The sequence below is a fragment of the Pseudomonas sp. NPDC090201 genome, from assembly GCF_044746825.1.
Classification (GTDB): Bacteria; Pseudomonadota; Gammaproteobacteria; order Pseudomonadales; family Pseudomonadaceae; genus Aquipseudomonas; species Aquipseudomonas putida_AD.
In genome coordinates this window covers 114,143-168,188 of sequence record NZ_JBIVCX010000006.1, presented here as the reverse complement: position 1 = coordinate 168,188, position 54,046 = coordinate 114,143, and the positions used below count along the sequence as shown (strand labels likewise).

Genomic DNA, 54,046 nt, shown 5'->3' with positions numbered 1-54,046 from the left:
GCCGCCGTGCCCGCGCTGCGGGCGGCCCCGTCCCCCCCGCGAATCAAAAAAAAAAAAAAAAAAAAAAAAAAAACACCCCCCCCCCCCCCCCCCCCCCCGGCGGGGGGGGGGGGGCGCCCCCCCCCCCCCCCCCCCCACGGCGGCGGTCCAGATATCGCGCGTTATCAGGCCGATCGCGTGCATTGCTGAGTGTGCTGTCACACTTCCCCAACATTGCATTGCTAGGGTCCTCTTTTTGCCATTCATGAGAGAGGGATAGCAATGACCCGGTTCGACCTGACACGCCGTCGTATCATCCAGGCCGCTGGCGCCGGATTGCTGTTGCCGGGGTTGGCGCCTGCGGTCATCGCCTCGGTCAAGGACCGCCCGAAAATGACCGACGGCGTGCAGTCCGGCGATCTGCTCGGTGACCGCGCCATGGTCTGGAGCCGCAGTGACCGGCCCTCGCGCATGGTGGTCGAGTGGGACACCCGCAGCATGTTCAGCAACCCGCGCCGCACCGTCTCGCTGCTGGCCGACCAGCGCACCGATTTCACTGCTCGTGTCGAGTTGACCGGCCTGCCCACTGATCAGGCGATTTTCTACCGCGTGTTCTTCGAAGACGCCCAGACCGGCGTCGCCAGCGAACCCTGGTTCGGCCATCTGCGCAGCGTGCCGCAGACCCGTCGCGACATCCGTTTCGTGTGGAGTGGCGACACGGTCGGCCAAGGCTTCGGCATCAACCCGGACATCGGCGGCATGCGCATCTACGAGGCCATGCGTCTGCGTCTGCCGGACTTTTTCATCCACAGCGGCGACACCATCTACGCCGACGGCCCGGTCCCTGCCGAGGTGGTGACCGAGGGCGGCCGTATCTGGCGCAACATCACCACCGAGGAGAAGAGCAAAGTCGCCGAAACCCTGGATGAGTACCGCGGTGCCTACCGCTACAACCTGATGGACGAAAACCTGCGCCGCTTCAACGCCGAAGTGCCGCAGATCTGGCAATGGGACGACCACGAAATCACCAACAACTGGTCGCCGAGCAAACAGCTGGATGATCGCTACAAGGTCAAGGACATCAATGTGCTCACGGCCCGGGGGCGCCAGGCATTTCTGGAATACGCGCCGATGCGCCTGCAAAGCGCCGACAACGGCGGGCGGGTCTATCGCAAGCTCAGCTACGGGCCGATGCTCGATGTGTTCGTGCTCGACATGCGCAGCTACCGCGATGGCAACGATGCGAACCTGGCCGACAAGCCGGGGCCGACCACGGCGTTTCTGGGGCGCGAACAGCTCGACTGGCTCAAGCGCGAGCTCAAGGGCTCACAGGCGCAGTGGAAAGTCATCGCCGCCGACATGCCCATCGGCCTGGGCGTGCCGGACGGTGAAATCAGCCCCGGTGTGATGCGCTGGGAGGCCATCGCCAACACCGACAATGGCGCACCCAAGGGCCGGGAACTTGAAGTGGCCGAGCTGCTGGGCTTCCTGCGTCAACAGAAGATCCGCGACACCGTGTGGCTCACGGCCGATGTGCACTACTGCGCGGCCCATCATTATCACCCGGACCAGGCGGTATTCCAGGACTTCGACCCGTTCTGGGAATTCGTCGCCGGCCCGCTGAACGCAGGCAGTTTCGGGCCCAATACACTGGACAAGACCTTTGGCCCGGAGCTGGTGTTCCAGAAGGCACCGCCCGCGCAGAACACCTCGCCGTTTGCCGGGTTCCAGTTTTTTGGCGAGGTGAACATCGAAGGGCAGAGCGGCGAGATGACCGTGACCCTGCGGGATCTGGATGGGGTTGCGGTGTTCGAGAAGAAATTGCAGCCCTCGGATCACACCGCCTGACCTCCGTCCGCCGCGCCGCGTAACCCGTCGTCGGGCGCGACACATAACCCTGTAGGAGCGCGCTTGCCCGCGACGACGGTGTGTCAGGCGTAGAAGATCCAGCAGACACACCGCCATCGCGGGCAAGCGCGCTCCTACAGTCACCGGTTGTACGATAACTCTGCAATTGCCGGTAACACTTGCCTCGCCGCTGGCCTATCATTAGCCACCTAACGACGGGACAGGGTTTAGCGTGCATGCTGGCAATTTTCTGGGAAACCCTGAGCATCACCGCGCCGGTGTTCGCCATGCTGTTTCTGGGCGTGGTACTCAAGCGCGTCGGCTGGATCGACGACGGCTTCATTCACACCGCCTCATCGCTGGTGTTCAACTGCACCATGCCGGCCCTGCTGTTCCTGGGCATCATCCACGCCGACCTGCACGCCGCGCTGCAACCGGGTGTGCTGGTCTATTTCATCGTCGCAACCCTGGCAGGCTTTGCGCTGGTGTGGGGCTGGGCGATCTACCGGGTGCCCTTCGTCGAGCGCGGCATCTATGTGCAAGGCGCGTTTCGCGGCAATAACGGGGTGATCGGCCTGGCGCTGGCCGCCAGCATGTACGGCGACTACGGCATCTCCCTGGGGGCGATTCTCGCGGCGCTGGTCATCCTGTTTTACAACACCCTCTCCACGGTGGTGCTGGCGGTGTACAGCCCGGTGATCAAATCCGACCCGTGGAGCATCTGCAAAAGCGTGGTCGCCAACCCGCTGATCATCAGCATCGTCGCGGCAACGCCCTTTGCCTATTTTCAGATCGGCCTGCCGAAATGGCTCGATACCTCCGGCAGCTACCTGGCGCAGATGACCCTGCCGCTGGCGTTGATGTGCATCGGCGGCACGCTGTCGCTCAGGTCTCTGCGTGAAAGCGGTTCGCTGGCCATCGGCGCGAGCATGATGAAGATGGTCTGGCTGCCACTGATCTGCACCTTCGGCGCCTGGCTGCTGGGTTTCCGCCACGCGGAGCTGGGCATCCTGTTCCTGTACTTCGGCGCACCCACCGCCTCGGCGAGTTTCGTCATGGCGCGGGCGGCGGAAGGCAATCATGAGCTGGCGGCGTCGATCATCGTCATGACCACCCTGGCGGCGGCAGTGACGACGAATATCGGGATATTCATTTTGCAGTGGGGCGGGTGGATCTAGCCAGACACCCCTGATTGTAGGAGCGCGCTTGCCCGCGACCGCGGAGTGTCCGGCAACCTGTCGGCGACTGGCACACCGCCGTCGCGGGCAAGCGCGCTCCTACAGATGGAAATCGGAGTGTCAGTGCTGCCTGCGCCATGCCCGGAAGGTCGTGACCAGAACGCCCACCGCCAACACCGGCAATGCGTAATGAATCATCAAGCGCTCAAGTCGCTCTGCCAACGGCATACCGGTGGTGAACGACACGATGTGCAGCCCGTACACCGCGTACAGCCCCAGCAGCAACAGGCCTTCGAGCCGGGTGATGCGATAGCCCGAGTAGAACAGCGGCAGGCACAGCAGGGCGACGCCGAGCATCACCGGCAGGTCGAAATCCAGCGCGTTGGGCGAAATCGACAGCGGGCCGGTGGCGATCAGCGACGTGATGCCCAGCACCCCCAGCAGGTTGAACAGGTTGCTGCCGATGATATTGCCCACCGCGATGTCACGTTCGCCGCGCACCGCAGCGACCAGCGAGGTCATCAGCGCGGGAAGTGAAGTGGCCCCGGCGATCACCGTCAGGCCGAACACCCGCTCCGACAGCCCCAGGTCCGTGGCGACCACCACGGCAGCGCCTACCAGCAGATGGCTGCCCAGAATCATCAGGGTCAGGCCCGCGCCCATCAGCGCCAAGCGCAGTATGATCGGCCAGGTCCGGCGCCGGGGCAGGTCGTCGGTGCTGGCAGTGTGGCGCACGCCGTGGGCAAACTGGCGGGACACCACCAGCAGATAACCCGCCAGCGCGATCAGCAGGATCACCCCGTCGACGTTGCTCAGCTCGCCATTCCACGCCAGTGCGGCGACCAGCAGTGTGGCGCCGATCATCAGCGGCAGATCCACCCGCACCAGTTGCCGGGCCACGCGCAGCGGAATGATCAATGCTGACAGGCCGAGGGTGACCAGAATGTTGAAGATGTTGCTGCCGATCACGCTGCCCACGGCGATGTCGGTGCTGTCAGTCAGCGCCGCCTGCAGGCCGACGGCCATCTGCGGGGCGCTGCTGCCCAGCGCGACGACGGTCAGTCCGAGGAACAGCGGACGGGTTTTCAGCAGGGCAGCCAGGGTCACGGCGACACGCACCGACACCTCGGCGCCGACGATCATCAGCAGAAGACCACAGGCCAGCTCGATCAGCGTGGGCAGTGGCAGGGTCGACAGGGCAAGAATTCAGGGCACCTTCAAATCGGTCAGGGTCAGTCGTCGAGGGCTTGTACCCGCACTTGGGCGGTTCCGCTGCGCAGCATACCCAATTGTTCGGCGGCCCGGCGGGAGATGTCGATGATTCGGCCCCGGGTATGCGGGCCGCGGTCGTTGATACGGACGATGACCTTGCGGTCGTTGTCCAGGTTGGTGACCTGCACCCTAGTGCCAAAAGGCAGCTGGCGGTGGGCGGCGGTCAGGGAATTCTGGTCGAAGCGTTCACCGCTGGCGGTGCGCTGGCCTTGATGGCGCGAGCCGTAATACGACGCGCCGCCGGTGGCGTTGTAACCGTGTGGATCGATGATGCCTTCGCTGGCGCAACCGGCCAGCAGGGAGAGCAAGGCGCAAGCGCCGAGGAGCCGCCACATGAAAACAGTCCTTGTGCGATTTTCGATGGAACCTGTAGGAGCGCGCTTGCCCGCGATTGGTTCTGTCATCCGGCACATGCCTTTGTGACTAAATGCAATCGCGGGCAAGCGCGCTCCTACGGTTCATACGCGTACCGCGTTCTCCATCAACCTTCCAGCTTGCGCTTCAACACTTCGTTGACCTGCTGCGGGTTGGCCTTGCCCTTGGAGGCTTTCATGGCCTGGCCGACGAAGAAGCCGAACATCTTGCCGCGCTTGGCTTCATCGGCGGCGCGGTACTGCTCGACCTGCTCGGCGTTGGCGGCCAGCATGTCGTCCAGGATCGACTCGATGGCGCCAGTGTCGGTCACCTGCTTGAGACCGCGCTTCTCGATGATCTCGTCAGCGTTGCCTTCACCATTGGCCATCGCCTCGAAGACCATCTTGGCGATCTTGCCGGAAATGGTGTTGTCGGTGATGCGCTTGAGCATGCCGCCCAGCTGCTCGGCGCTGACCGGCGATTCGTCGATCTCCACGCCTTGCTTGTTCAGCAGCGAGCCCAGTTCCACCATCACCCAGTTGGCCGCAAGCTTGGCGTCACCGGCGATGCCGGCCACCTGCTCGAAATAATCCGCCTGTTCACGGCTGGAAGCCAGCACGCTGGCGTCGTACAGCGACAGGCCGAACTGCGACTGGAAACGCTCGCGTTTCTGCGGCGGCAGTTCCGGCAGGCTGGCGCGGGTCTGCGCAAGGAACGAGTCCTCGATGATCACCGGCAGCAGGTCGGGGTCCGGGAAGTAACGGTAGTCGTTGGCTTCTTCCTTGCTGCGCATGGCGCGGGTTTCGTTGGTGTTCGGGTCATACAGGCGCGTTTGCTGGATGACCTTGCCACCGTCTTCGATCAGGTCGATCTGGCGCTGGATTTCGCTGTTGATCGCTTTCTCGATGAAACGGAACGAGTTGACGTTCTTGATCTCGCAGCGGGTGCCGAACTCGACCTGGCCAACCGGACGAACCGACACGTTGCAGTCGCAACGCAGCGAGCCTTCGGCCATGTTGCCGTCGCAGATGCCCAGGTAGCGCACCAGCGCGTGCATCGCCTTGACGTAGGCCACCGCTTCCTTGGCCGAACGCATGTCCGGTTCGGAAACGATTTCCAGCAGCGGGGTGCCAGCACGGTTCAGGTCGATACCGGTCATGCCGCTGTAGTCTTCGTGCAGGCTCTTGCCGGCGTCTTCCTCAAGGTGGGCGCGGGTCACGCCGATGCGCTTGATGGTGCCGTCTTCCAGGGTGATGTCCAGGTGGCCCTTGCCGACGATCGGCAGCTCCATCTGGCTGATCTGGTAGCCCTTGGGCAGATCCGGGTAGAAGTAGTTCTTGCGGGCGAACACGTTGTGCTGACCGATCTCGGCGTCGATGGCCAGGCCGAACTTGACCGCCATCTGCACCGCTTCCTTGTTCAGCACCGGCAGGGTGCCGGGCATGCCTAAGTCAACCAGGCTGGCCTGGGTGTTGGGCTCGGAGCCGAACGTGGTGGCGCTACCGGAGAAAATCTTCGATTGGGTGGTGAGCTGGGTGTGAATCTCCAGCCCGATGACGACTTCCCATTGCATGTGTTTTCTCCTTAGAAGCCCGCTGGCGCACGAGTGTGCCAGTCAGTGACTTGCTGATACTGATGGGCAACGTTGAGCAGGCGGCCTTCCTGGAAGTACGGCGCGAGCAGTTGCACGCCCACCGGCAAGCCATCGGCAAAACCGGCCGGCATCGACAGGCCCGGCAGGCCCGCGAGGTTGGCGGTGATGGTGTAGAAGTCTTCCAGGTACGCGGAAATCGGGTCGGCGTTCTTGGCGCCGATCTTCCAGGCCGGGTTCGGCGTGGTCGGGCCCAGAATGACATCGACATCCTTGAACGCATTCATGAAGTCGTTCTTGATCAGGCGACGGATCTTCTGCGCCTGCAGGTAGTAGGCGTCGTAATAACCGGCGGACAGCGCGTACGCACCGACCATGATCCGGCGCTGCACTTCAGGGCCGAAGCCTTCGCCGCGGGAACGCTTGTACAGGTCGGTCAGGTCTTTCGGGTCTTCGCAGCGGTAGCCGAAGCGCACGCCATCGAAACGCGACAGGTTGGAGGAGGCTTCTGCCGGTGCGATCACGTAGTACGCAGGGATCGCGTGTTGCAGGTTCGGCAGGCTGACTTCCTTGACCACGGCGCCGAGCTTTTTCAGCTCTTCGACACTTGCCATGACCAGGTCGGCGATGCGCGAGTCCAGACCTGCGCTGAAGTATTCCTTCGGCACACCGATGCGCAGGCCTTGCAGCGAGCCGTTCAGGCTGGCGCTGTAGTCCGGGACCGGCTCGTCGATGCTGGTGGAGTCATTGACGTCGAAACCGGCCATGCCTTGCAGCAACAGGGCGCAGTCTTCGGCAGTGCGGGCCATGGGGCCGGCCTGATCCAGGCTCGACGCGTAGGCGATCATGCCCCAGCGCGAAACGCGACCGTAGGTCGGTTTCAGGCCGGTGAGGTTGGTCAGTGCGGCAGGCTGGCGGATGGAGCCGCCGGTATCGGTGCCGGTCGCGGCGGGCAACAGACGAGCGGCAACCGCCGCCGCCGAGCCACCGGACGAGCCGCCCGGTACGTGCTCAAGGTTCCACGGGTTCTTCACCGCGCCGTAGTGGCTGGACTCGTTGGCCGAACCCATGGCGAATTCGTCCATGTTGGTCTTGCCAAGTGTCACGGTGCCAGCAGCGGCCAGCTTGGCGACCACGGTGGCGTCGTACGGGGCCTTGAAGTTGTCGAGCATCTTCGAGGCGCAGCTGGTGCGGATGCCCTTGGTGCAGAACAGGTCCTTGTGCGCCAGCGGAGCGCCCAGCAGCGCGCCGGTTTCGCCAGCAGCGCGGCGGGCGTCAGCGGCCTGGGCCTGGGTGATGGCCAGGTCTTCGGTGACGGAAATGAAGCTGTTGATCTGCGGGTCCAGCTGGGCGATGCGCGCCAGCAGGGAGCGGGTCAATTCTTCGGAAGAAAACTTTTTTTCGGCCAGACCGCGAGCGATCTCTGCCAGAGTCATTTGATGCATTGCAGGCTCATTCCCTTAGTCGATGACTTTCGGAACCAGATAAAGGCCGTCTTCGACCGCTGGTGCGATGGCTTGATAGGAATCGCGATGATTGGCTTCGCTGACCACGTCTTCACGCAGGCGTTGCGAGGCTTCGAGCGGGTGCGCGAGCGGTTCGATGCCGGTGGTGTCGACCGCCTGCATCTGGTCGACCAACCCCAGAATACTGTTCAGTGCTTCGGTAGTACGCGGGATATCGGCGTCATTAAGACCCAGTCGGGCCAGATGAGCGATTTTTTCCACGTCGGAGCGATCAAGCGCCATGGGGGTTTCTCCAGTGGAATGCGTACGGACTTAACCGTACGTCAGATTGCGGAACACTTCGCGATTTAGACGGTCTTAACGCCGCGATCTTCGAGGGTAGTGCTCGGAAAAACAGCCAATTTAACATATTGGCTCCTTGCCCAAAATCCCTGTCGTTGTTAGAGTTTGCCGCACTTTTTTACCCACGCGTTCCCTAGGGTCCCTTTCCCATGTTCAAGAAACTGCGTGGCATGTTTTCCAGCGATCTTTCCATCGACCTGGGCACTGCCAACACCCTTATTTACGTGCGTGAGCGCGGTATTGTCCTGAACGAGCCATCGGTTGTGGCCATTCGGACCCACGGAAATCAGAAGAGCGTCGTTGCTGTCGGGATGGAAGCCAAGCGCATGCTGGGCCGTACCCCGGGCAACATCGCTGCCATTCGTCCGATGAAAGACGGCGTGATCGCCGATTTCAGCGTGTGCGAAAAGATGCTCCAGTATTTCATCAACAAGGTTCACGAAAACAGCTTCCTGCAGCCTAGCCCTCGCGTGCTGATCTGCGTGCCGTGCAAATCCACCCAGGTTGAGCGTCGCGCCATTCGCGAATCGGCCCTGGGCGCCGGTGCACGTGAAGTGTTCCTGATCGAAGAGCCAATGGCCGCTGCCATCGGTGCCGGCCTGCCGGTCGAAGAAGCCCGCGGCTCGATGGTCGTCGATATCGGTGGTGGTACCACTGAAATCGCCCTGATCTCGCTCAACGGTGTGGTTTACGCCGAATCCGTACGTGTGGGCGGCGACCGTTTCGACGAAGCGATCATCACCTACGTGCGTCGCAACTACGGCAGCCTGATCGGTGAATCCACCGCAGAGCGCATCAAGCAGGAAATCGGTACTGCCTACCCGGGCGGCGAAGTGCGTGAAGTCGACGTACGCGGCCGTAACCTGGCAGAAGGCGTGCCACGCGCCTTCACCCTGAACTCCAACGAAGTGCTGGAAGCGTTGCAGGAATCCCTGGCAACCATCGTTCAGGCCGTGAAAAGCGCGCTGGAGCAATCGCCTCCGGAACTGGCTTCGGACATCGCCGAGCGCGGTCTGGTGCTGACCGGTGGTGGTGCGCTGCTGCGTGACCTGGACAAACTGCTGGCCCAGGAAACCGGTCTGCCGGTCATCGTCGCGGAAGACCCGCTGACCTGCGTGGCTCGTGGCGGTGGTCGTGCGCTGGAAATGATGGACAAGCACACCATGGACCTGCTCTCCAGCGAATAAGTCGCCGGATTGCACCATGATGTCGAACGGGTGGCGCTTATGGCGCTGCCCGTTTGTGTCTGACCTGTTGACGTCCCGCTCTTGTATTGAGAGCTTGACGCTGCAAGGCTTGCACACCTTATTTCCGTCAACCCGCACCAGGCCGGTTTCATGTCCCATGAATAAGCACAGCCAAACACAAGCATCCCTGGAAGGAGCGGCCCATTAAACCGCTTTTCTCAAAGGGCCCGTCGCTGGGCGTTCGTCTGTTGGTGCTGGTCGTCCTGTCCGTGGCCGTCATGGTCGTGGATGCGCGTTTCACCCTGCTCAAGCCCGTTCGCAGCCAGATGTCGCTGGTGCTGATGCAGTCGTACTGGATCGCCGACCTGCCCGAACGTTTGTATCAGGGCGTTGCCAGCCAGTTTGGCAGCCGCACTGAACTGGCCGCCGAAAACGAAAAACTCAAGACCGAGAACCTGCTGCTCCAGGGCCGCCTGCAAAAGCTGGCTGCACTGACCGAGCAGAACGTGCGTCTGCGCGAGTTGCTCAACTCCTCGGCGCTGGTCAACGAGAAGGTCGAAGTCGCCGAACTGATCGGCATGGACCCCAACCCCTTCACCCACCGCATCATCATCAACAAGGGTGAGCGCGACGGCGTGGTGCTCGGCCAGCCGGTGCTCGATGCCCGCGGCCTGATGGGGCAGGTGGTCGAGCTGATGCCGTACACCTCCCGCGTGCTGCTGCTGACCGACTCCACCCACAGCATTCCGGTGCAGGTCAACCGCAACGGCCTGCGCGCAATCGCCAGCGGCACCGGCAACCCGGAGCGCCTGGAACTGCGTCACGTGGCTGACACTGCCGACATCAAGGAAGGCGACCTGCTGGTGAGTTCCGGCCTGGGCCAGCGCTTCCCGGCGGGTTACCCGGTGGCGACGGTCAAGGAAGTGATTCACGACTCCGGCCAGCCGTTCGCGATCGTTCGCGCCGTGCCGACCGCCGCCCTGAACCGCAGCCGTTACCTGCTGCTGGTGTTCTCTGATGGCCGTTCGCCCGAAGAGCGCGCTGCCGATGCCGCGCAACAGCAGGAATCACTCGACCGCCAGGCCGCCGATCCGTCTGCCGTGCCGTCAGCCACCGTGCCGGGCGCTGCGCCCGCCGCGACCCCGAACAAGCCAGTGGTTCCGGCCACCGTGCCCAAACCTGCCCACAGCACGTCTACGGCCCCGGCTGGCGCTCCTGCCGCTGCACCGGCAAGCAACACGCCAGCAGCGACGCCGGCCAAGCCTGCGGCGAGCAAACCGCCTGCCCATCAACCGGCCAAGCCCGCTGCGCCCAAGCCTGCAACGCCTGCGCCGGCCCCTGCGGCAACGCACGAGAGGGAAGAATAATGGCTCGTCACGCCCCCGCGCGAAACGGCTGGGTGGTCTGGCTGACGTTCGTCATCGGCCTGCTGCTCAGTGTTTCTCCGCTTCCGCAATTCATGGAGATCTTCCGCCCGCTGTGGCTCGCGCTGCTGCTGGCGTTCTGGGCGCTGGCATTGCCGCACAAGATCGGCATGGTCACCGCCTGGATGCTGGGCCTTGCCGAGGACGTGCTCTATGGCACCTTGCTGGGCCAGAACGCGCTGATCCTGACGCTGATTACCTTTCTGGTGCTGTCGTTGCAGCAGCGCCTGCGCATGTTCCCGATGTGGCAGCAATGCCTGGTGATTCTGGTGATCTTTGGCCTGGCGCAGTTGGTGCAGCTGTGGCTCAGCGCATTGACCGGCAACCGCCAGCCGACGCTGGCGCTGGTGTTGCCGGCACTGGTCAGTGCCCTGCTGTGGCCGTGGGTCAGTTATGGCCTGCGCGGATTGCGGTTGCGCTTGAAGATCAATTGAGGACTGCTTTTGATTCTGGCCGCAGGCCGTAGGAGCGTGGCTTGTCCCGCGATCTGGCGCGTAGCGGCAGCGAAACCATACAGCCCGGTTTCATCAGACATAATGCATTCACCGGTTTTGCTGCCGGTTCCCGGCAGATCGCGGGACAAGCCACGCTCCTACGCCCTTCGGGCAGAAGCGGGATCTGCGGCGAGGATTGACGGAAGCGTCACCCGTTTTCACGCAACGCCTAAGCTTGTGATCACTGACACGGAGACGTCCCATGCCACAACTTCTGCTCGCCTCCGGCTCCCCGCGTCGCCGGGAATTGCTGACCCAGATCGGCGTGCCGTTCACCACGCTCGCCGCCGATATCGACGAAACCCCGCTTGACCACGAAACCCCGGCCGCCTATGTCGAGCGTCTTGCCCGTGGCAAGGCCGATGCCGGTCTGTTGCAACTGGCCAATGACCCTGCGTACCCCACCGCCTGCGTGCTCGGCGCCGACACCGCCGTGGTGCTCGATGGCCGCATCCTCGGCAAACCCGTCGATGAGGCGGACGCCCTGGCCATGCTCGCCGCCCTGTCCAACCGCGAACACGAAGTCCTGACCGCCATCGCCGTGGTCGACGAGCAGCACTGCGAGACTCGCGTGATCACCAGCCGCGTGCGTTTCCGCGCGATTTCCACTGAAGAAGCCCGCGCCTACTGGGCCAGCGGCGAGCCGTGCGACAAGGCTGGCAGCTACGGGATTCAAGGACTGGGCGCCGTGTTCGTGGAACATCTGAGCGGCAGTTATTCCGCAGTGGTCGGCCTGCCTTTGTGCGAAACCGCAGAAATCCTGCAGCGTTTCGGCATACCCTGTTGGCAATGCCTGGAAGGTAACAAGCCATGAGTGAAGAGATTCTGATCAACATCACGCCGATGGAGTCGCGCGTGGCCGTCGTCGAAAACGGTGTGTTGCAAGAGGTTCACGTCGAGCGGACCCAGCGTCGGGGGATCGTCGGCAACATCTACAAAGGCAAGGTCGTGCGGGTGCTGCCCGGCATGCAGGCGGCGTTCATCGACATCGGCCTGGACCGCGCCGCGTTCATTCACGCCTCGGAAATTTCCATGCGCGAAGGCCCGGCCGTGGAGACCATCAGTTCGCTGGTCCACGAGGGCCAGAGCCTGGTGGTGCAAGTCACCAAGGACCCCATCGGCAGCAAGGGCGCGCGCCTGACCACTCAGCTGTCCATTCCGTCGCGTTACCTGGTGTACATGCCGCGCACCGCCCACGTCGGCATTTCCCTGAAGATCGAAGACGAAGCCGAGCGCGAGCGCTTGAAGCAAGTAGTCACCGACTGCGTGGCCAAGGAAGGGATCAAGGAGAAGGGCGGGTTCATCCTGCGCACAGCCGCCGAAGGCGCCGGCGCCGATGAAATCATGATGGACATCCGCTACCTGCGCCGCCTGTGGGACCAGATCAGCGAGCAGATCAAGACCATCAGCCCGGCCAGCGTCATCTACGAAGACCTGGGCCTGGCCCTGCGCACCCTGCGCGATCTGGTCAGCCCCCGCACCGAGAAGATTCGCATCGACTCGCGGGAAACCTTCCAGAAGACCACTCAGTTCGTGGCCGAACTGATGCCGGAAATCGCCGACCGCCTCGAACACTATCCCGGCGAGCGGCCGATCTTCGACCTCTACGGTGTCGAGGACGAAATCCAGCGCGCCCTGGAGCGCAAGGTGCCGCTCAAGTCCGGTGGGTATCTGGTGATCGACCCGGCGGAGGCGATGACCACCATCGACGTGAATACCGGCGCGTTCGTCGGCCATCGCAACCTTGAAGAAACCATCTTCAAGACCAACCTGGAAGCCGCCACCGCGATTGCCCGCCAGCTGCGCCTGCGCAATCTGGGCGGCATCATCATCATCGACTTCATCGACATGGAAGACGGCGAACATCAGCGCCAGGTGCTGCGCACGCTGGAAAAACAGCTGGAGCGTGATCACGCCAAGACCAACATCATTGGTATCACGGAGCTTGGGCTGGTGCAGATGACGCGCAAGCGCACCCGCGAAAGCCTTGAGCAGGTGCTGTGCGAGCCGTGCAGCAGTTGCCAGGGCCGGGGCAAGCTGAAAACCCCTGAAACCATTTGCTACGAGATTTTCCGGGAGATTCTGCGCGAAGCTCGTGCCTACCAGGCGCTGGGATATAGGGTGCTGGCCAACCAGAAGGTGGTGGATCGCCTGCTCGACGAAGAGTCGGGTAATGTGGCGGAACTCGAGGTGTTCATCGGCCGGACCATCCGTTTTCAGGTCGAAACCATGTATTCCCAGGAACAATATGACGTCGTGCTGCTCTGATCTGGCTCAAAACGTTTCTTGAAAGAATACCGAGCCCTCAGGGGCCGCAGGCATGGATGCCCTCCACAGAGATTGCTGCGTGACAAATGAGCAAAACCCGGACATACCCGCAACCGCACCAGTGAGCCGGATGCCATTTGCAGTCTCTGTGCACGGAGGCCCGGTGGCATGGAGCGTATGACGCGATTCTTCGCGGCCCTGACCCGTTGGGGCCTAAGCCTGTGCGCGCTGTTCGTGGTGCTGGTCGCGCTGTACGTCAGTGTGGGCCGGGAGCTGGTGCCGATGGTGGCCGAGTACCGCGCCGACGTCGAAGTCAAGGCGCAGGCCGCCGTGGGCATGCCGGTCAATATCGGGCGCCTGGAAGGCAGCTGGAGCGGCTTTGCCCCTGTATTCGTGGCGCGCGACGTGATGGTCGGGCAGGGCGCCGGCACCGTGCGCCTGGATCAGGTTCGGGCAGTGCCGGACCTGTGGGCCAGCCTCAAGGCGCGTCAGGTGCGCCTCGCCCGCCTGGAAGTGGACGGCCTGCAGTTGTCGCTCAAGGAGGACAAGGACGGCCACTGGGCACTGCAAGGGCTGCCCGTGCAGGACGACAAGCCGTTCGACCCCGAGCAGGCCCTGACCCAGATGCGCATGGTGTCGCAGCTGTCGTTGTTCGACAGCCAGATCACCCTGCAACCCTACGAGCAATCCCCGCTGACCCTGACCTACGTCAGCATGACCCTGCGCACCGGCAGCTATCACCAGCGCCTTGACGCCCGGGTGACGCTGCCGGATGGCCAGCCGCTGTCGCTCAACGTGCGCTCGAAGATCCGCGCCAGCGCCTGGCGTGACGCCGAGGCCGAGGCGTACCTGAGCGTGCCCCAGAGCGACTGGTCCAAATGGCTGCCCAAGAGCCTGGTCGGCGACTTGCACATCAAGACCCTCAAGGCCGGTGGCGAATTCTGGCTGACCTGGGGCAAGGGCAACCTGCAAACCGCTGTCGCCCGGATCAACGCCCCGCAGTTCAAGGGAGCTTACGCGGATCGCAAGTCGTCGAAGCTGGACAACCTGGCGCTCAATGCCTGGTTCCAGCGCAGCGACACGGGTTTCAGCGTGGCCCTGGATTCGCTGGCAATGGACATCGCCAGCAAGCGCTGGGAAAGCCGGGTGCAACTGACACAGACTGCGGCAACGTCTGACAGCGAAGAGCTGTGGCACGTACAGGCCGACCGGCTGGATCTGACACCGGTCACGCCGCTGCTCGATTCCCTGGCCCCTCTGCCGGACAAGCTCATGGTGGTGCTCGATCACCTGAACGTCACCGGCGGCCTGCGCAACGTGCTGCTCGACTACCGTCCCAAGGCCGAAGGTGCCAGGCGCCTGGGCTTTGCGGCGAATCTGGACAAGGTCGGCTTCGACGCCTACCACGGCGCGCCCGCGGCAGGAAACGTCAGCGGCGCCATCAGCGGTGACCTGGGCGGCGGCGAGCTGCGCCTGAACACCGACGATTTCATGCTGCACCTGGACCCGATCTTCAAGAACGCCTGGAATTACCGCCACGCCGATGCACGCCTGACCTGGGCGCTGGACGATCAGGGTTTCACGCTGATTGCGCCGTACATCAAGGTGCTGGGGGATGAGGGCAAGATCGCCGCCGATTTCCTGATTCGCCTGCATTTCGACCACGATCAGGAAGACTACATGGACCTGCGCGTCGGGCTGGTGGATGCCGACGGTCGCTACACCGGCAAATACCTGCCCGCCGTGCTGAGCCCGGCGCTGGATCACTGGTTGCGCACGGCCATTGTGAAGGGCGACGTCGAGCAGAGCTTTTTCCAGTACCAGGGCTCGATCAACCACGATGCGCCGGATGTGGCGCGGGTCATCAGCCTGTTCTTCAAGGTGCATAACGCCACCCTGGACTTCCAGCCTGGCTGGCCACAACTGACTGGCGTGGACGGCAACGTGTTCGTCGAGAACAGCGGCGTGCGGATCCGCGCCAACAAGGGCCAGTTGCTCGACACCCAGGTGCGCAACGTGGCCGTGGACGTGCCCCATGTGCCGTCCGGCCAACCCAGCCACCTCTTGGTGGACGGCGATTTCAACGGCAGCCTGCAGGACGGCATGAAGATCCTCCAGGAAGCGCCCATCGGCACCGGCCAGACCTTTGCCGGCTGGCAGGCCGAAGGGCCGCTGCAAGGCCACATCAATCTGGACGTGCCGCTGGTCAAGGGCCAGGAGCCCAAGGTTGCGGTGGACTTCAACACCGACAGCGCGCACCTCAAGTTGCCTGACCCGGAGCTGGACCTGACCCAGCTCAAAGGCAACTTCCGCTTCGACTACAACAAGGGCCTGAGCGGCAAGAACATCAAGGCCATGGCCTTCGACAAGCCGCTGAACGCGGAAATTTTCGCCGAAGGCAAACCCGGTGCGCTGGTTACCCGGATCGCTGCCAGCAGCCAGATCGCTACCAAGCGCCTGACCGACTGGCTGGGCGTCACCCAGCCATTGCCGGTGTCCGGTGACTTGCCGTATCAGTTGCAGTTGACGCTCAACGGCGCCGACAGCCAGTTGCAGATCAACTCCAGCCTCAAGGGCGTGACGGTCGATCTGCCTGCGCCGTTTGGCAAGGCGGCCGACGACACCCTCGACACCGACTTCCGCATGAACCTGCAAGGCGCCGAGCGGCGTATCGGCGTTGGCTACGGCAATCTGGCGAATTTTGCCTTCGCGGCACCCGCCGGCAAGTTCGCCGACGGGCGTGGCGAGTTGTTTCTGGGTGAAGGCGGGGCGGTAGTGCCGGATGCCAAGGGCCTGCGTGTGCGCGGTTCGCTGTCCGAGCTCGATATCGCGCCCTGGCAGGCGATGGCGCAACGCTACGCCGGCAATGACCCAGGCGGCAGCGCCAAGCAGTTGCTCAGCAGCGTCGATCTGCAGATCGGCAAGCTGACCGCCATGGGCACGACCCTGGATCAGGCTGGCGTTCAGCTCAAGCGCAACGAAGCCAGTTGGAGCCTGGCCCTGGACAGCGCCAAAATCAAGGGCTCGGCGACCTTGCCGGACAGCAAGGCCACGCCGGTCGATATCAATCTGCTTTACGTGCGCCTGCCAGCGCCGGACCCGAACGCCGCCGTGGTGGAGAACGCCCCGGATCCGCTGGCAGACGTCGATCCGCACAACATTCCGGCGATGAACATCAAGATCACCCAGCTGTTCCAGGGCGATCAACTGATGGGCGCCTGGTCGCTCAAGGCGCGTCCGACGGCCAATGGCATCCAGTTGTCGGACATGGACCTGGGCCTCAAGGGCATCTCCCTGGTCGGCAATGGCGGCTGGGAAGGCACGCCGGGCTCGACCAGCAGCTGGTTCAAGGGCCAGGTGGCGGGCAAGAACCTGGCCGACGTGCTGAAAGCCTGGGGCTTTGCACCGACCGTCACCAGCCAGTCGTTCGAGATGAACGCCGATGGCCGCTGGCCCGGTTCGCCTGCCTGGGTGGGCTTGAAGCGCTATTCCGGCAGTCTGGATGCGACCTTGAAGAACGGTCAGTTCGTGGAAGTCGAGGGCGGCGCCCAGGCGTTGCGGGTGTTTGGCCTGCTCAACTTCAACTCCATCGGGCGGCGCCTGCGCCTGGACTTCTCGGACCTGCTGAGCAAGGGTTTGAGCTATGACCGGGTCAAGGGGCTGCTGGTGGCCAGCGATGGCGTCTACGTGACCCGCGACCCGATCACCATGATCGGGCCGTCGAGCAATCTGGAGCTCAACGGCACGCTGGACATGGTCCGCGACCGGGTCGATGCGAAGCTGCTGGTGACGTTGCCGGTGACCAACAACCTGCCGATTGCCGCGCTGATCGTCGGCGCGCCAGCCATTGGCGGGGCACTGTTTCTGGTCGACAAGCTGCTGGGTGATCGCGTCGCGCGCTTCGCCAGCGTGCAATACAAGGTCGAAGGCCCGTGGAAAGAGCCTAAAATCACCTTCGACAAACCGTTCGAGAAACCACAGTAAGGCCAGACCAGGCCAGGCGCCTGTAGGAGCGCGCTTGCCCGCGATTACGGTGGGTCAGCTACACATGTGTTGGCTGAAACGACGCCATCGCGGGCAAGCGCGCTCCTACGGGACCGAGGCGACACCGGATTCCTCCGGCATCCCCGGTTCCCGGTGCGCGCTCTTGGGGCTGTCTTGGAGTACAGTGCAGTTCTATCGATCAAGGAGCGTTCAATGTCCTTCGCTGTGATTCAGATGGTCAGCCAGAGCGATGTCCAGGCCAATCTGGCCCGCGCCCGGGCGCTGCTGGAACAGGCTGCCGCATCGGGTGCCAGGCTTGCCGTGCTCCCCGAGAACTTCACGGCCATGGGTCGGCGCGACGTCGCTGCCATCGGTCGCGCAGAAGCCCTGGGCGAAGGACCTATCCTGCCATGGTTGAAACTCGCCGCCCGTGACCTCAAGTTATGGATAGTCGCCGGGACATTGCCGCTGCCGCCCCAGGGCCAGCCAGACGGCAAGGTCACGGCGTGCTCGTTGCTGATCGACGATCAGGGCCAGCAGGTGGCGCGCTACGACAAGCTGCATCTGTTCGATGTGGACGTGGCCGACGCCCGTGGCCGCTATCGCGAATCCGACGACTACGCCCACGGCAACCACGTGGTGGTGGCCGATACACCCGTGGGCAAGCTGGGTCTGACCGTGTGTTACGACCTGCGCTTTCCCGAGTTGTACACAGCCCTGCGAGAAGCCGGGGCCGAATTGATTACCGCGCCGTCGGCCTTTACCGCCGTGACCGGCGCGGCGCACTGGGAAATCCTGCTGCGCGCGCGTGCCATCGAAACCCAGTGCTATGTGCTGGCGGCCGCGCAGGGCGGGGTTCATCCGGGGCCGAGGGAAACATTTGGGCACGCAGCGATCATAGATCCATGGGGCCGCGTGCTGGCCGAGCAGGCACAGGGTGAAGCCGTGCTGCTTGGCCAACGAGACAGTGAAGAGCAAGCGTCCATACGGGCGCGGATGCCGGTTACCAACCACCGGCGATTTTTTTCGCAGGACGCCTTGCGGCCTGCCAATACCCCGGAGTGAATATGAGCGACTTGTCCTCTGTCAGCGAACACCTTCTGGCGCCAGGCGGCCTGAGCATCGACAGCCTGCAATCGGTGCTGGGGGAGCTTGCCGGTCCCGGGATCGACGCTGCCGACCTGTATTTCCAGGGCCAGATTTCCGAGTCCTGGGCGCTGGAAGACGGCATCGTCAAGGAAGGCAGTTTCAATCTTGATCAGGGCGTCGGCGTGCGCGCGCAATCGGGTGAGAAAACCGGTTTTGCCTACAGCAACGCGATCACCCCTGAGGCCCTGAGCCAGGCCGCCCGTGCGGCCCGCTCGATCTCCCGCGCCGGGCAGAATGGCCGCGTGCAGGCCTTCACCACTCAAGACGTGGCCCAGCTCTACGCGCCGGACAACCCGCTGGAAGTCCTGACCCGCGCCGAAAAGGTCGATCTGCTCAAGCGCGTCGATGCCGCCACTCGCGCCCTGGACCCGCGCATCCAGCAGGTTTCGGTGAGCATGGCCGGTGTCTGGGAACGCATTCTGGTGGCCTCCACCGATGGCGGCCTGGCCGCTGATGTGCGCCCGCTGGTGCGCTTCAACGTCAGCGTGATCGTCGAGCAGAACGGCCGTCGCGAGCGCGGCGGCCATGGCGGCGGCGGGCGTACCGATTACCGTTATTTCCTGCAGGAAGACCGCGCCATGGGCTATGCCCGCGAAGCACTGCGTCAGGCGCTGGTCAATCTGGAAGCGATTCCGGCCCCGGCTGGCACGCTGCCAGTGGTGCTGGGTTCCGGCTGGTCCGGTGTGCTGCTGCACGAAGCGGTAGGCCACGGCCTGGAAGGCGACTTCAACCGCAAGGGCAGCTCGGCCTACAGCGGGCGCATGGGCGAAATGGTTGCTTCCAAGCTCTGCACCATCGTCGATGACGGCACCCTGGCCGGGCGTCGCGGCTCGCTGAGCGTGGACGACGAAGGCACGCCGACCGAATGCACCACCCTGATCGAGAACGGCGTGCTCAAGGGCTACATGCAGGACAAGCTCAACGCCCGCCTGATGGGCGTGGCGCGCACCGGTAACGGTCGTCGCGAGTCCTACGCGCATCTGCCGATGCCGCGCATGACCAACACCTACATGCTGGGCGGCCAGAGCGATCCGGCGGAAATCATCGCGTCGGTGAAGAAGGGCATCTACTGCGCCAACCTCGGCGGTGGCCAGGTCGATATCACCAGCGGCAAATTCGTGTTCTCCACCAGCGAAGCCTACCTGATCGAAGACGGCAAGATCACTGCGCCGGTCAAGGGCGCGACGCTGATCGGCAACGGTCCGGAGTGCATGAGCCGGGTGTCGATGGTCGGCAACGACCTGTCGCTGGACAGCGGCGTGGGGACGTGCGGCAAGGACGGGCAGTCAGTGCCGGTAGGTGTGGGTCAGCCAACGCTGAAGATCGATGCGATCACAGTGGGTGGTACGGGCGGGTAAGGGGTTGCATCAGGTACCTGTGGGAGCGAGCTTGCTCGCGAAGGCGGTGTGTCATTTTGAGACTTGGTGTCTGACACGCCGCATTCGCGGGCTAGCCCGCTCCCACAGGGGACGAGACCTGCGAAGCGGGTTTAACGCAACCCGCGCTTGGTTTCGTCCAGGTCGCGGATGTATTTGAAGATTTTACGGGACGCGGTAGGGGCCTTGTTCTGCTTGGCTTCGTGCTGGGCCTGACGGATCAGCGAACGCAGTTGCTGGCGGTCGGCATCGGGGTATTCGACCACGAACTGTTCAAGCGTCTCGTCGGTGCCGCCGGTCAGGCGATCACGCCAGCGTTCCAGGTTGTGGAAACGCTCGTTGTATTGACGCGTGGAGGCATCGAGCTGATCGAGCAGGACCAGGATTTCATCCAGGTTCTGGTCGCGCATCAGCCGGCCAATGAAGGAAATGTGGCGTTTGCGCGCGATATGCGCGGTGTGCTTGGGAGCATCGGCCAGTGCGCGACGCAATTCGTCGGTCAGAGGCAGCTTGGCCAGCACATCGGGTTTGAATGTCGTCAAGCGTTCACCCAGATCCACCAGAGCGGCGAGCTCTCGTTTGACCTGGGATTTGCTTTTCTCTCCGTCGAAGGAGTCGTCGTAAGAATCAACCATGGGGGCCGTCCGCAAATAAACGCCGCCATGATAACCAGTCAGGGACCAATTGTCCGGCCCGGCTGCCGAAATCGGAATTTGATGGAGTAAGTCATGAGTGCATCAGAAAGCGTCGGCCCACAGGCTTTGCCAGCCCTGCAGCAGCAGGTCGAGCAGATCGTCGCCGAAGCCAAACGCCAGGGCGCGAGTGCCTGTGAAGTCGCTGTGTCGCTGGAGCAGGGGCTGTCGACGTCGGTTCGCCAGCGCGAAGTCGAAACCGTCGAGTTCAACCGTGACCAGGGTTTTGGCATCACCTTGTATGTGGGCCACCGCAAAGGCTCGGCCAGCACCTCGGCCAGCGGCCCGGATGCCATTCGCGAAACCGTCGCGGCGGCACTGGCCATCGCCAAACACACCTCCGAAGACGAAAGCTCGGGCCTGGCCGATGCCGCGCTGATGGCCCGGGAACAACCGGATTTTGACCTGTTCCACCCTTGGGACATCACCCCTGAGCAGGCCATCGAGAAGGCGTTGATCTGCGAAGCCGCGGCTTTCGATGCCGACAGCCGGATCAAGAACGCCGACGGCACCACCCTGAACGTGCACCAGGGCTGCCGCGTGTACGGCAACAGCCACGGCTTCATCGGTGGTTATGCATCCACGCGTCATAGCCTCAGTTGCGTGATGATCGCCGAAAAAGACGGCCAGATGCAGCGTGATTACTGGTACGACGTGAACCGTCAGGGCGAGCTGCTGATGGACGCCAGACTGATCGGCAAGAAGGCCGCCGAGCGTGCCGCCAGCCGCCTTGGCGCGCGCCCGGTGCCGACCTGCGAGGTGCCGGTGCTGTTTTCGGCGGAACTGGCGGGCGGGCTGTTCGGCAGTTTCCTGGGGGCGATTTCCGGCGGCAACCTGTACCGCAAGTCGTCGTTCCTCGAAGGCGCCATGGGCCAGCGGCTGTTCCCGGAGTGGATGACCATCGACGAGCGCCCACACCTGATGCGCGCCATGGGCAGCGCGGCGTTCGACGGTGACGGCCTGGCGACCTACGCCAAGCCGTTCGTCGAAAACGGCGATCTGGTGTCCTACATCCTCAGCACTTACTCGGGCCGCAAGCTGGGTCTGCCAAGCACCGCCAACGCCGGCGGCGTGCACAACCTGTTCGTGTCCCACGGCACCGAAGACCAGGCCGCGCTGATCCGGCGCATGGGCCGTGGCCTGCTGGTCACCGAGCTGATGGGCAGCGGCCTGAACATGGTCACCGGTGACTATTCGCGAGGCGCGGCGGGTTACTGGGTCGAGAACGGCGAAATCCAGTTCGCGGTCCAGGAAGTGACCATTGCCGGCAACATGCGCGACATGTTCAAGCAGATCGTCGCCGTTGGCAGCGATCTGGAGATGCGCAGCAACATTCGCACGGGGTCTGTGCTGATCGAGAAGATGATGGTGGCGGGAAGCTGAATTCCCCCGTTAACGCAGTACCCAAAGGCCTGCCCCGGATTCGGTGCAGGCCTTTTTCTTTGCCCCACCACCGCCCCTGTAGGAGCGCGCTTGCCCGCGACCGCGGTGTGCCTGTCCCTGATGGGGTAACTGACACACCGCAGTCGCGGGCAAGCGCGCTCCTACAGGGTGGTATTCAATGTCGGGGTTGTTTTGATTCTTAAACTCATTTAATAATGAATATCATTCGCTAAATGAGCCCGGGGTCATGAGCACTGTCCTCCACGAATCGCCTTACCTGGAAAACTGGCGCGCGCTGAGTTTGCGCGTGCGCTGCGCCGTGGCGCCGGACGAGCCGCGGGGCATCGAGCATTACCTGGCCGAAGGCCGGTATCTGGCGCGCTTCACGGCCACCCCGCAGACCCTCATCGCCGAAAGCACCTTCCGCCTGCTGCTCGACACCGCCCGTGACACTGCGCTGCCCTGGCACTGGCGCTGCCTGTGCCTGGATCAGGCCTGGCGCCCGTTGCGCGACCTCAAGGTGCTCGCCCACAGCAATCATCAACGCCAACGCTGGCAGGCCTTCGCCCATCAACTGGCGACCTGCGTGTTGCAGCCCTCGATTTCTCTCGCTGAACTGATGCAAGGATCTCTTGATGAGTAATACCCGTATTGAACGCGACAGCATGGGCGAGTTGCAGGTCCCGACCGAGGCCCTGTACGGCGCGCAGACCCAGCGTGCGGTGAACAACTTCCCGATCAGCCAGCTGCGCATGCCGGCCCAGTTCGTCCGTGCGTTGCTGCTGGCCAAGTCCGCTGCCGCCCAGGCCAACCTCGAACTCAAGCAGATCAGCGAAGGCCAGAGCAAAGCCATCGTCACCGCCTGCAAGGAACTGCTGTCAGGCGACTACATGGCGCATTTTCCGGTGGACGTGTTCCAGACCGGCTCCGGCACCAGCACCAACATGAACGCCAACGAGGTGATCGCGACCCTCGCCAGCCGCGTGCTGGGCGAGCCGGTGAATGCCAACGATCACGTCAATTGCGGCCAGAGCAGCAACGACATCATCCCGACCACCATCCACGTCAGCGCCGCGCTGGCGATCCATGAGCAACTGCTGCCGGCGCTGGCGCACCTGATCCAGGTCACCGAGCGCAAGGCCGAACAGGTACACCCGTTCGTCAAGACCGGCCGCACCCACCTGATGGACGCCATGCCGGTGCGCATGAGCCAGGTCCTCAACGGCTGGGCGCAACAGCTCAAGGCCAACGTCGAACACATCGAAAACCTGCTGCCCAGCCTTCAGGCGCTGGCACAGGGCGGTACGGCGGTGGGCACCGGGATCAATGCTCACCCTGAATTCGCTTCGCGCTTTGCCGGCCATCTGAGCCGCCTGAGCGAAGTCGGCTTCGTGCCGGGCAAGGACCTGTTCGCGCTGATCGGCTCGCAAGACACCGCCGTTGCGGTATCCGGCCAGCTCAAGGCCACCGCCGTGTCGCTGATGAAAATCGCCAACGACCTGCGCTGGATGAACTCCGGCCCCTTGGCGGGCCTGGGCGAGATCGAACTGGAAGCCTTGCAGCCGGGCTCATCGATCATGCCGGGCAAGGTCAACCCGGTGATCCCGGAAGCCACCGCCATGGTTGCCGCGCAAGTCATCGGCAACGATGCGGCGATCACCGTCGCGGGGCAGTCGGGCAACTTCGAGCTGAACGTGATGCTGCCGATCATCGCCCACAACCTGCTGCAAAGCATCGAGCTGCTGGCCAACTCCAGCCGCCTGCTGGCGGACAAGGCCATCGCCACCTTCAAGGTCAACGAAGCCAAGCTCAAGGAAGCCTTGTCGCGCAACCCGATTCTGGTCACCGCGCTGAACCCGATCATCGGCTACCAGAAGGCTGCGCACATCGCCAAGACCGCCTACAGCGAAGGTCGGCCGATCATCGACGTGGCCCTTGAGCACACCGAACTTGATCGCGTCCAGCTGGAAAACCTGCTCAACCCGGAAAAACTCACTGCCGGCGGGATCTGACCCGCCGTCGCCACCACCCACGCCCCGTCTCAGGAGACGCGCCATGGAGCATTGGAAAAGCACCATTCTCAAAGGCAATAGCTGTTTCAACCGTGGCGACCTGATCGACGCGCGCGAGCTGTACCTGCAAGCGCTGGCGCTGGCCCAGGTGCTGCTCGAGCGCTGGAGCGACCCGGACGAGGCGGTGGCGGCGTTCGTGATTTCCCACCACAACCTGGCGGACCTGCACCTGAGCCTCAATCAACCGGAGGAGAGCGCCGAGTACCTGTGCTCGGCGCACCAGCGGTTGTTGCAGGTGATCCAGAACCAGCGCCTGAGCGCCGGCTTGCGTCAGGCCGCGTTTCGCCACAGCAACAAGACCTATAGCGAACTGTTGGGCTTCATCAACGAACACGGTGAATACCCACGCACCCATCGCCTGCTCAACAGCAGCGGCGAACACTCACGCTCGGCGCTCCAGCGCAACGCCGCTGCCGCCGGCACCTTGTCCTTCGGAGTCCATTGATATGCCGTATACCTTGCCTGCCTTGCCATACGCCTACGATGCCCTTGAGCCGCACATCGATGCGCAGACCATGGAAATCCACTACACCAAGCACCACCAGACCTACATCAACAACCTCAATGCCGCCGTTGACGGCACCGAGTACGCCGAATGGCCCATCGAGAAACTGGTCGCCAGTGTCGGCCAGCTTCCGGAAAAACTGCGCCCTGCGGTGATCAACCAGGGCGGCGGTCACGCCAACCACTCGCTGTTCTGGGAAGTGATGAGCCCTAAAGGCGGCGGTCTGCCAACGGCTGCACTGGCCAAGGCCATCGACGAGCAACTGGGTGGCATCGAGGCGTTCAAGGACGCCTTCACCAAGGCTGCGCTGACCCGTTTCGGCAGCGGCTGGGCCTGGCTGAGCGTCACCCCCCAGAAGACACTCGTGGTGGAAAGCAGCGGCAACCAGGACAGCCCGCTGATGAACGGCAACACGCCGATCCTCGGCCTGGACGTCTGGGAGCACGCCTACTACCTGCGCTACCAGAACCGTCGCCCGGAATACATCGCCGCCTTCTACAACGTCGTCAACTGGGACGAAGTGGCCAAGCGTTACAGCGCTGCGATTTCTTGAATTCACAACAATAAGCAGGCGATCTATGCGCTCGGAATTCCTCACTATCGGCAGCGTCAGGCTGTTGCGTCTGGCCTTGGGTTCATTTTTGCTGTTGGCCGGCACAGGGCTGCTGATTGCCCAGGGTTTGTCCTGGTTGAGCCTGGAACCCAGGATGCTTCGAGCGCTGGAAGGCGGTGCGATGTGCGCCTTGGGCACGGCCCTGGGCGCGGTGCCGGTGCTGGTGATACGCGGGATGCCGGTGGCGGTGTCCGACGCATTGCTGGGGTTCGGCGCGGGCATCATGCTCGCCGCCACGGCCTTTTCCCTGATCGTGCCGGGCCTGGGCGCTGCCCAAGGCCTGGGCTTGACCCCATGGGGCGCCGGTGCCTTGGTCAGTGCCGGCATTCTGGCTGGCGCCGTGGGGCTGTTCATCGTCGACACTTTGGTCTCCCAGGGGCCGCACTTATCGGACGTGGCCGAAAAACCGGCCATTCCCTCGAATATCTGGCTGTTCGTCATCGCCATCATTGCCCACAACATTCCGGAAGGCATGGCGGTGGGCGTGTCGGCGGGCGGCGGCCTGGCCCACGCCGACAGCCTGGCGATGGGTATCGCCTTGCAGGACGTGCCCGAAGGGCTGGTGATTGCGCTGGTGCTGGCGGCGGCGGGCATGTCCCGGCTCAACGCCTTTCTGATCGGGGCGGCTTCCGGGCTGGTGGAGCCGGTGTTTGCCGTGCTCTGCGCCTGGCTCGTTGAAGTCGCCGCGATGTTGCTGCCGGTGGGTCTGGCGCTGGCGGCCGGTGCGATGTTGCTGGTGGTGGTGCACGAAATCATCCCCGAGTCCCGCCGCAACGGCCACGACAAGATCGCCAGCTTCGGGCTGCTGGTGGGGTTCTGCCTGATGATGGTGATGGATACTGCACTCGCATAGTATCCACGACCCTGTAGGAGCGCGCTTGCCCGCGACAGTGGTGTGTCAGTCAACACTGCGGGTACAGACATACCGCCGTCGCGGGCAAGCGCGCTCCTACAGGGTTTGCGTCTCAGGATGGAAAAACCCTTATAATCGCGCGCCTATTCCATTGTGATGCGAGATCCATCGTGAGCTTACCGCCGTGCCCCAAATGCAATTCCGAGTACACCTACGAAGACGGCGCCCAGCTCGTCTGTCCGGAATGCGCCCATGAGTGGTCCGCCAACGGCGCGGCTGACGCAGACGATGACGTGAAAATCATCAAAGATGCGGTGGGTAACACGCTGCAGGACGGCGACACGGTGACCGTCATCAAGGACCTGAAGGTCAAGGGCTCGTCCCTGGTGGTCAAGGTCGGCACCAAGGTCAAGAACATCCGCCTGGTCGATGGCGACCACGACATCGATTGCAAGATCGACGGGATTGGCGCGATGAAGCTCAAGTCCGAGTTCGTGAAGAAGGGCTGACCGTCACGAACGGGATTCCGTATCCCCTCAAATCGGCAGGTTGATCCCGAAGGTATTCACGCCCTGTTCGCTGCGGGCGAAGACTGTGCCGCCGTGCATCAGCGCAATGGCCTTGACGATCGCCAGTCCCAGCCCGTGATTCCCCCCGCTGTTGGTGCGTGAGGCATCGACCCGGTAAAAGCGCTCGAACAGCTTGGGCAGGTGCTCGCCGGAAATCTGCGTGCCGGGGTTGGCAACGCCGATGCTCACATGATGACCTTCGTCGCTGATGTCCACGTGAATGGTCTGCCCAGGCGAAGTGTGCTGCACGGCGTTGTGCACCAGATTGATCAGCGCACGTCGCAAGTGCGCTTTCTCGATGGGCGCACAGGCGTCGCCCCGGACCTCGACCTGTACCTGTGCGTCTTCCAGAATGAAATCCAGGTAATCCAGGGTTTTCGCCACTTCCCCGGCCAGGGATGCCTGGGTCAGTTCCGTGGCCTTGCTGCCCTGATCGGCGCTGGCCAGGAACAGCATGTCGTTGATGATCGAGCGCAGCCGTTCCAGTTCTTCCAGGTTCGATTGCAGCACCTCGAAATAATGCTCCGCCGAACGTCCCCGCGTCAGCGCCACCTGGGTCTGGCCGATCAGGTTGGTCAGCGGCGAGCGCAATTCATGAGCGACGTCGGCGTTGAAGCCTTCCAGTCGCGCGTAAGCCTGCTCGACCCGCTCCAGCGTCGAGTTGAACGAGGTGACGAACTGGTCCAGCTCAGGCGGCAGTGCAGACAACTGCAAACGCCCGGACAGCCGGGGAGGCGCCAGTTTGCGCGCTTCCAGCGACAGGGCGTACAGCGGCTTCAGACCGATCCGCGTCACCCAGTAACCCAATGCCGACGCCAGCGCAATGCCAATCGCCGCCAGGCTGATGAGCGCGATCAACAGCGAGTGCTGGGCTTGCCGGAACGTCTCGGTGTCAATGGCGGTAAGGAATCGCAGGGGCGGACGCTGATCCTTGGCCGGGAATTCACTGACCAGCACCTTGAACGGATAATCGTGATCGCTCAGGGAAAGGTCGCGCATGCCCAATGGCCCACGGGCGAATTCGCGGATAGAAGGGCCGGGGTTACCGAACTCGTAAGAGGGATTGTCGCTGACCACCCAGAATCGCAACCGCTTGTCTTCCTCGCTGAGCAGCTTGAGCTTGGTGCTGAGTTTGCCCCAATGCTCGAGATCACCGAAACGCTGCACCTGTGATTCCAGCACGCTGTAACGGGCATCGACTTCAGCCTGAGGCAGCAACCCAAGGTTCTTGCCCACCTGCAGGTAGAGCGCCCAGCCGATCAGCAGGAACACCAGCAGCGCCACCATGGCGAACAGGCCGGACAGGCGCAGGGCGATGGAGTTGCTAGACACGACGGCTCTCCAGCACATACCCCATGCCGCGGATGGTGTGCAGCAGTTTCTGCTCGAACGGGCCGTCGAGCTTGGCCCGCAGGCGCTTGATCGCCACCTCGACCACGTTGGCGTCACTGTCGAAATTGATGTCCCAGACCATCTCGGCAATCGAGGTTTTCGAGAGGATTTCCCCGTGTCGCCGCGCCAGCACGCTGAGCAGCGAAAACTCCTTGGCGGTCAGGTCCAGGCGAGCCCCCGCGCGGGTGGCCTTGCGGCTGATCAGGTCGATCCACAGGTCGGCGATGCTGATCTGCACCGGCTCGTGGCCGCCGCTGCGGCGGGTCAGGGCCTGCAGGCGCGCCACCAGTTCCAGGAATGAAAACGGCTTGCCAAGGTAGTCGTCGGCGCCCTCGCGCAGGCCGCGAATACGGTCGTCGACGTTTTCGCGGGCGGTGAGCATGATCACCGGCGTCTGCTTGCGCGCGCGCAGGGCCCGCAGCACGCCGTAGCCGTCCAGGCCCGGGAGCATGACGTCGAGGATGATCACCCCGTACTCGCCTTCCAGCGCCATGTGCAGGCCTTCGATGCCATCGCGCGCGACGTCGGTGGTGTAACCCTGTTCGGTGAGGCCGCGATGCAGGTAGTCGGCGGTCTTCTCTTCGTCTTCGATAATCAGGACACGCATGGGTGCACTCTCAATTCTCTGGTGCTCACTTCTCTGATGCTCACTTTTCAGTCACCAGCAGGGCGGCAGGCTTCTTGCCGGCTGAGGGCGCTGCCGGTGTAGCGGTCGGGTGCCTGCGATGGAAAATCCGCTCCAGTTGCAGGTAAATGACCGGCGTCGTGAACAGTGTCAGTGCCTGGCTCACCAGCAATCCGCCCACCACCGCAATCCCAAGTGGCTGACGCAACTCTGCCCCCACACCATAGCCGAGCATCAGCGGCAAGGCACCGAGCAATGCCGCCAGAGTGGTCATGATGATCGGGCGGAAGCGCGTCAGGCACGCCTCGTAAATCGCATCCTGTGGCGACAGGCCGCGATGGCGCTGACCCTCCAGGGCAAAGTCCACCAGCAGGATGCCGTTCTTCTTGACGATGCCGATCAGCAACACGATACCGATCAGGCCCATGATCGAGAAATCCTGGCCCATCAGCCACAGCAGCAACAGCGCGCCGATACCGGCCGAGGGCAAGGTGGAGATGATCGTCAGTGGGTGCACGAAGCTTTCGTACAGCACGCCCAGAATGATGTACACCGCCACCAGTGCCGCGAGGATCAGCCACGGCTGGTTGGCCAGCGAACTCTGGAAGGCCTGGGCCGCGCCCTGGAAGTTGCCGATGATCGAGGCCGGCATGCCGATCTCGTTCTTGGCCTGATCGAGCAACTGCACCGCATCGCCCAGAGCCACGCCTGCCGACAGGTTGAACGACAGGTTGGCCGCCGGGAACATGCCGTCGTGGCTGATCGACAGCGGCCCCATCTTCGGCGCGCCGACCTTGGCCAGTGCCGACAGCGGCACCATCTCGTTGGTCAGCGGCGAGCGCAGGTAGAAGTAGTTCAGGCTCTCGGCCTTGCCGCGTTGCGACGGGTCGAGTTCGAGAATGACTTTGTACTGGTTGATGTCGGTCTGGTATTCGTTGATCTGCCGCTGGCCGAAGGCGTCGTACAGCGCCTGGTCGACGTCGGCGGTGGTCAGCCCGAAGCGCGCGGCGGCGCTGCGGTCGATGTCCAGGTGGGTCACACTGCCGCCCAGTTGCAGGTCGTTGGACAGATCGCGGAAGGCCGGGATGGTCTTGAGTTTTTCCGTGAGCTTTTGTGTCCACTCGTTGAGCAGGGCGCCGTTGTTGCTCTTGAGCACGTACTGATACTGGGCGCGGCTCGGGCCGGAACTCAGGTTGATGTCTTGCCCGGCCCGCAGGTACAGGACGATGCCGGGAATCTTCGCAAGCTTGGGCCTGATCCGGTCGATGAACTGGCTGGCGGTCACGTCGCGGTCGCCACGGTCTTTCAGCGCGATCCACACCCGGCCGTTGGCGATGGTCTGGTTGCTGCCGCTCACGCCCACCGAGTGCGAGAAGGCTTTGACGGCCGGGTCTTCGCCGATGATCTTCGCCAGTTGCTTGTGCTTCTCGACCATGTCCGGGTAGGAAATATCGGCAGCCGCTTCACTGGTGCCCAGCACCATGCCGGTGTCCTGAACGGGAAAGAAACCCTTGGGAATCAGCACGTAACCGGCCACCGCCAGCACCAAAGTCAGACCGAAAACGCCCAGCATCAGGCGCTGATGGGCCAGGGCGTAACGCACGCCACGGGCATAACGGGCGAGCAGTTTTTCGCCAAAGCCCGGGTTGGCGTGGGCATCGTGCTTGGGTGCGCGCATGAACAGCGCGGCCAGGGTCGGCGCCAGCGTCAGCGAAACGACCACCGAGATCAGAATCGTCGAGGTCGCCGTCAGTGCGAACTCCTTGAACAGTCGCCCGACCACGCCACCCATGAACAGCAATGGGATGAACGCCGCCACCAGCGAAAAGCTGATCGACACCACGGTAAAGCCGATCTCGCCCGCGCCCTTGATGGCCGCGTCGCGCATGCTTTCGCCGGCTTCCAGGTGTCGGTGGATGTTCTCCACCACCACGATGGCGTCGTCGACCACAAAGCCGACGGCCACCACAATCGCTACGAGGGTCAGGTTGTTCAGACTGAACCCCAGCACATACATCAGGGCGAAACTGGCGACCAGCGACACCCCTAGCACGGCGGTCACGATCAGGGTTGCCGAGAGCTGGCGCAGGAACAGCGCCATGACCGCAATCACCAGCCCGATGGCGATCAGCAGGGTCATCTCCACCTCATGCAGCGAGGCACGAATGGTTTTGGTGCGATCGCTGAGCACCGAGACATCCACCGAGGCCGGGAGCATTTCCTGCAAGCGTGGCAACTCGCCCAGTACGCGGTCTACGGTCTCGACGATGTTGGCGCCGGGCTGGCGGAACACCACGATGTTCACGCCCTGCTGGTCGCCGGACCAGGCATTGACGTAGGCGTTTTCCGAGCCGTCGATGACCTTCGCTACATCGCGCAGGTGAACGGGGGCGCCGTCCTTGTAGGAAACGATCAACTGATCGTAGTCCTTGGCCTGGAACAGCTGATCGTTGGAGGCGAGGGTGGACACGCTGTCCTTGCCGTACAGCGCACCCTTGGCCAGGTTTAGGCTGGTCTGCTGCAACGCGCCGCGCAGGTCGGCGAGGGTCAGTCCGATGGACGCGAGTTTTTCCGGCGCCGCCTGCACGCGAATGGCCGGGCGCCGCTGACCGGTGATCGCGACCTGGCCGACGCCGTTGATCTGGCTCAACTGACGGGCCAGCAGGGATTCGGTGACGTCACTCAGTTCCGTGGCCGGCATCAGATTGGAACTGACGCTGAGGATCAGCACAGGGCTGTCGGCGGGGTTGACCTTGCGCCAGGTCGGCGCGGTCGGAAGGTCTGCGGGCAGTCGGCCCGAGGCGGTGTTGATCGCCGCCTGAACCTCCTGCGCTGCGGTGTCGATGCTCTTGTTCAGCACGAATTGCAGGGTCAGGTTGGTCGAGCCCAGGGCGCTGCTGGACGTCATCTGGGTCATGCCGGGGATGGCGCTGAACTGCACTTCAAGCGGCGTCGCTACCGAAGACGCCATGGTCTCCGGGCTGGCGCCGGGCAAGGTGGCGCTGACCTGAATGGTCGGAAATTCCGCCTCGGGCAACGGCGCCACGGGCAGGCGAGGAAAGGCGATGCAACCCAGCAGCACCAGGGCGAAGGTCAGCAGCACGGTGGCAATCGGGTGATTTACACACCACGCGGAAATCGAGCCATGGCCTTTCATTTCGAGGCCTCGGCGGTGCTGGCATCGGCCAGGGTATCAACATCGCCCGGCTTGACCACCTCGATGTGCGCGCCGTTCTTCAGGCGCGACTGACCATCACTGACCAGTACGTCGTTGGCGCTGACGCCGCTGATCAGCATCAGGTCGCTGTCCTGATACAGCACTTTGACCGGCACCACCTCGACCTTGTCGCCCTGGACGCGGTAGACGAAATGCTGATCGATGCCACGCTGCACCACTTGCGGCGGCACCTTGAGCGCACCACGGTCAATCGCCGTCTGAATCCGCACGCTGACCAACTGGCCGGGCCAGAGTTTTTCGGCGGCGTTGTCGAACACCGCCTTGGCGCGGATGGTGCCGGTGGTGGCCGCGACCTGGTTGTCGATCAGCGTCAGCGTACCTTCACCCAGCGGCGGGCCATTGCCTGCTTCACCCACGTAGGCGTTGACCTTGGCGGGCGCAGGGGAGGCCAGCAGGTCGTGCAGGGTGGGGAGCATTTGCTGTGGCAGGGAAAACTCCACGGATATCGGATCGATCTGGGTCACTGAAAACAGGCCCGTCGCATCGCTGACGCGCAGGAAGTTGCCTTCATCGACATTGCGAATGCCGACGCGGCCCGTCACCGGTGAGCGAATCTGGGTGTAGGACAGTTGCACCTGCGATGCGTTGATCGACGCCTGATTACCCTGCACCGTGGCCTTGAGCTGATTGACCAGCGCCTGTTGCTGGTCGTATTGCTGTTTGGAGATGCTGTTATCGACAGTCAGCAGCTTGTAGCGATTGAGGTCCACTTGTGCCACGTCCAGTTGCGCCTGGCTCTGGCTCAATTGCGCCTTGGTCTGTTCCAGGGCTGCGCGGATGGCGCGGTCATCGATGGTCGCCAGCAGATCCCCGGCCTTGACCTGTTGCCCTTCCTTGACCAGCAGCCTGGTCAGGATGCCATCCACCTGGGTACGAATCACCACGCTTTGCAGCGACAGCACCGAGCCGATGCCGGTCACGTAGCGCGGCACGTCCTTCTGCTCGACATGAATCACTTGAACCGGCACTGCGGCCGGGGCGCTGACTTTCTTCTCGGCGGGGCGGGTCGCCATCCAGATACCCACTGCGATGAGTGCGAGTAACGCAGTGACGGCCATCACGGATTTTCGTTGTTTGTGCATACAGGAAAAACGCCAGCAGAGGTGTGGAAACCGGAGAATCGAGAGCCTCCTTTATAAACCCTGGACCCGGTCAGCAAAATGACTGCTACCTGTCAATATTGTCAGGTGAACAAGAGCAGAGGATGGAGGTGGATAAAGAAAGGGCGAGGGAGGGCGATACAGAGGAAAGGCCGCAGTATTCCCGCGGGGCAGATGCCACTGATAGTGAAAAATCCTACAAGTGATATCGCGCTTTCTGGTCGACCTTTCCCAACTCGACTTAACTGCTACTTACCAGTCTTCACTGCGGAGTATGGCGATGAGAACTAAAAAGACAGCTTCTGTGTTTTTTTCAATCGCATTTGTCGGGGCCGGTGTGCTCGCCTCGCCCTTGTCCTGGGCGGCTGGCAACGCCCTGATGTTCCATGGAGGACTTGTCAACGCCGCCTGCGAAACCCGGGTTGCCGAACCTGGCGACTCGTCCTCGCAGCTCCGACCGCTCAAGGTCAACGCGAACCTGACCCTGCGCCTGGTCCGCCATGACGACGCTTGCGGTAAAGCCGCCTTGCCACTTTCGGTCGCTTACGCAGAGCGCACTTCGACCACCACCCACGCCCATGGCACCCTCGTCACTCTGACCTACCAGTAATGCTCCCGCGAAGCGCATCGACCTGCGCAGAAAACCGCCTCGACCGTCCCAGGTTCAGGCGGTTTTTTTGTGTCCGAACAAAGGCTTAAGCCGTTCGCTGCCTACAGATGAGCTGCAGAACCTGGCTGACCCTTTTTTTGTGGGGTTTTGTCCAATGCCACGCCGCTTGTGGGCTGTAGGGCATGCCGAGCATGTCCTACGGAATTTCCCTACATGCACCACTGACGTTTCTGCAGGCACAAGGTAGATAGCCTGACATCCGCGAATTGGCCCGCCGCTTATAGTTTCTCTCGTCCTTTGGGGCACACACGAATTGACACAAGGAACGTTGTTAACATGAAGAAACTACCTGTATTTCTGGCCGTCATGGCCGCAGTAGGTCTGAGCGCGGCAACTACCGCCAACGCTGCAAACAATGGAAAGCTGATGTTCAAGGGCACGCTGACCGCCACCACTTGCGAGGTCTTGCCGGGTGCCGGAACAGGGGGAGGGGCGGCCGGTGAGATCAACGTCGATCTGGGCAACGTGTCGTTCAGAGACATTGGCACCTTCGCACAAGGCAACCTCTCAACCAAGGAAGACATCCAGCTGCTGGTCACTTGCAACGGCGGCGGCCAACCCGACTCGGTGAAGATGCGCCTGGTGGCGAGCCAGGGCAGCGGCCTCGATCTTCAGGAGCCCAAGCTGCTTCGCACCAGCGGCGACGCCAAAGGTGTGGGTATCGGCTTGATCAACTCGAACTCTCAATTGATGAGCTTGAACGGGAACGAAACCATTGACGCGGACTTTGTGCCTGACGGCCTGGGAAATTCGACTGCCACGCTCGATTTCGCTGCCGTGTACGTGCTCAACAATGTGAACACTGTACCGGGGTCCGCCGATGGCTACCTTCCGTTCGTGATGGACTATCAGTAACGAGGAGGTGGGGCGAGCGATGTTCGCCCCACCTGCTTTGCATTCGAGGCGATCAGCGCATGTTCTTCAAACACTTTCGTCGCGTGGCTTTCTGGTTATGGCCAGGTTTCGCGATGATGTTGGCGACACCTTCGCAGGCCGGCATCGTGCTCGGTACGACGCGGGTGATCCTTCCGGCACCCGACAAGGAAGCCGCTCTGATGGTGCGTAACACCGGTGCTGGCGACATTCTGGCTCAATCATGGATCGAGGCTGAAGGCGACAGCGGTGCTTCGGGCAGCCTGCCGTTCGCCGTCACGCCGCCACTGGCAAGAATGTCCGGGGACGGCAGGCAGCTCGTCAGGATCATCTATTCCGGAGAAGGCCTGCCAAAAGATCGCGAGTCGGTATTCTGGGTCAACGTTCAGGAAATACCGCAGACCGGTAAGGAAAACCAGTTGCAGATTGCGATCCGGCAGCGCATCAAGCTGTTCTATCGCCCCATGGGCCTCGCTGCCGATCCACTGAAAGCTGCCGAGGCATTGCAATGGCAAGTGCGCGACGGGGTTCTCGAGGTCAGCAACCCAGGCCCTTTCCACGTCTCCATGATAATGCTGGAGGCCCGCCGCAACGGCCAGTTGCTGCTCCAGGAAGACGGCCGGATGCTGGGTCCCATGCAACGGCTGCAACTACCGTTGAGTTCATCTGGCAAGCCCGGGGCACTGGAACTTGCCTTCGTCAGCATCAACGATTACGGGGCGCAAGAGCCCTATCGCGCCAGAGTTTCCTCCGAGCAAGTCGTGCAGGCCAGCAAGGTCGAACAACGTTCTGACGAGTAATCCGTCAGATTTTTCGTTGCCCATTTTTCAAGCCGGATCAACATCCGGCTTCAGCGTCGCACGCCTGCGCAAAGGACTGAGCAGTGTGTCGACACTCAGTACACGAGTGAAATCAGCTAATGGAACGGCGACACAAGAACACCAGAGGATGCAGTCCAAAAACTATCCTGGCGATTCACCCCCAGGGAAAAACAGGAAGGGGCAAGCCATACGGACCCAAGCCACTGTCATGCGTCATGGCCACCGCCGCCTGGGTGATCGGCTCCAGCTCAGTAGCCATGGCCGATGTCGGGACCGAGGGCGCTGGCCGTCCCAGGGCTAAATTCAACGCGGCTTTCATCCAAGGAACTGACCAGCCGCCTGAACTCAACAGCTTTCTTGAAGGAAACGGTGTAGTGCCCGGCAGCTATCGGGTGGATATATACGTCAACGGCAAGTTGAGTGGTCGCCGCGATGTCACCTTCGCTGCGAACCCGGTCAAGGGGACGGTCGATGCCTGCCTGACGCTGGACACATTGCAGCAGTTGGGCATGGACATCAGCCAGTTGGATGCTGGCGAGATGCAGGCGGGCCAGTGCTTCGATCTGGCAGCGAATGTCGAGTTCGCCCATGTCGAATACCAGGCCGCCAGCCTTCGGCTGAAAATCAGCATTCCACAGGCGATGATGTCGCGCATGAGCCGAGGCTACCTGGCCCCCGAGCTGTGGGACGAGGGACTGACCGCGGGTTTCGTCAACTACAGTTTCAGTGGTGCGCGGCGTACCGTGGGCAGCCAGACCCGGGATCAGTATTACCTTGGCCTGCGCAACGGTGTGAACCTGGGGGCCTGGCGTCTGCGCAACGAATCTTCGCTGGTATATGGCGACGATCAGCCTTATCGATTTCGCAGCAATCGGACCTTCATTCAGCGTGACATCACCTCGCTGAAGAGCCAGTTGGCGCTGGGCGAGACGTACACCGATTCCCAGGTCTTCGACAGTGTGCGGTTTCTGGGGGCGACGCTGGCGTCCGACGACGGCATGTTGCCAGACAGCGAGCGCATCTATGCCCCGGTCATACGGGGCATCGCCGAAACCAACGCGACGGTGGAGGTTCGGCAGAACGGTTTCATGTTGTACAGCGGCAACGTCTCACCGGGGCCGTTCGAGATCACCGACATCTACCCTAGCGGTTCCAACGGTGATCTGGAAATCACCGTGATCGAAGCGGACGGCCGCAGGCGTCTTTTCGTCCAGACCTACTCATCCTTGCCCATCATGTTACCGAAGGGGGCATTGCGCTACAGCCTGGCGGGGGGGCAGTACAACAGCTATCAGGAGGGTGGCCAGACGCCCAGCTTCGGCAGTGCCACGCTCATTTACGGGCTGACCGAGCGCGTGACCGCAATGGGGGGTGGGCAACTGGCGGAGGATTTCCAGGCCGGTAACATTGGTGCGGGCATCAACACCGGACTGGGGGCTGCTTCGCTGGATCTGACCCAGTCGATCAGCCGCCAGCGCCAGCAGACTCGCAACGGGCGAAGTATACGGCTGAGATATGCCAACACCCTGGACCTGACCAATACGACCCTGGCCGTGGCTGGTTATCGATACTCCACCGATCAGTACCGCACGCTCGATGAACACGTCGAAGAGTTGAACCTGCGTGACAGAGCGGCAATCGGCCAGGCCAAAGACCGGTACGAAATCAACCTCACGCAAGCTTTCTCCGAGCATTCGGCGTCGCTGAGCATTACCGGATCCGAGCAGCGTTACTGGAGTCAGAGCGGCAAGGTACGACAGCTCTATGTGTCCTGGAACGCAGCCTGGCGAAGCCTGAGTTACGGGCTTTCGCTGGAGCGCAACCAGACGTTCGAGCGTGACGGCCAGAGCCAGAGTGATAACCGGGTAGCCCTGACCTTGAGCCTGCCGCTGGGAAACAGCCCGGGATCGTCACGGGCGTTTTTCAACGGCGTGCGCGACAGTACTGGCGACTATGACATGCAGGCGGGTCTCAACGGACAGGTGCTGGACGACCGCAATTCGTTCTATTCGGTGCAGGCCGCACATGACAGTCGTTCGGGCTCCGCAGGTTTCGGCAAGCTGAGCACCGCAACTCCCTATGGCCGCTTCGATGCCGGCTATGGACAGGGCAGCGATTACCACGCCTTCAACATCGGTGCTTCGGGGTCCGTGGTTGCCCACGGGGGCGGGGTAAACTTCGGCCAGGCGCTGGGCGACACCTTCGCCCTGGTACAGGTCAAGGGCGTTCCCGATGCGCGTGTTTCCAGCACCAGCAATGTCAAAACCGGTAGCAACGGGTACGCGATCGTGCCTTACGCCCAGCCTTATCACGCCAACTGGATCAGCCTGGACACCCGTCAACTGAGCGCCGATGTCGAGCTTGAAACCGCAGTGATCCAGGTCGTGCCGCGGCGCGGCGCGGTGGCCCTGGCCCGCTTCGATGCGTCCGTGGGACGGCGAGTGCAATTCGAACTGGTTCAGGCCGATGACAGTCGCTTGCCCCTAGGCGCCGTGGTCGAGGACGCACAAGGCAAGGTGCTGGCCGCCGTCGATCCCACCAGCCACGCGCTGGTATTGAGCGAGCAGGACAGTGGCGAACTGATCGTCAAGTGGGCGGATCAACAGTGCCGGGCATCGTTTGACCTTCCTCCACGAGATCCCCAGCGCGCCTTCGACCGGGCCAGGGTGGTCTGCCAATGAAGTGGATAAGCATGCTGTGGGCAGTGGCTGCGGTCATCAGTGAACAGGCGCAGGGAGTGGTGTCACTCACTGGCACACGGCTGGTGTTCGATGGACGGTTTCATGAGACGAGCATCGAAATCACCAACCAGGACCCGACCCAGGCGCTGGTCCAGGCATGGCTCACCAGCGCCCGGGGCCAGGATGACAGGTCCGAGGACCTGCCCTTTGTGGTGACGCCGCACCTTGTGCATTTGCCGCCGCAAGGCCGGCAAATGCTGCGCATCCTGTACGAGGGCGTCGGCATGCCTTCTGACCGCGAGTCCATGTTGCATCTGTATGTGCTGCAAGTGCCAAGGCGCAGCGAGGGGCGTCAGCAACTGAACATCGCCGTACGCCAGCGGATCAACGTGTTCTATCGCCCGGTGGGCCTTTCGGGCGACCCGGCCAACGCCGCGCAGGCGCTGGTGTGGCAATGGTCGCAGTCGAATCGCCCGGCGCTCGAAGTGCGCAACCCCACGCCTTTTCATGTCTCGCTGCACAACCTGTCGATCAGCGGCCTGGCGCTCAGGGAGGATCTGATGATCGCGCCCTTTGCCCAACACCGCCTGCCTCTGCCTGCGGGCACGCCTGCTACGCCAGGCCCGTTGAGTTTCACCGCACTGACCGACTACGGCGGGTCGCGCCCGTTCTGCGCGCAGCCTGAGCCCGATGCCCCGTTCAATGCCCGCCCCGGGATGGCGGGCGCCCCATCACCCATAGGGAAATGCCGACCATGACGACCTTATCCATCAAACGCTGGTGCCCGACCTTCCTGCTGGCGCTGTTCCTGCCCCAGGCGGGCATGGCCATGACGTGCAAGACCCAGGGCGCAGGCGAAACGGTGGTTCGCGCCGATTTGAGCAGCAGCGTCGCGATCCCTGCCACCTTGCCCAACGGCAGCGTGGTGTGGCGTTCCGAACGCCTGAATCTTGCGGTCGAGTGCGCCAGGGACAAGCCGGGTGCCGCCGAAGACGTGTTCGTGTACCTCAACCCGGAAAACCTGGAAATCGGGCAGGGGATTCGCGCCGGGGTTACCCTCAACGGCAGCGATTACCTGCAGAGCAATGGCCGAATTCCGGTGCAGCAGGTGCTTCCCGCCTGCACTGACCCTGATCTTGCGGCTTGCCCCAAAGCCACATTCAGCCTGCCGTTCACGGTGTTCATCCAGAAACACGGGCCTACGCCACCGTCCGGCAGCGCAAGCAACCTGCTCGACTACCGCATGTTTCAGATCGACAGCGGCACCGGCATGAATCCGGTCCAGGACAACAACCTCAACTACGTCATCAACAACCTGAGCGGGCTGCGCTTTGTTGCATGCAGCGCGGAGTTGCGGGTGATGCCTGAAACGGTGGAATTCGGCGACGTGGCCATCCGCAACGTGCGAGTGGGGGAGGTGGCGACCTTCGAGCGATTCGCCCTGGCGACCAGCCGAATCTGCGACTCACCGTTCAGCCTGAATGCGCGGTTCACGCCGGTGTCTGGCACCCTGTCGGGGGATCAACTGGTGCCGGTGAACAACGACAGCGTCGGCATCCGCATCACCAACGCCCGCACCAACGTGCCACTGCGTTTCAACGAGCCGTTTCATGCCACCGATCTCTTGGGCGAAAACTATTCGGCCACTGCCGATCTGAACGCCGAACTGATCTGGCGCAAGAGCGAGCCGACCCCTGGCCCGTTCTCGGCAGAAGTCATGGTGGACCTGTTCTACAAATAGCCGTTGCTCGGTTGTCACAGGCGTCGGATCGGGGTTTGAGGTATGCTGCGCGGCTTGCGGGCGCAGCCTGCCAAACCCTCGACCGATTCGAGATTCGGAAGCTTCCATGACCACCCCTGAACACACCCAGGCGCCAGACGTCGCCGTCGAAACCAACGACGCCAACACCGCACCAGCCGAGAGCAAACCGGCCATTCCTTCGTTCCGTTTCCCGTTCAAACCGGGTGAACTGGGCCAGGCAAAAAACCAGCACAACTACCCCGGCGCCGGCAAATCCAACCACGACAAACGCCCGGGTGTAGCGCCGTCGGGTACTCGTCGGTCGATGGGCAAGCGCTAGTTTCGATACCCCCGTCGCGGGCAAGCGCGCTCTTACAGGTATCTGCCCGTAGCAGCACGGCTTGCCAGCGGGGGCGTACTCAAGATCGCTCCCGCCGGCAAGCCGTGCTGCTACGGGCGGGGTGTGCAGCAGATCTCTGCTTCGCTTCAAGCCTTCTTGCGAAAACTGTCCCGGTACTGCGTCGGCGTCACCCCCAGCCTCTGGCTGAAAATCAAGCGCATGCGCGCCGCGCTGCCAAATCCGCAATGCCAGGCCACCGCCTTGATCGCCATCTCGCTGCCTTCGAGCAGATGCCGTGCTGCATCGATTCTGGCCCGCTGCACGAACTCGGCCGGCGTCACCTTCGCATCCCGCGCAAATACCCGGGCAAAGCTGCGCGGGCTCATGGCGACCACCTCGGCCAGCCGCTCCACCGAGAAAGGCTCGCCGATGTGCTCCATGACATAACGCTGAATTTTCGCCACCGGTGATTCATCGTCCGCCGGCGCATTCAGATACGGACTGAATTGCGACTGCCCGCCCTGGCGCTGCGCCACCACCAACAGGCGCTTGGCCACTGCCAGCGCAATGGCCGAACCGTGATCCTCAGCCACCAGCGCCAGGGCCATGTCGATTCCCGCCGTCACGCCCGCCGAGGTCATCATCGATCCGTCGCGTACATAAATGCGGTCGGCCTGAACCTGCGCCTCAGGAAAAAGATCCGCCAACTGCTGAGCATGGCTCCAGTGAGTTGCAACCTGTTTGCCATCGAGCAAGCCTGCGTGCCCCAGAATGAATGCCCCGGTGCAGATCGAGCCAAAGCGGCCCGCAAGCGGGGTCGCCTTGTGCAGCCAGGCCGACACATGAGGCATTTGCGCGCTCACGGGCAGGTCCGGGCCGCCGGGTACCAGCAGAATGTCGAATTGCAAGGGCGCGTCGGAAAGGTCGAACCGGGCGCCGAGAGGCATGCCGTTGGACGCAAGGATCGGGTAGGGCGCCGCGCCGATGGTGACGATCGTGTAGCCCTCGCCCTGGCCCACGAAGCGATTGGCCTCGCTGAATACGTCCAGCGGGCCAGCAACGTCCAGTGACTGGACGTGGGGGAACAGCACGATGGCAACGCTTTTCATCGAGGGTACTCAGGCGCTCTGCAAAGGGATGAACATATAGCCCATCGCCTCGCCTGTCTCCAGTCGCGCACCGGCTTGCTGCAGGGAATGGGTCGCTGCGTCACCCGCAACGCGGAAGCGCCAGCCATTTTCACAGGCAGAAGGTAGCTCGCCTGTCTGGTAACGGGCTACTGCATCGGCGAAGGCATTCATGTCTGGAAGGTAGGCCACGAAACCGTTGCCCTTGAGCGCTGTGATGTTGATGCCCAACGCCATGCAGGTCGCCTGTTTGCGCGCGATATCATCGCGGTCGGCCTGGCGGGAGCGTTCGATCAGGGTCATGAGTTGCTGATCCACCAACTGTCCGCCCACGATCAGGGCAGGCCCTTGCTCCCAGGATTCTGGCGGACAGTCCTTGGCTTGCGGGCGCAGCGGAATGTGCGGATTGATCTCCATCGGGTAGATGCGACAGACCAGAGGGCGGCGTTCGTAGATGCGGCAGAGGTTGTCCGCGTCAAGATTTCGGCAGCGACCAGCGTTGTAGGCGGCGAAGGTGATGGCCACCAGTGCCTGCGCCGAGCCACTGGTCACAGGGTGGGACCTGCGCGTGGCGTGGGTGAGTTGCTCGGACGCAACGCCATAACCGTCAGCCAGAAACGCCTCGGTCAGCACGATCACCGAACCGCCGTCTGCCGCCCACTGCGCGGCTTCCGCGAGGGTCAGAGGGACGTGGTGATCGGTACAGCACTTGCCGCAGCCGACACAGGAAAACTGAGTATTCATCGAAAGGAAAACGCCGCCAGCCCAGAGGAAAACAGGTTCGGTCCCTGCGACTGTGATACGTCAGCGCAGGACGGAATTCTGCAAGTGCCGGGATTTGCAGCAAGTTATGCGCCAGTGAGCCGTGTGACAGGTCGCGCCGCTGTCTCTTGTAGGAGCGCGCTTGCCCGCGACAGCGGTCTGACTATCCCGCACATGGTGACTGACACGACGTTGTCGCGGGCAAGCGCGCTCCTACAGCTTTGCGGGAGGCGGGGTTATTTCTTCGGCACGGTGGTGACGTTGTCCCACTCGGTGATCAGCGCTTTCTTGTTCTTGCGGTCGTAAAGGCACAACTCGGTGCCGGTCTTGTTCTTCATGAACGCCTGCTTGTACTGGCCTTTGATCAACAGCGCGTTATAGCCGACGCTGTCATCGAACATCGCCGAGGCGCCGGCAGGCTTGGCGTTTTTCAGGGAACTGGCTGCCACGCAACTGTCGACCAGGGTCTTGTCGAAGGCTTTCCAGGCTTCGTCGCTCGAGGCGCTGGCCTGGCCGGCAAAGGCGCCCAGGGCGAGCAGCAGCAGGGTGGTGGTCTTCATGGCAATCTCCATCGTTGTCGTGCTCGGGTGAGCGGGGCAGGTATGACAGCGACTTGGACTGGCTCAGCGGGGATCGAGTTCGCAACGTTGCACATAATGCATCCCTGCGCGCTCGTACAACTGCCGTGCGGCCAGGTTGCTCTCCATGACTTTGAGGTCGACCTGTCCTTCATGCCGCCCTGCAAAGGTCTCGAACACCTGATTCAACAAGGTTAGCCCAAGACCCCGGCGCCGGGCCCGGGGATGCACCACCAGGTTACGGATGAAGGCGCTGGTCCAGCATTGCGCCACCGCTGCCACGCCCTGCGGATCGTGAACGACGAAGCATAGCGCTCGATCGAATTCCGGATCACCTTCGAAATTGTGCAGCCATGTGTCGAAGTCGGCCACTCGACCGCCTCCGTGCTCCATGCCCAGGGTGAGCAACTGGTGAACGGCGCGGGCGTTGTCGGCGCTGAAGGCCACTCGCTCAAGGCCCAGCGGCCAGCGGACGGCGGGGACGGGATGCGCAAGGTCGCGACGCATCAGCCAGTAGTGGCCCGTGGATGCGTCGTGAATGCCAGGCCTCAGATGCCCTGGGCCTCGACTGTGCGTGCGGCTTCGATCAAGCATCGCGTGAGCTCAGGGGAGGAGAACTTGGTCAGTACGGCGTTGGCGCCAGCGGCCTTGGCCTTTTCGGCGTTCATCGCGCTGTCCAGTGAAGTGTGCAACAGGACATACAGCTGCTGGAAGTCCGGCGTCTCGCGCAGGGTGCGGGTGAAGGCGTAGCCGTCCATTTCCGACATCTCGATATCAGACACCACCACGTTGATCTGCTGTGCGGTGCCTTGCAGATCCAGCAGATGATCAATGGCCTCGCGGGCGCTGCGTGCCGTGTGGCATTCGATGCCCAGGTTGCGCAGGGTCAGCACCGATTGCTGCAGCGCCACCTGGCTGTCGTCGACGATCAGAATGCGTGCCTTGTTCAGCACTTCCACTTCTTCGGGGCTGAGTTCCGTGGGCTCCGGCGCCACCTGCATGGGCGCGATGCCGTGGATGACCTTCTCGATGTCCAGCACTTGAACCAGTGTGCCATCGACCTGGGTCACACCGGTGATGAACGATTTGTTGCCCGAGCCGTAGGGCGGCGGGCGGATGTCGGTGGTCATGCAGTGCACGATCTTGCTGACCGCCTGCACGTGCAGGCCCTGCTTGGAGCGGCTGACGTCAGTGACGATCAGGCAGCCACCATCGGGGTCGAGCAGCGGGCGCTCGCCGATGGCACGGCTAAGGTCGATCACCGACAACGAGTTGCCCCGCAAGGTGGCCACGCCTTTGACGTGAGGGTGCGATTCGGGCAAGCGTGTCAGGGGAGGGCAGGGGATGATTTCACTGACCTTGAGCAGGTTGATCGCCATCAGCTTTCCGCTGCGTAACGTGAACAGCAGAAGCGAAAGTGAATCTGCACGGACGTTTTTGGACATATGAACCTTCTGTGATGCGGTGTCTGGCTGGCGCATCGGGAGGTGCGTACAGCTGTCGATACAGGTTTATCGACTCCGTGCCTGCAGGCTTTAGCTTATTGGCCCGACGGCATTCAGGTTGTGGTAGTCAAAAGAACCTGTCAGAAGTCATTTTGACCAATAGATCAGTTTGGTCAAAATGACTATATCTGTATATCTTGTTGTTTTTAAAGGAAATAATATCTGGCACGCTTCCTGATATGACTCAGTCAGTCCTTACTAACCGAGTCTCAGGAGTCAATCATGTTGAATGCTTCGGATCGTGCCATCGTCAAATCCACTGTCCCGCTGCTGGAGAGTGGGGGTGAAGCGCTGACCACTCATTTCTACAAGAAGCTGCTCGACCGCTACCCGCAGGTGCGCCCGCTGTTCAACCAGGCGCACCAGGCCAGTGGCGACCAGCCTCGCGCCCTGGCCAACGGCGTGCTGATGTACGCCCGTCACATCGACCAGCTCGAGCAACTGGGTGACCTGGTTGCCAAGATCATCAACAAGCACGTCGCCCTGCAGATTCTGCCGGAGCACTACCCACTGGTCGGCGAGTGCCTGCTCGAAGCGATCCGTGAGGTGCTGGGCGCCGACATCGCCACCGACGAAGTCATCAATGCCTGGGGCAATGCCTACGGCCAACTGGCTGGCATCCTGATCGGTGCCGAGGAAGGCATCTACAAGGACAAGGAACTGGCCGCCGGCGGCTGGCGCGGGGCTCGCGAATTCAAGATCGCGAAGAAGGTGCAGGAAAGCGCGGAAATCACTTCGTTCTACTTCGCTCCGGCCGATGGTCAGCCAATCCTGGATTTCACACCCGGCCAGTACCTGGGCCTGCAACTGTTCGTGAACGGTGAGGAAATCCGTCGCAACTATTCGCTGTCGGCGCTTGCGGGCAACGGTCAGTACCGCATCAGCGTGAAGCGTGAGCCTGGCGGCCGTGCGTCCAACTTCCTGCACGATAACCTCCATGTAGGTGACAGCATCAATCTGTATCCACCTGCTGGCGACTTCACCCTTTCCCACAGCGAAAAACCGCTGGTGCTGATCAGTGGCGGCGTCGGTATCACGCCGACCCTCGCGATGCTCCAGGCGGCTCTGGACACCCAGCGCCCGATCCACTTCATTCACTGCGCACGCAACGGGGCAGTCCATGCGTTCCGTGACCTGATCGAAGAACTGGCCGGCAAGCACCCACAGCTCAAGCGTTTCTACTGCTACTCCGAGGATGACGGTGTCAGCCCGGCAGCCCATGCGGTTGGGTTGCTCGACCAGGCACGTCTTGAGCAGTGGCTGCCAGAGGACCGCGATCTGGATGCCTACTTCCTGGGCCCGAAAGGTTTCATGGCGGCGATCAAGCGCCAGTTGAAGGCGGCAGGCGTACCGGACAAACAGGCCCGCTACGAGTTCTTCGGCCCGGCCTCTGCGTTGGAATAATGCGAACCCGGGGTTCGCCCCGGTGCGACAAATAGACGCACGTTTCTATATATAAGGAAGAGGTGCGGCGTTGTGCCCCTGCGGCATGGTGTCGCACGCTTCTATATATAAGGAAGGGAAGGGGTTTGGTGTCGGTCGATTGTTACCGATTTGCTTAATGTTCGGCTAATGCCACTGTGTTCACCATCTGCACCGGCGTGCGCCCGCGACGATGGTAGAATTGCCGGCTTTCCGGGCAACCGGGGCACGCGATAACGCAGATCTGCCGATCTGGATGGACACCAAATGCAAAGGGCATGGGAATGACTGACGAGATGTTTTACCTGCGACGCGAAAAACAGTTTCTGGTCCTGCTGGGCATCATCTGCCTGGCATTGATCGGCGGGGCGCTGTACATGCAGGTCGTGCTGGGCGAGGCGCCGTGCCCGCTGTGCATCCTGCAACGCTACGCCTTGTTGTTCATCGCCGTGTTCGCCTTCATCGGCGCCGCCATGCCGGGACGCCTGAGCCTGACGGTCTGCGAGGCACTGGTGACCTTGAGCGCGGTGGGCGGGATTGTTGCAGCGGGGCGTCATGTCTGGATCCAGACCCACCCCACCGAGAGTTGCGGAATCGATGTGCTGCAGCCGATCGTCGATGGCCTGCCGCTGGCCTCCTGGTTCCCCCTGGGGTTCCAGGTCGGTGGTTTCTGCGAGACGCCATATCCGCCAGTTCTCGGACTTTCGCTGGCGCAATGGGCACTGATCGCTTTCGTTCTCACCGTAATTCTGGTACCAGCGGGCATCATCCGCAACCGGATGAAAGCACGCTGATTACAGAAGCTTGCGTAAAAAATCGCCTCGAATTCCTCAAGAAATTTGAGGCCTTTACGACAAAATTGGGTGCGACATATGAGCGCATTCTTACAGAATGGGAAATTAACTGTTGCGCAATAACTCATAGTCAATAAAACTTTACGTATCTACAATCGCCCCCACTTAACGCCCCTCCGCCCCTGGCGGTCGCGTAAATCGAGGTCAGAAAGCGTTTTTACGCCTTTGTAGACGCCGTTTGGATGGCCTCATGCGTAAAGTTCTGAATGTCTGCGCCAAGGGATTTGGTCCGCAAAGGCAGTTGCCACCATTCGAATAAGAAACCACAGCAAAACCGGAATTGTTACGAGGCCACAAGCTTCCTGACAGGCCCCTGTTCAATCCAAGAATTTGCCAGCACCTGGCAGGGTGAAGTGTTGGCGGTCGAAACCCAACTGCGATGCGAAAGCTGCTTTTAGAGGTCGTGAGATGAGTAAAAAAAGGTACCCCAGATTGTTTGGCTTCTTGGCCCTTTTCAGCATGCTCCTGCTCAGCGGGTGCGATTACACCTTGCTGGATCCCAAGGGCCACATTGGCATGCAAGAGCGTGATCTGATCATCACCGCAACTCTGCTCATGCTGCTGGTGGTGGTGCCGGTCATCTTCATGACCATCATCTTCGCCTGGAAATACCGCGCCTCGAACAAGAGCGCTACCTACACCCCTGACTGGGCCCATTCGACCAAGATCGAACTGGTTGTGTGGCTGGTGCCCCTGGCCATCATCATCGTGCTGGGCTACATCACCTACAAGTCGACCCACGCGCTGGACCCATACCGTCCGCTCGAATCCGACGTCAAGCCTGTGACCATCGAAGTGGTCGCGCTGGACTGGAAGTGGCTGTTCATCTACCCGGAACAGGGTATCGCCACCGTCAACAAGATCGTTTTCCCAGCCCACACGCCGATCAATTTCCGCATCACCTCTGATTCGGTCATGAACTCGTTCTTCATCCCTGCACTGGGTGGCCAGATCTACGCGATGGCCGGCATGCAGACCAAACTGCACCTGATCGCCAACGAAAACGGCGAGTTTGACGGTATCTCCGCCAACTACAGCGGCGCAGGCTTCACCGGCATGAAGTTCAAGGCAACTGCTACCGATCAGGCTGGTTTCGACGCCTGGGTTGCCGAAGTCAAGAATTCTCCGAAACAACTGGCAACCGACGAATACACCGCTCTGGCCAAGCCTAGCGAACGTAACCCGGTTGAACTCTACTCCACGGTCACTCCGAACCTGTTCCAGATCATCATCGACAAGTATGAAGGTATGAAGCCGGGCAAGATTGTCCACGAGAAGAAAGAAGTGGCCGGTATGGAAGGGATGGACATGGGCAAGAATTCAGCTGCGCAGGCAGAGGAGTAAACGATGTTTGGTAAATTAAGTCTGGACGCGATTCCGTTCCACGAACCGATAGTCATGATCACGCTCGCCATGATCGCTATCGGTGGCGCGGCGGTTTTCGGTCTGATCACGTATTTCAAGAAGTGGACCTACCTGTGGACCGAGTGGCTGACGTCGGTCGACCACAAGAAAATCGGCGTGATGTACATCATCATCGCCATGGTCATGCTGCTGCGCGGCTTTGCCGACGCCATCATGATGCGTTCCCAGCTGGCCCTGGCCACCGAGGGTTCGCCTGGCTACCTGCCGCCTGAACACTATGACCAGATCTTCACCGCTCACGGTGTGATCATGATCATCTTCATGGCGATGCCGTTCTTCACAGGTCTCATGAACATCGTTCTGCCTCTGCAGATCGGCGCTCGCGACGTTGCCTTCCCGTTCCTGAACTCCCTGTCCCTGTACCTGCTGATCTCCGGCGTGGTTCTGGTGAACGTGTCCCTGGGCGTCGGCGAATTCGCACGTACCGGTTGGGTTGCCTATCCGCCGCTGTCTGAACTGGGCTACAGCCCGGGCGTGGGTGTGGACTACTACATCTGGGCACTGCAGCTGTCGGGTCTTGGTACGACACTGACGGGCGTCAACTTCCTGGTTACCGTCCTGAAGATGCGCACCCCTGGCATGAAACTGATGGACATGCCGATCTTCACCTGGACCTGCACCTGGGCCAACGTCCTGATCGTGGCTTCGTTCCCGATCCTGACCGGCACCCTGGCGTTCCTGACCCTCGACCGTTACCTGGACTTCCACATCTTCACGAACGAATTGGGTGGTAACCCGATGATGTACGTGAACCTGTTCTGGGCATGGGGTCACCCTGAGGTTTACATCCTGATTCTGCCGGCGTTCGGTGTCTTCTCCGAAGTCATCTCGACCTTCACCGGCAAGCGTCTGTTCGGCCATCACTCGATGATCTACGCTTCCGGCGCGATCTCGGTACTGGGCTTCATGGTCTGGCTGCACCACTTCTTCACCATGGGTTCGGGCGCCAGCGTCAACGCCTTCTTCGGTCTGGCGACGATGCTGATCTCCATCCCGACGGGTGTGAAGCTGTTCAACTGGCTGTTCACCATCTACCAGGGCCGCCTGCGCTTCACCGCGCCAGTACTGTGGACCCTGGGCTTCATGATTACCTTCTCCATCGGTGGTATGACTGGCGTTCTGCTGGCTATCCCGGGTGCCGACTTCGTTCTGCACAACAGCCTGTTCGTGATCGCGCACTTCCATAACGTGATCATCGGTGGTGCCGTATTCGGTTACATCGCAGGTTTCGCGTTCTGGTTCCCTAAAGCGTTCGGCTTCAAGCTGAACGAGAAGTGGGGCAAGGCAGCGTTCTGGTTCTGGATCTCGGGCTTCTACGTGGCATTCATGCCGCTGTACGCACTGGGCTTCATGGGCATGACCCGTCGTCTGAACACCACTGACAACCCGGACTGGACTCCGTACCTGCACGTAGCCTTCTGGGGCGCGGCACTGATCATGGTCGGTATCGCCTGCCAGTTGATCCAGATCTACGTGAGTATCCGTGACCGCGAGCAGAACCGCGACCTGACCGGCGACCCATGGAATGGCCACACCCTGGAGTGGTCCACTTCTTCGCCACCGCCGTTCTACAACTTCGCCGAACTGCCGAAGGCAGGCGAGATCGACGCGTTCTACGCAGCCAAGCGTGATGGCGAGGCGTACAAGGTTCCGGCCAAGTACTCCGACATCCACATGCCGAACAACACCGCGACCGGTCTGGTCATGGGTGCACTGCTGACCGTATTCGGCTTCGCAATGATCTGGCACATCTTCTGGCTGGCTGGTGCGAGCCTGGTAGGTACCATCGTCTACTTCGTCATCCACGCTGCACGTGACGATCAGGGCTACATGGTTCCTGCTGCTGAAGTGGCCCGCATCGAAGGCGAGCAACACAAGATCCTGGCCTCGGTTCGCGCCCAGGCAAACTCTCCTGTCAACAAGCTGGAGCAGGCATAAACAATGTCCAACTTAGTATTTGATGGGGCGAAAGGTCACGATCACGATCATGACCACGCCCATGATCACCACGATGCCGGCGAGATGAAGATCTACGGCTTCTGGATCTACCTGATGACCGACTGCATCCTGTTTGCGTCGATCTTCGCAATCTATGCAGTACTGGTTAACAACGTCGCCGGTGGTCCTTCGGGCCACGACATCTTCGAGCTGCCATACGTGCTGGGCGAAACCGCCTGCCTGTTGCTCAGCTCGATCACCTACGGCTTCGCCATGCTGGCGATGCACAAGGGCAACAAGGGCGGCGTTCTGGGCTGGTTGTTCGTGACCTTCCTGTTCGGCCTGGGCTTCATCGGGATGGAAATCAACGAATTCCACCTGCTGATCTCCGAAGGCTACGGCCCTAACCGCAGCGGCTTCCTGTCGGCGTTCTTCACGCTGGTCGGTACCCACGGTCTGCACGTGACCAGCGGTCTGATCTGGATGGCGATCCTGATGTATCAGGTTTCGAAAAACGGCCTGACTTCGACCAACCAGACCCGCCTGAGCATGCTCAGCCTGTTCTGGCACTTCCTGGACGTGGTCTGGATCTGCGTGTTCACCGTTGTCTACCTGATGGGGACCATTTAAATGGCTAATTCGCATCACTCCCATGACGATTCCAGCCACGGCAGCTTCAAGTCGTACATGGTCGGTTTCGTACTGTCGATCATCCTGACCGCGATTCCTTTCGGTCTGGTGATGTTCCCGACTATCTCGAAAGTGGCCACCCTGTGGATCGTGCTGATCTTCGCAGTCGTGCAGGTACTGGTTCACCTGGTGTACTTCCTGCACCTGGACCGCTCGGTAGCACAGCGCAACAACGTGATCACCTTCGCGTTCGCCTCGCTGGTTATCCTCCTGCTGGTCGGCCTGTCCGTCTGGATCATGTTCAGCATTCACACCGTCATGATGGCGAAGTGAGGAAAACCTGATGTCACTGAAGCACTTTATCCAAATCACCAAACCGGGGATCATTTTCGGTAACGTGCTTTCGGTGGCAGGTGGCTTTTTCCTGGCGTCCAAGGGGCATGTCGATTTCGCCCTGTTCCTTGTAGCGATGATCGGTACTTCGTTGGTGGTCGCGTCCGGTTGTGTTTTCAACAACTGCATCGACCGCGACATCGACCTGAAGATGGAACGCACCAAGAATCGTGTGCTGGTCCAGGGCCTGGTTTCTCTGAAACTGGCCCTGGTCTACGCCACGGTGCTGGGCGTTGTCGGCGTCGGCCTGCTGTACTTCAAGGCCAACCCGCTGGCGGCGCTGTGTGCGGTGATCGGGTTCGTGATCTACGTGGGCTTCTACAGCCTGTACCTCAAGCGTAAATCCGTTCACGGCACGCTGGTCGGGAGTTTGTCTGGCGCGATGCCACCGGTCATCGGTTACGTCGCGGTCAGCAACACCTTCGACCTCGCGGCGCTGACCCTGCTGGTGATGTTCAGCCTCTGGCAGATGCCTCACTCGTACGCCATCGCGATCTTCCGCTTCAACGACTACCTGGCTGCCTCGATTCCGGTCCTGCCGGTCAAGCGTGGTATCCGGGTCGCCAAGCTGCATATCCTGATCTACATCCTGGCGTTCCTGGTCGCGACCCTGATGTTGACCTTCTGCGGTGCCGCAGGGCTCAACTACCTGGCCGTCGCTGCCGCCATGGGCATGTACTGGCTGTACATGGCCTGGTCAGGTTACAAAGCCAAAGATGACACCGTTTGGGCACGCAAGCTGTTCGTGTTCTCCATCTTCACCATCACGGCCTTGAGCGTGGCGATGTCGCTGGACTTTCAAGTCACCAAGGAGTTGCTGGTTACCTACGCAGCTCCCTGATTGCCTGAACTGAAACACCGAAAACCCCGCCGCTCGCGAGAGCTGCGGGGTTTTTTATTGGGCGTTGAATCGTGCAGCTCAGACAGCAAGTACGAGTACTGTGTAGGAAAATTCCGTTTCAGAAGTCTTCAGGCTCTAATCAGCCCATGACAAAGGCCATCTCTTTGCCGCATCATGTAACGGTTTTGTACAAGGATCGTGGTCAAAACGCCTCTGATCCAGTCGTAGCGATACAAATAACAGAATTATGACTGACACTATCACGCCAGAAATCCGGCCGGAAAACGACTCGATCCCGCTCGTGTCGATCATCGCCCCCTGCTACAACGCAGAGAAGTATCTGGACGTTGCGATGGCCAGCATCTTCGCCCAGGACTATCCGAACTTCGAAGTCATCATCGTCGATGACGGTTCGAGCGATAACAGCGTGGCGATGCTTAAGGCTCTGCAGGCCAAGTACGATTTTCAGCTCTACTCCCAGGCCAACCAGGGCGTCAGCGCGGCACTGAACCACGGACTGCAACATGCCCGTGGCGAATACGTCTGCACCCCGGATCTGGATGACATCATGCTGCCCGCATCGGTGCGCCTGCGCGCCGATTACCTCAACGAGCATCCGGAAGTCGGCTGCGTCGGCGCCCTGATCATCTACATGGATTCCGACGGCAACGACACCAAGTCGCAGAAGCTGTCGAGTATCCAGAAACTGAGCTTCGACGAGATTCTGGGTGATGCCATCGTGGTGGGCGCGCCCGTGTCCCTGTATCGGATGGACGCCCTGCGGACGGTGGGGTTCTACGACCCGGAGATCAAGGTCCAGGATTTCCAGATGACCCTCAAGATTGCCAGCAAGGGTTATCAGGTCCACGTGCTGCCCGTGAGCGTCACGCGTTATCGTCGCCACCCCAACAACCTGTCACGCCGCTACAAGGTGCTGCTCGATGCCGACATGCGCACCATAGCGCCCTACAGCACTCACCCGGCGTACAATCGGGGTCTGACTGCCATCATCAACAAAGCGTTGAAGTACGCGGTGGTCAGCGACAAGAAATACGCCTGGACGCTGCTGCGCTCCATTCCGCTACGGCAGTTCAACAAGACCACATTTCGTCGCTTCAAGCGCCTTCTGCTGCATCGTCAGAGCAGCTGAAAAGCCTCTGCCGCGTCTGCTTTTGTTCACGGATCCCTGCATGAAATTCCTCGAACTGCTGAAAACCCGCAAGACCAGAAAGCACCTGCGCAGCCTGGACAAACTCGAACGCGCCCCGGAAAAGATCCGCCTGCGCTATCCGCACTACGTGGTCGGCACCGGCACCTATGGCATCCCTGAAGTGTTCGAGTTCGGCGATGACACCATCTTGCGGATCGGTTCCTACAGCTCCATCGCGGCAGGCGTGAAAGTGCTGCTGGGCGGCGAGCACCGCACCGACTGGCTGACCACCTACCCATTCCCGGCCATGATGAAGGGCCTGGAAGACATCAAGGACTACGCCCCCAGCAAGGGTGATGTGGTCATCGGCAGCGACTGCTGGATCTGCGCCGACGCGATGATCCTCTCGGGCGTGACCGTGGGCCATGGCGCCATCGTCGCCGCCGGTGCAGTAGTCACCCGTGACGTGCCGCCGTTCGCGGTAGTGGGTGGCAACCCGTGCAAATTCATTCGCTGGCGTTTTGACGAGGCGGTTCGTGAGCAACTGCTCGCCTCGGCCTGGTGGGACTGGCCCATGGACGAGGTCAAAAGCGTGGCCCGCATGCTGTCGGGGTCGGACCTTGAAGCATTTCTTGAATACGCACGCTCGCGCAAAGTCGCGTGAGGTCGTGCTGACCACACCCGTCCCGTAGCAGTCCGGCTTGCCGGCGTCGGCGATCTCGAGGATGCCGTCGCGGGCAAGCGCGCTCCTACGGGATGAGGTCAGACACAAACACCGCGCACATCCGTAGCAGCACGGCTTGCCGGCGGGGCGATCTTGAGTGCGCCGACGCCGGCAAGCTGGACTGCTACAGCGTCGGGACGTCCTTCGCCGGCCCCAGCACAATTGCCAGGTGCCGCAAGTCCTCGATCTCCACGCTCAGGCTCTTGCCCGACGGGCTCGCAGCCAGCGTGCCCAGCGCGAAGAGGGTAAAGAACTTCACCTCGTCGGCATGGCTCAGCAACTCGGCGATGTAGCGACTGGAACGATAGGCCTGCATCTGCGCAGGCGAGACATACAGCGTCACCCGCTTGCCCTGCAGCCGGTCAAAGAACGTGAACCTGAACCCGGTCCCGAAGCGCTCCACCAGCCCGCCACCATACAGCACGCGTCGCTCGTCACCGACCTGTGCGTACTTGATGTGGCGAAAGTACGAGCGCAACGTCACCTCGCCCTGGCCCGGAACACGCAGCGTCAGAAGGGCAAATTCCTCTTTGCTCAGCTCGGCCTGGGCCTGGCGGAAACTGTCCACCAGCCGCTCCAGATTGCTGGTGCGGGTTTCCTTGGGCTGATTGCGCTTG

At 61.9% G+C, this 54,046-nt stretch carries 49 protein-coding genes (1 of these 49 only partly in view); 33 read left to right on the top strand and 16 right to left on the bottom strand.

Annotated features, from left to right (window positions below):
- The first annotated feature begins 261 nt into the window (after positions 1–261).
- Both ACIPOO_RS18450 and ACIPOO_RS18445 read left to right on the top strand, forming a co-directional pair.
- Positions 262–1,827 carry an alkaline phosphatase D family protein gene (locus ACIPOO_RS18450; protein ID WP_400608829.1) on the top strand — a complete coding sequence of 522 codons (1,566 nt, stop codon included), beginning with the start codon at positions 262–264 and terminating at the stop codon, positions 1,825–1,827.
- A 236-nt stretch (positions 1,828–2,063) separates the two neighbouring features.
- Complete coding sequence (locus ACIPOO_RS18445) at positions 2,064–3,005, top strand: AEC family transporter (RefSeq protein WP_274136476.1); 942 nt, start codon at positions 2,064–2,066, stop codon at positions 3,003–3,005.
- A gap of 120 nt (positions 3,006–3,125) precedes the next feature.
- Here the strand turns inward: ACIPOO_RS18445 and ACIPOO_RS18440 are convergent, their stop codons facing one another.
- The 5 genes from ACIPOO_RS18440 to gatC form a co-directional block, all read right to left on the bottom strand.
- Positions 3,126–4,178 carry a calcium/sodium antiporter gene (locus ACIPOO_RS18440; protein ID WP_400608944.1) on the bottom strand — a complete coding sequence of 351 codons (1,053 nt, stop codon included), beginning with the start codon at positions 4,176–4,178 and terminating at the stop codon, positions 3,126–3,128.
- 59 nt (positions 4,179–4,237) lie between these two features.
- Positions 4,238–4,612 carry a septal ring lytic transglycosylase RlpA family protein gene (locus ACIPOO_RS18435; RefSeq protein ID WP_400608826.1) on the bottom strand — a complete coding sequence of 125 codons (375 nt, stop codon included), beginning with the start codon at positions 4,610–4,612 and terminating at the stop codon, positions 4,238–4,240.
- Positions 4,613–4,758: 146 nt separating this feature from the next.
- A complete protein-coding gene (gene gatB / locus ACIPOO_RS18430) occupies positions 4,759–6,204 on the bottom strand; it encodes an Asp-tRNA(Asn)/Glu-tRNA(Gln) amidotransferase subunit GatB (RefSeq protein WP_400608824.1) in 1,446 nt (481 codons plus the stop codon).
- Between the two features lie 11 nt (positions 6,205–6,215).
- Positions 6,216–7,667 carry an Asp-tRNA(Asn)/Glu-tRNA(Gln) amidotransferase subunit GatA gene (gatA, locus tag ACIPOO_RS18425; protein WP_400608822.1) on the bottom strand — a complete coding sequence of 484 codons (1,452 nt, stop codon included), beginning with the start codon at positions 7,665–7,667 and terminating at the stop codon, positions 6,216–6,218.
- 15 nt (positions 7,668–7,682) lie between these two features.
- On the bottom strand, positions 7,683–7,970 hold the full coding sequence (gene gatC, locus ACIPOO_RS18420) for an Asp-tRNA(Asn)/Glu-tRNA(Gln) amidotransferase subunit GatC (protein WP_074755999.1): 288 nt from the start codon (positions 7,968–7,970) through the stop codon (positions 7,683–7,685).
- Positions 7,971–8,179: 209 nt separating this feature from the next.
- Here gatC and mreB point away from each other — a divergent pair, with 209 nt between their 5' ends.
- The 8 genes from mreB to tldD all read left to right on the top strand — a co-directional run bounded on the left by mreB (position 8,180) and on the right by tldD (position 19,894).
- Positions 8,180–9,217: a rod shape-determining protein MreB gene (gene mreB / locus ACIPOO_RS18415; protein WP_020292894.1), complete on the top strand. Its 1,038-nt coding sequence runs from the start codon at positions 8,180–8,182 to the stop codon at positions 9,215–9,217.
- A 233-nt stretch (positions 9,218–9,450) separates the two neighbouring features.
- Positions 9,451–10,584 (top strand): rod shape-determining protein MreC, encoded by a 1,134-nt coding sequence (gene mreC / locus ACIPOO_RS18410; RefSeq protein ID WP_400608942.1) that lies wholly within the window; start codon positions 9,451–9,453, stop codon positions 10,582–10,584.
- Positions 10,584–11,075 (top strand): rod shape-determining protein MreD, encoded by a 492-nt coding sequence (mreD, locus tag ACIPOO_RS18405; protein ID WP_037012599.1) that lies wholly within the window; start codon positions 10,584–10,586, stop codon positions 11,073–11,075. Before mreC ends, mreD begins: the two co-directional genes overlap by 1 nt.
- A 262-nt stretch (positions 11,076–11,337) precedes the next feature.
- Positions 11,338–11,949: a Maf family protein gene (locus ACIPOO_RS18400; protein ID WP_400608819.1), complete on the top strand. Its 612-nt coding sequence runs from the start codon at positions 11,338–11,340 to the stop codon at positions 11,947–11,949.
- On the top strand, positions 11,946–13,403 hold the full coding sequence (gene rng / locus ACIPOO_RS18395) for a ribonuclease G (RefSeq protein WP_274133993.1): 1,458 nt from the start codon (positions 11,946–11,948) through the stop codon (positions 13,401–13,403). Before ACIPOO_RS18400 ends, rng begins: the two co-directional genes overlap by 4 nt.
- A gap of 168 nt (positions 13,404–13,571) precedes the next feature.
- Positions 13,572–17,387 (top strand): YhdP family protein, encoded by a 3,816-nt coding sequence (locus ACIPOO_RS18390; RefSeq protein WP_400608817.1) that lies wholly within the window; start codon positions 13,572–13,574, stop codon positions 17,385–17,387.
- Positions 17,388–17,600: 213 nt separating this feature from the next.
- Entirely contained in the window at positions 17,601–18,452 is an 852-nt protein-coding gene (locus ACIPOO_RS18385) for a carbon-nitrogen hydrolase family protein (protein ID WP_400608815.1), read from the top strand.
- Positions 18,453–18,454: 2 nt separating this feature from the next.
- Positions 18,455–19,894: a metalloprotease TldD gene (gene tldD / locus ACIPOO_RS18380; RefSeq protein ID WP_400608813.1), complete on the top strand. Its 1,440-nt coding sequence runs from the start codon at positions 18,455–18,457 to the stop codon at positions 19,892–19,894.
- Between the two features lie 131 nt (positions 19,895–20,025).
- Here tldD and yjgA read toward each other — a convergent pair whose 3' ends face one another.
- Positions 20,026–20,547 carry a ribosome biogenesis factor YjgA gene (gene yjgA / locus ACIPOO_RS18375; RefSeq protein WP_274133997.1) on the bottom strand — a complete coding sequence of 174 codons (522 nt, stop codon included), beginning with the start codon at positions 20,545–20,547 and terminating at the stop codon, positions 20,026–20,028.
- Between the two features lie 93 nt (positions 20,548–20,640).
- On the opposite strand from yjgA, the gene pmbA reads away from it, so the two are divergent.
- The 7 genes from pmbA to ACIPOO_RS18340 all read left to right on the top strand — a co-directional run bounded on the left by pmbA (position 20,641) and on the right by ACIPOO_RS18340 (position 26,539).
- A complete protein-coding gene (pmbA, locus tag ACIPOO_RS18370) occupies positions 20,641–21,987 on the top strand; it encodes a metalloprotease PmbA (RefSeq protein WP_274133998.1) in 1,347 nt (448 codons plus the stop codon).
- Positions 21,988–22,234: 247 nt separating this feature from the next.
- A complete protein-coding gene (locus ACIPOO_RS18365) occupies positions 22,235–22,630 on the top strand; it encodes a FagA protein (protein WP_400608810.1) in 396 nt (131 codons plus the stop codon).
- Positions 22,623–23,999 carry a class II fumarate hydratase gene (locus ACIPOO_RS18360; RefSeq protein ID WP_400608808.1) on the top strand — a complete coding sequence of 459 codons (1,377 nt, stop codon included), beginning with the start codon at positions 22,623–22,625 and terminating at the stop codon, positions 23,997–23,999. Before ACIPOO_RS18365 ends, ACIPOO_RS18360 begins: the two co-directional genes overlap by 8 nt.
- Positions 24,000–24,042: 43 nt before the next feature.
- Positions 24,043–24,504 carry a hypothetical protein gene (locus ACIPOO_RS18355; RefSeq protein WP_274134001.1) on the top strand — a complete coding sequence of 154 codons (462 nt, stop codon included), beginning with the start codon at positions 24,043–24,045 and terminating at the stop codon, positions 24,502–24,504.
- Position 24,505: 1 nt separating this feature from the next.
- Positions 24,506–25,117 carry a superoxide dismutase gene (locus tag ACIPOO_RS18350; protein WP_400608807.1) on the top strand — a complete coding sequence of 204 codons (612 nt, stop codon included), beginning with the start codon at positions 24,506–24,508 and terminating at the stop codon, positions 25,115–25,117.
- Positions 25,118–25,142: 25 nt separating this feature from the next.
- Positions 25,143–26,030 carry a ZIP family metal transporter gene (locus ACIPOO_RS18345; protein WP_400608806.1) on the top strand — a complete coding sequence of 296 codons (888 nt, stop codon included), beginning with the start codon at positions 25,143–25,145 and terminating at the stop codon, positions 26,028–26,030.
- Between the two features lie 167 nt (positions 26,031–26,197).
- A complete protein-coding gene (locus ACIPOO_RS18340) occupies positions 26,198–26,539 on the top strand; it encodes a zinc ribbon domain-containing protein YjdM (RefSeq protein ID WP_274134066.1) in 342 nt (113 codons plus the stop codon).
- Positions 26,540–26,566: 27 nt separating this feature from the next.
- On the opposite strand, the gene ACIPOO_RS18335 is transcribed toward ACIPOO_RS18340, so the two are convergent.
- The 4 genes from ACIPOO_RS18335 to ACIPOO_RS18320 are packed head-to-tail and all read right to left on the bottom strand — an operon-like array spanning position 26,567 to position 32,936.
- Positions 26,567–27,931 (bottom strand): heavy metal sensor histidine kinase, encoded by a 1,365-nt coding sequence (locus ACIPOO_RS18335; RefSeq protein WP_400608805.1) that lies wholly within the window; start codon positions 27,929–27,931, stop codon positions 26,567–26,569.
- Complete coding sequence (locus ACIPOO_RS18330; protein WP_274134005.1) at positions 27,924–28,598, bottom strand: heavy metal response regulator transcription factor; 675 nt, start codon at positions 28,596–28,598, stop codon at positions 27,924–27,926. Before ACIPOO_RS18330 ends, ACIPOO_RS18335 begins: the two co-directional genes overlap by 8 nt.
- 40 nt (positions 28,599–28,638) lie before the next feature.
- Entirely contained in the window at positions 28,639–31,773 is a 3,135-nt protein-coding gene (locus tag ACIPOO_RS18325) for a multidrug efflux RND transporter permease subunit (RefSeq protein ID WP_400608804.1), read from the bottom strand.
- Positions 31,770–32,936 carry an efflux RND transporter periplasmic adaptor subunit gene (locus ACIPOO_RS18320; protein WP_400608803.1) on the bottom strand — a complete coding sequence of 389 codons (1,167 nt, stop codon included), beginning with the start codon at positions 32,934–32,936 and terminating at the stop codon, positions 31,770–31,772. Before ACIPOO_RS18320 ends, ACIPOO_RS18325 begins: the two co-directional genes overlap by 4 nt.
- A 322-nt stretch (positions 32,937–33,258) precedes the next feature.
- On the opposite strand from ACIPOO_RS18320, the gene ACIPOO_RS18315 reads away from it, so the two are divergent.
- The 7 genes from ACIPOO_RS18315 to ACIPOO_RS18285 all read left to right on the top strand — a co-directional run bounded on the left by ACIPOO_RS18315 (position 33,259) and on the right by ACIPOO_RS18285 (position 40,080).
- A complete protein-coding gene (locus tag ACIPOO_RS18315; RefSeq protein WP_400608802.1) occupies positions 33,259–33,564 on the top strand; it encodes a hypothetical protein in 306 nt (101 codons plus the stop codon).
- Between the two features lie 336 nt (positions 33,565–33,900).
- Positions 33,901–34,479, top strand: coding sequence for a fimbrial protein (locus ACIPOO_RS18310; protein ID WP_400608801.1), 579 nt, complete (start codon positions 33,901–33,903; stop codon positions 34,477–34,479).
- A 59-nt stretch (positions 34,480–34,538) separates the two neighbouring features.
- A complete protein-coding gene (locus ACIPOO_RS18305; protein WP_400608800.1) occupies positions 34,539–35,297 on the top strand; it encodes a molecular chaperone in 759 nt (252 codons plus the stop codon).
- 278 nt (positions 35,298–35,575) lie between these two features.
- A complete protein-coding gene (locus tag ACIPOO_RS18300; protein WP_400608939.1) occupies positions 35,576–37,999 on the top strand; it encodes a fimbria/pilus outer membrane usher protein in 2,424 nt (807 codons plus the stop codon).
- Entirely contained in the window at positions 37,996–38,757 is a 762-nt protein-coding gene (locus ACIPOO_RS18295) for a molecular chaperone (RefSeq protein ID WP_400608799.1), read from the top strand. The genes ACIPOO_RS18300 and ACIPOO_RS18295 overlap by 4 nt, the downstream gene beginning before the upstream one ends.
- A complete protein-coding gene (locus ACIPOO_RS18290) occupies positions 38,754–39,740 on the top strand; it encodes a fimbrial protein (protein ID WP_400608798.1) in 987 nt (328 codons plus the stop codon). The genes ACIPOO_RS18295 and ACIPOO_RS18290 overlap by 4 nt, the downstream gene beginning before the upstream one ends.
- Positions 39,741–39,846: 106 nt before the next feature.
- A complete protein-coding gene (locus ACIPOO_RS18285) occupies positions 39,847–40,080 on the top strand; it encodes a hypothetical protein (RefSeq protein WP_400608797.1) in 234 nt (77 codons plus the stop codon).
- Between the two features lie 146 nt (positions 40,081–40,226).
- On the opposite strand, the gene ACIPOO_RS18280 is transcribed toward ACIPOO_RS18285, so the two are convergent.
- From ACIPOO_RS18280 to ACIPOO_RS18260, 5 genes are all read right to left on the bottom strand, one after another.
- Complete coding sequence (locus tag ACIPOO_RS18280) at positions 40,227–41,189, bottom strand: GlxA family transcriptional regulator (RefSeq protein WP_274134015.1); 963 nt, start codon at positions 41,187–41,189, stop codon at positions 40,227–40,229.
- A gap of 9 nt (positions 41,190–41,198) precedes the next feature.
- Positions 41,199–41,951: a YkgJ family cysteine cluster protein gene (locus tag ACIPOO_RS18275; protein ID WP_400608796.1), complete on the bottom strand. Its 753-nt coding sequence runs from the start codon at positions 41,949–41,951 to the stop codon at positions 41,199–41,201.
- A gap of 254 nt (positions 41,952–42,205) precedes the next feature.
- A complete protein-coding gene (locus ACIPOO_RS18270; RefSeq protein ID WP_274134017.1) occupies positions 42,206–42,529 on the bottom strand; it encodes a hypothetical protein in 324 nt (107 codons plus the stop codon).
- 63 nt (positions 42,530–42,592) lie between these two features.
- Positions 42,593–43,054 (bottom strand): GNAT family N-acetyltransferase, encoded by a 462-nt coding sequence (locus ACIPOO_RS18265; RefSeq protein ID WP_400608795.1) that lies wholly within the window; start codon positions 43,052–43,054, stop codon positions 42,593–42,595.
- 41 nt (positions 43,055–43,095) lie between these two features.
- A complete protein-coding gene (locus ACIPOO_RS18260; RefSeq protein ID WP_274134019.1) occupies positions 43,096–43,992 on the bottom strand; it encodes a chemotaxis protein CheV in 897 nt (298 codons plus the stop codon).
- A 282-nt stretch (positions 43,993–44,274) separates the two neighbouring features.
- Here ACIPOO_RS18260 and hmpA point away from each other — a divergent pair, with 282 nt between their 5' ends.
- From hmpA to ACIPOO_RS18215, 9 genes are all read left to right on the top strand, one after another.
- Complete coding sequence (gene hmpA / locus ACIPOO_RS18255; RefSeq protein WP_400608794.1) at positions 44,275–45,456, top strand: NO-inducible flavohemoprotein; 1,182 nt, start codon at positions 44,275–44,277, stop codon at positions 45,454–45,456.
- A 302-nt stretch (positions 45,457–45,758) separates the two neighbouring features.
- Positions 45,759–46,268, top strand: coding sequence for a disulfide bond formation protein B (locus ACIPOO_RS18250; RefSeq protein ID WP_274134021.1), 510 nt, complete (start codon positions 45,759–45,761; stop codon positions 46,266–46,268).
- A 468-nt stretch (positions 46,269–46,736) separates the two neighbouring features.
- Entirely contained in the window at positions 46,737–47,672 is a 936-nt protein-coding gene (cyoA, locus tag ACIPOO_RS18245; protein WP_274134022.1) for a ubiquinol oxidase subunit II, read from the top strand.
- A gap of 3 nt (positions 47,673–47,675) precedes the next feature.
- A complete protein-coding gene (gene cyoB / locus ACIPOO_RS18240) occupies positions 47,676–49,691 on the top strand; it encodes a cytochrome o ubiquinol oxidase subunit I (protein WP_274134023.1) in 2,016 nt (671 codons plus the stop codon).
- A gap of 3 nt (positions 49,692–49,694) precedes the next feature.
- Positions 49,695–50,321 (top strand): cytochrome o ubiquinol oxidase subunit III, encoded by a 627-nt coding sequence (locus tag ACIPOO_RS18235; RefSeq protein WP_274134024.1) that lies wholly within the window; start codon positions 49,695–49,697, stop codon positions 50,319–50,321.
- The gene (gene cyoD / locus ACIPOO_RS18230; RefSeq protein WP_400608793.1) at positions 50,322–50,654 is read left to right on the top strand and encodes a cytochrome o ubiquinol oxidase subunit IV; all 333 of its coding nucleotides are present in this window, start codon (positions 50,322–50,324) and stop codon (positions 50,652–50,654) included.
- Between the two features lie 10 nt (positions 50,655–50,664).
- Positions 50,665–51,555 carry a heme o synthase gene (cyoE, locus tag ACIPOO_RS18225; protein WP_274134026.1) on the top strand — a complete coding sequence of 297 codons (891 nt, stop codon included), beginning with the start codon at positions 50,665–50,667 and terminating at the stop codon, positions 51,553–51,555.
- 247 nt (positions 51,556–51,802) lie between these two features.
- A complete protein-coding gene (locus tag ACIPOO_RS18220; protein ID WP_400608792.1) occupies positions 51,803–52,705 on the top strand; it encodes a glycosyltransferase family 2 protein in 903 nt (300 codons plus the stop codon).
- 40 nt (positions 52,706–52,745) lie between these two features.
- A complete protein-coding gene (locus tag ACIPOO_RS18215; protein ID WP_274134028.1) occupies positions 52,746–53,369 on the top strand; it encodes a CatB-related O-acetyltransferase in 624 nt (207 codons plus the stop codon).
- 184 nt (positions 53,370–53,553) lie between these two features.
- On the opposite strand, the gene ACIPOO_RS18210 is transcribed toward ACIPOO_RS18215, so the two are convergent.
- On the bottom strand, positions 53,554–54,046 hold the 3' portion of the coding sequence (locus ACIPOO_RS18210; protein ID WP_400608791.1) for an ATPase. It continues 470 nt past the right edge of the window; the window shows 493 of its 963 coding nt (coding positions 471–963); the start codon falls outside the window, past its right edge; the stop codon is at positions 53,554–53,556.

What these genes read in the sequence shown, in the direction of transcription:
- cyoA (WP_274134022.1), top strand. Translation starts at nt 46,737, where the DNA reads ATGAGTAAAAAAAGGTACCCCAGATTGTTTGGCTTCTTGGCCCTTTTC.
- ACIPOO_RS18310 (WP_400608801.1), top strand. Translation starts at nt 33,901, where the DNA reads ATGAAGAAACTACCTGTATTTCTGGCCGTCATGGCCGCAGTAGGTCTG.
- gatB (WP_400608824.1), bottom strand. Translation starts at nt 6,204, where the DNA reads ATGCAATGGGAAGTCGTCATCGGGCTGGAGATTCACACCCAGCTCACC.
- ACIPOO_RS18215 (WP_274134028.1), top strand. Translation starts at nt 52,746, where the DNA reads ATGAAATTCCTCGAACTGCTGAAAACCCGCAAGACCAGAAAGCACCTG.
- gatA (WP_400608822.1), bottom strand. Translation starts at nt 7,667, where the DNA reads ATGCATCAAATGACTCTGGCAGAGATCGCTCGCGGTCTGGCCGAAAAA.
- ACIPOO_RS18365 (WP_400608810.1), top strand. Translation starts at nt 22,235, where the DNA reads ATGAGCACTGTCCTCCACGAATCGCCTTACCTGGAAAACTGGCGCGCG.
- ACIPOO_RS18350 (WP_400608807.1), top strand. Translation starts at nt 24,506, where the DNA reads ATGCCGTATACCTTGCCTGCCTTGCCATACGCCTACGATGCCCTTGAG.
- ACIPOO_RS18260 (WP_274134019.1), bottom strand. Translation starts at nt 43,992, where the DNA reads ATGTCCAAAAACGTCCGTGCAGATTCACTTTCGCTTCTGCTGTTCACG.
- ACIPOO_RS18385 (WP_400608815.1), top strand. Translation starts at nt 17,601, where the DNA reads ATGTCCTTCGCTGTGATTCAGATGGTCAGCCAGAGCGATGTCCAGGCC.
- ACIPOO_RS18295 (WP_400608799.1), top strand. Translation starts at nt 37,996, where the DNA reads ATGAAGTGGATAAGCATGCTGTGGGCAGTGGCTGCGGTCATCAGTGAA.
- mreB (WP_020292894.1), top strand. Translation starts at nt 8,180, where the DNA reads ATGTTCAAGAAACTGCGTGGCATGTTTTCCAGCGATCTTTCCATCGAC.
- ACIPOO_RS18305 (WP_400608800.1), top strand. Translation starts at nt 34,539, where the DNA reads ATGTTCTTCAAACACTTTCGTCGCGTGGCTTTCTGGTTATGGCCAGGT.
- cyoE (WP_274134026.1), top strand. Translation starts at nt 50,665, where the DNA reads ATGTCACTGAAGCACTTTATCCAAATCACCAAACCGGGGATCATTTTC.
- ACIPOO_RS18390 (WP_400608817.1), top strand. Translation starts at nt 13,572, where the DNA reads ATGGAGCGTATGACGCGATTCTTCGCGGCCCTGACCCGTTGGGGCCTA.
- ACIPOO_RS18280 (WP_274134015.1), bottom strand. Translation starts at nt 41,189, where the DNA reads ATGAAAAGCGTTGCCATCGTGCTGTTCCCCCACGTCCAGTCACTGGAC.
- ACIPOO_RS18275 (WP_400608796.1), bottom strand. Translation starts at nt 41,951, where the DNA reads ATGAATACTCAGTTTTCCTGTGTCGGCTGCGGCAAGTGCTGTACCGAT.
- ACIPOO_RS18360 (WP_400608808.1), top strand. Translation starts at nt 22,623, where the DNA reads ATGAGTAATACCCGTATTGAACGCGACAGCATGGGCGAGTTGCAGGTC.
- ACIPOO_RS18320 (WP_400608803.1), bottom strand. Translation starts at nt 32,936, where the DNA reads ATGCACAAACAACGAAAATCCGTGATGGCCGTCACTGCGTTACTCGCA.
- ACIPOO_RS18330 (WP_274134005.1), bottom strand. Translation starts at nt 28,598, where the DNA reads ATGCGTGTCCTGATTATCGAAGACGAAGAGAAGACCGCCGACTACCTG.
- ACIPOO_RS18265 (WP_400608795.1), bottom strand. Translation starts at nt 43,054, where the DNA reads ATGCGTCGCGACCTTGCGCATCCCGTCCCCGCCGTCCGCTGGCCGCTG.
- rng (WP_274133993.1), top strand. Translation starts at nt 11,946, where the DNA reads ATGAGTGAAGAGATTCTGATCAACATCACGCCGATGGAGTCGCGCGTG.
- pmbA (WP_274133998.1), top strand. Translation starts at nt 20,641, where the DNA reads ATGAGTGCATCAGAAAGCGTCGGCCCACAGGCTTTGCCAGCCCTGCAG.
- ACIPOO_RS18355 (WP_274134001.1), top strand. Translation starts at nt 24,043, where the DNA reads ATGGAGCATTGGAAAAGCACCATTCTCAAAGGCAATAGCTGTTTCAAC.
- ACIPOO_RS18300 (WP_400608939.1), top strand. Translation starts at nt 35,576, where the DNA reads ATGGCCGATGTCGGGACCGAGGGCGCTGGCCGTCCCAGGGCTAAATTC.
- yjgA (WP_274133997.1), bottom strand. Translation starts at nt 20,547, where the DNA reads ATGGTTGATTCTTACGACGACTCCTTCGACGGAGAGAAAAGCAAATCC.
- hmpA (WP_400608794.1), top strand. Translation starts at nt 44,275, where the DNA reads ATGTTGAATGCTTCGGATCGTGCCATCGTCAAATCCACTGTCCCGCTG.
- cyoD (WP_400608793.1), top strand. Translation starts at nt 50,322, where the DNA reads ATGGCTAATTCGCATCACTCCCATGACGATTCCAGCCACGGCAGCTTC.
- ACIPOO_RS18235 (WP_274134024.1), top strand. Translation starts at nt 49,695, where the DNA reads ATGTCCAACTTAGTATTTGATGGGGCGAAAGGTCACGATCACGATCAT.
- ACIPOO_RS18285 (WP_400608797.1), top strand. Translation starts at nt 39,847, where the DNA reads ATGACCACCCCTGAACACACCCAGGCGCCAGACGTCGCCGTCGAAACC.
- ACIPOO_RS18220 (WP_400608792.1), top strand. Translation starts at nt 51,803, where the DNA reads ATGACTGACACTATCACGCCAGAAATCCGGCCGGAAAACGACTCGATC.
- ACIPOO_RS18400 (WP_400608819.1), top strand. Translation starts at nt 11,338, where the DNA reads ATGCCACAACTTCTGCTCGCCTCCGGCTCCCCGCGTCGCCGGGAATTG.
- ACIPOO_RS18345 (WP_400608806.1), top strand. Translation starts at nt 25,143, where the DNA reads ATGCGCTCGGAATTCCTCACTATCGGCAGCGTCAGGCTGTTGCGTCTG.
- gatC (WP_074755999.1), bottom strand. Translation starts at nt 7,970, where the DNA reads ATGGCGCTTGATCGCTCCGACGTGGAAAAAATCGCTCATCTGGCCCGA.
- mreD (WP_037012599.1), top strand. Translation starts at nt 10,584, where the DNA reads ATGGCTCGTCACGCCCCCGCGCGAAACGGCTGGGTGGTCTGGCTGACG.
- ACIPOO_RS18450 (WP_400608829.1), top strand. Translation starts at nt 262, where the DNA reads ATGACCCGGTTCGACCTGACACGCCGTCGTATCATCCAGGCCGCTGGC.
- ACIPOO_RS18325 (WP_400608804.1), bottom strand. Translation starts at nt 31,773, where the DNA reads ATGAAAGGCCATGGCTCGATTTCCGCGTGGTGTGTAAATCACCCGATT.
- ACIPOO_RS18250 (WP_274134021.1), top strand. Translation starts at nt 45,759, where the DNA reads ATGACTGACGAGATGTTTTACCTGCGACGCGAAAAACAGTTTCTGGTC.
- tldD (WP_400608813.1), top strand. Translation starts at nt 18,455, where the DNA reads ATGAGCGACTTGTCCTCTGTCAGCGAACACCTTCTGGCGCCAGGCGGC.
- ACIPOO_RS18290 (WP_400608798.1), top strand. Translation starts at nt 38,754, where the DNA reads ATGACGACCTTATCCATCAAACGCTGGTGCCCGACCTTCCTGCTGGCG.
- ACIPOO_RS18435 (WP_400608826.1), bottom strand. Translation starts at nt 4,612, where the DNA reads ATGTGGCGGCTCCTCGGCGCTTGCGCCTTGCTCTCCCTGCTGGCCGGT.
- ACIPOO_RS18270 (WP_274134017.1), bottom strand. Translation starts at nt 42,529, where the DNA reads ATGAAGACCACCACCCTGCTGCTGCTCGCCCTGGGCGCCTTTGCCGGC.
- cyoB (WP_274134023.1), top strand. Translation starts at nt 47,676, where the DNA reads ATGTTTGGTAAATTAAGTCTGGACGCGATTCCGTTCCACGAACCGATA.
- ACIPOO_RS18445 (WP_274136476.1), top strand. Translation starts at nt 2,064, where the DNA reads ATGCTGGCAATTTTCTGGGAAACCCTGAGCATCACCGCGCCGGTGTTC.